The following is a 56,483-nucleotide window of genomic DNA, read 5'->3' as shown; positions in this document are numbered from 1 at the left end:
CGGTCAGAAACTCCGGAGGAGGAACACCAGTGCGGATCACGGGCACCGGCCATGCCAGCATGCGGATCGACACGTCCGCCGGCAGCATTCTGTGCGACCCGTGGGTCAACCCGGCCTATTTCGCGTCATGGTTCCCTTTTCCGGATAATTCGCTCCTGGACTGGGAAACCCTCGGCGACGTCGACTACCTCTACGTCTCCCACCTGCACCGCGACCACTTCGACGCGGCCCACCTGAGGCGCTTCGTCAGCAAGAAGGCCACGGTTCTCCTCCCGGAGTACCCGACCAGTCAGCTCGAGGACGAACTGCGCGACCTCGGCTTCACCAAGTTCCTCAAGACGGTGTCGAACGAGGTGCACGAGCTCGACGGCGGCCTCAAGGTGATGATCCAGGCGTTGACCAGCCCCACCGACGGCCCGATCGGCGACTCCTCGCTCTGGGTGGAGCACGAGGGCGTCCGCCTGCTCAACCAGAACGACGCGCGCCCCACCGACCTGACCACGTTCGCCGAGCTGGGCCACGTGCACGCACACCTGCTGCAGTTCTCCGGCGCGATCTGGTACCCGATGGTCTACGAGCTGCCCGAGGGCGCCAAGACCGCGTTCGGCAAGCAGAAACGCGACCGTCAGTTCGACCGCACCTGGCGCTACATCGACGATCTCAAGGCCGACCACGTCTTCCCGATCGCCGGGCCGCCCTGCTTCCTCGACGACGAGCTCTGGCAGTTCAACGACATCTTCGGCGACGAGGGGAACATCTTCCCCGACCAGTCGGTCTTCATGGCGGAATACGCGAAGGTCGGCGGAAACAACGGGATCGTCCTCCTGCCCGGCTCGGTGACCGAATTGTCCGCCACGAACGCCGCGACGACCCACCCCACCGACGTCGACGATTTCTTCGCGAACAAGCGGGAGCACCTCGAGGAGATGCGGGCGCGCAAGGCTCCGATCATCGCCGCCGAGAAGGCCTCCTGGCGCCACCCCGAGATCGACGTCCTCGGCGAGCTCAAGAAGCGCATCGAGCCCCTGCTCGAAGAGTCGATCTACATGGCTCAGGGCGTCGGCGGCCCGGTCCGCTTCGACTTCACCGACACCGACGGGCCGACCGGCAGCATCGTCGAGTCCATCGTCGTCGACTTCCCCGGCAAGCAGGTTCGCCCGTACGCCGACGAGAAGGTCCGCTACCGCTTCAAGACCGGCCGCGCCCTCGTCGAGCACCTCATCCACATCGACGAGGGCGACTGGGTGAACTCGCTCTTCCTGTCCTGCCGCTTCTCCGCGGCCCGCATCGGGCAGTACAACGAGTTCGTCTACGCGTTCTTCAAGTGCCTCAGCGAGGAGCGTCTGCAGTACGCCGAGGGCTGGTACGACGAGCACGAGAAGGCGGTCGAGGCCGAGGACACGCAGCTCGGCGGCTGGACCCTCCAGCGCCGCTGCCCGCACCTCAAGGCCGACCTGAGCCGCTTCGGCATCGTCGACGGCAACACCCTGACCTGCCAGCTCCACGGCTGGAAGTTCGACCTACCCAGCGGAAGGTGTCTGACGAGCGTGGGCCACAAGATCCGCGCGGAGAAGACAGCTTCTGACTGAGTGGCAACCAAACGGCCGTCGCCCCGGGGAAAGGGGCGGCGGCCGTTGTTGGTTACGGGACTATTTGCCCAGGTCCTTGAGGATGCGCTTGGCCACGTTGTGGCCCGCGGCGCCGATCACGCTGCCGGCCGGGTGGGTGCCCGCGGAGCCCGCGTACAGGCCGTCGACGCCCGTGAAATACGGCATGCGCTCGTCGAAGGCGACCGTGTTGTCGACGTGGTGGATGTGGCCGCCGGTGATGCCGAAATGCTTCTCGATGCCGGGCGGGGTCAGCGGCATCATGTCAGCCACCAGGTCCGATGTGCCCGGTGCGTACCGGTCGCAGATCGCCAGGAGCTTTTCGACGTAGCCCGGGAGCGCCTCGTCCCAGGTCGTGCCGTCCAGCGCGTACGGCACCGACTGCACGAACAGCGCCGACGAGTGGTGCCCCTCGGCGTCCTGCAGCGACGGGTCGACGGTCGTGTGGACGTACCACTCCATGGTCGGCTCCTCCGGAAGCCGGCCCGCCTGCACCTCGGCCCACATCGCCCGCAGGGCCGCCATCGGCGATTCGCGGTCGTCGGTGCCGGCCAGCCCGGCCGAGCCCGGGAGCAGGTGGATCGTCGACCCGAACGGCGACGGCGCACCGGCCGGCAGGCAGGAGAACTGCGGCAGCCCGCGCAGGGCCAGGTTGACCTTCAGCGTCGTGCCCGGCCGCCGCACCGACTCCATCCGCGTGGTCAGCGACGACGGCAGCGCGCCCTCGGGCACCAGGCTCATCAGGCGGTAGGGGTCGCACGAGCCGAGCACCACCCGCGCCGACAGCGTGCGACCGTCCGCGAGCACCACTCCGCCGGCGGCGCCACCGTCCATCGTCACCGAGGTGACCTCGGCGTCGGTGTACAGCTTGGCGCCGGCCGCCCGCGCGGCCTCGGCGAAGGTGCGCGAGACGGTGCCCATGCCGCCCCGGGCGATCATCCAGGTGCCGTCCGCGCCCGGCAGGCGGCACATGTTGTGCGCCAGGAAGTTGTGCCCGGTGCCCGGGTCGTCGGGACCGGCGTTCAGGCCGGAGAGCCCGTCGGTCACCGCGTACATGCTCACGAGCAGCTCGCTCTTGAAGCCGAACCGCGCGAGGTAGTCGGCGACCGAACCCCGTACGAGATCGATGAATGTGCTTTGCAGCTGGGGCCGGATGTGCCGGTCGGCGATCTCCTCGACGCCGGTCGGCTCCTCGAGCCAGGCCGGCGCGAGGTCGGCCCGCAGCGCCGCGATCTCGACCGCCAGCTGCTCGTCGGCGGCGATGTCGCGCGGGGAGAAGAACCGCTCCATCTGCGCCCTGGTCTCGGCGTGGTCGCGGCCGAACAGGAGGTACGGCGAGCCGGCCGGCCCCGGCGTGGGCAGGAAGTAATGCGGGTCGCGGCGCAGGACCGGGATGTCCACGTCGAGGGTGCGCAGCAGCTCGGGCGGCATGAGCCCGAGCAGGTACGACCCGGTGGACTGGCCGAGACCGGGCACCTTGGGGAACGGCCGCTCGGTGCGGGTCGCTCCGCCCAGCACGCTCGCGGACTCGAGCACGACGACGTCGAGCCCGGCCCGGGCCAGCAGAATCGCGGAGACGAGACCGTTGTGACCGGCGCCGATGATCACAACGTCGGAGTGAGCGGGGATGGGGGTCATGACGAGCGAGCGTAGCGCGGCCGGGTGGGAGTTCGCTTCAGCGTTTCGTACGCGAATTCCCACCCAGAGTCACTCAACCCCGGCGGAGGACCGAGGACCGAGCGCGCCTGCCTGGCGCGCGTCCGGGAAGATGGGCGGCATGCGCGACCTCGTTCTGCTCGGCTCGACGGGTTCCATCGGCACCCAGGCCATCGACATCGTCCGGCGCAACCCCGATCGCTTCCGCGTGGTCGCCCTCGGCGCCGGCGGCGGCAACGTCGCCCTGCTCGCCGAGCAGGCCCTCGAGCTGGGCGTCGAGGTCGTCGGCGTGGCCCGGTCCAGCGTGGTCCAGGACCTTCAGCTCGCCTTCTACGCCGAGGCGCAGAAACGGGGTTACGCCACCGGCGGCTTCCGCATCCCCCGGATCGTGGCCGGGCCCGACGCGATGACCGAGCTGGCCCGCGTCCCCTGCGACGTGGTGCTCAACGGCGTGGTCGGCAGCCTCGGCCTCGCGCCCACCCTGGCCGCGCTCGAGTCGGGCCGGGTGCTCGCCCTGGCGAACAAGGAGTCGCTGGTGGCCGGCGGCCCGCTCGTGCACCGGCTGGCGAAACCCGGCCAGATCGTCCCGGTCGACTCCGAGCACTCGGCGCTCGCCCAGTGCCTGCGCGGTGGCACCGCGGCCGAGGTGACGAAGCTCATCTTGACCGCGAGCGGCGGCGCCTTCCGCGGCCGCCGGCGCGAGGAGCTGACCGACGTCACGGTCGACGACGCGCTCAAGCATCCGACCTGGGACATGGGCCCGGTCGTCACGATCAACACGGCCACCATGGTCAACAAGGGTCTCGAGGTGATCGAGGCGCACGAGCTGTTCGGTGTCGCGTACGACGACATCGAGGTCATGGTCCACCCGCAGTCGGTGATCCACTCCATGGTCGAGTTCGCCGACGGCTCGACGTTGGCGCAGGCCAGCCCGCCCGACATGCGGCTGCCGATCGCGCTCGCGCTGGCCTGGCCCGAGCGCGTGCCCGCGGCGGCCAGTCCGGTGAACTGGCGGGAAGCACACAACTGGGAGCTGCGCCCGCTCGACGAGGAGGCATTCCCGGCGGTCCGGCTGGCCAAGGAGGCGGGCCGCGCCGGCCGCTGCCGCCCGGCCATCTTCAACGCCGCGAACGAGGAGTGTGTGGCCGCGTTCGTCGACGGTCGGCTACCTTTTCTGGGCATCGTCGACACCTTGGAGCGCGTCCTCGCCGCGGCCCCTGACTTTGCCGAGCCGGGTACCGTCGAGGAAGTGCTTGCCGCCGAGGCATGGGCTCGTGCCCAGGCGCACCGGATGATCTCAACTGTGGCCGAAGGAGCCTGATGCTGTACTGGCTGGGAGTGGCCGGCTTCGCGCTGACCATCCTGATCTCGGTGAGCCTCCACGAGGCCGGCCACATGATCACCGCCAAGCGCTTCGGCATGAAGGTGACGAGGTACTTCGTCGGCTTCGGGCCGACGATCTTCTCGTGGCGCCGCGGCGAGACGGAGTACGGCCTCAAGGCCATCCCGCTCGGCGGCTTCTGCAAGATCGTGGGCATGACGCCGCAGGACGACGACGTCGAGCCGGAGGACCAGCCCCGGGCCATGTGGCGCTTCCCGGTCTGGAAACGGACGATCGTCATGTCCGCCGGCTCGATCACCCACTTCCTGCTCGCCCTCGCGGCGGCCTGGGTGGTCGCGTTCACGCTCGGCCTGCCCAACACGTCGTACCCGGCGACCGCCGCGGCCCAGCTCCAGCAGAAGCCGTTCATCTCGGTCTCGGAGTGTGCCTGGCTCGCCATCCCGGCCGACGGCCACGAGTGCACGCCGGGCGAGGCCGGCTCGGTGGCCAGCCCGGCCTGGACGGCCGGCCTGCGCGACGGCGACCTCATCACCCAGGTGGGCACCACCTCGGTGGCCACCTTCGGCAACCTCAACGACGCGATCCGGGCCCAGCAGCCGGGCAAGGTCCCGTTCACGTACGTCCGCGACGGCGTCACCAAGACGGTCGACGTCGCGCTGGTCAGCGCCGAGCGCCCCCCGGTCGACAACGCGAAGGGCGCGGTCACCAAGGTCGCCGTGGCCGGCCTCGGCTGGGACGGCGACAGCGTCCCCGGCACGATCAAGTACAACCCGGGCACCGCGGTCGGCGGCACGTTCGACTACGGCTGGTTCATCGTCGAGAACACGTTCTCGTCCCTCGGCCGCATCCCGCAGAAGGTGCCGGCCCTGTGGCACTCGCTGACCGGCAGCGAGCGCGACCCCGACACCCCGATCAGCGTGGTGGGCGCGAGCCGGCTCGGCGGCGAGGCGATCGAGCACGGGGTGCCCGAGCTCTTCCTCAACATCTTCATCACGCTGAACATCTTCATCGGCATCTTCAACCTGCTGCCGCTGCTGCCGCTCGACGGCGGGCACATCGCGATCGCCTGGTTCGAACGGGCGCGCTCCTGGCTCTACGCTCGTCTGCGCAAGCCCGACCCCGGCCGCGTCGACTACTACAAGCTCATGCCGATCACGTACGCGGTCATTCTTATCGGTGGTGCGTTCACCCTGCTGACAGTTACCGCCGATATCGTCAACCCGATCCAGATCTTCAATAGGTGATGCCACAGTGACCGCTGTCAGTCTCGGTATGCCGGCCGTGCCTCCGCCGCCGCTCGCGCCCCGGCGGAAGAGCCGTCAGATCATGGTGGGCAACGTTCCGGTCGGCGGGGGCGCCCCGGTGAGCGTCCAGTCGATGACCACGACGCTCACCTCCGACGTCAACTCCACCCTCCAGCAGATCGCCGAGCTCACCGCCGCGGGCTGCCAGATCGTGCGGGTGGCCGTGCCGTCACAGGACGACGTGGAGGCGCTCCCCGCGATCGCCAAGAAGTCGCACCTGCCGGTGATCGCCGACATCCACTTCCAGCCGAAGTACGTCTTCGCGGCGATCGACGCCGGCTGCGCGGCCGTCCGGGTCAACCCGGGCAACATCCGCCAGTTCGACGACAAGGTCAAGGAGATCGCGAAGGCGGCCTCCGACGCCGGCATCCCGATCCGGATCGGCGTCAACGCCGGCAGCCTCGACAAGCGGATCATGGAGAAGTACGGCAAGGCCACGGCCGAGGCCCTGGTCGAGTCGGCGCTGTGGGAGTGCTCGCTGTTCGAGGAGCACGGCTTCCGGGACATCAAGATCTCGGTGAAGCACAACGACCCGGTCGTCATGATCCGCGCCTACCGGCAGCTGGCCGAGCAGTGCGACTACCCGCTGCACCTGGGCGTCACCGAGGCCGGCCCGGCGTTCCAGGGCACCATCAAGAGCTCGGTGGCGTTCGGCGCGTTGCTGGCCGAGGGCATCGGCGACACGATCCGGGTGTCGCTCTCCGCCCCGCCGGTCGAGGAGATCAAGGTCGGCAACGCGATCCTCGAGTCGCTCGGCCTGCGCGAGCGCGGCCTCGAAATCGTCTCCTGCCCGTCCTGCGGCCGCGCCCAGGTCGACGTGTACACGCTCGCCGAGCAGGTCACCGCGGCGCTGGACGGCTTCCCGGTGCCGCTCCGGGTGGCGGTCATGGGTTGCGTGGTGAACGGCCCGGGTGAGGCCCGTGAGGCCGATCTCGGCGTCGCCTCCGGCAACGGCAAGGGCCAGATCTTCGTACGCGGCCAGGTGATCAAGACGGTGCCCGAGTCGATCATCGTCGAGACCCTGGTCGAGGAGGCGCTGCGGCTGGCCGACGAGATGGGCGCCGACCTGCCCGACGAGCTGCGCGAGCTGATGCCCGGGCCGCAGGTGACCGTGCACTGACGCGAGATGCGCGAAAGGGGGCCATATGGCCCCCTTTTTTGCGCGCCGCACGGATGACAGCGGGTGGTCACGCCCCCTGGTCTGTCATATCCTGCGGCCCTCCCCTCCGCGGAAAGCGAACGTCGAAGATGCCGGAAGACGATCTGGAAGTCACCGTCCTGCTTCCCTGTCTCAACGAGGCGGAGACGCTCGAGGTCTGCGTCCGCAAGGCGCTGACGTCGCTCGCCGAGCTGGGCGTCGACGGTGAGGTGCTGGTCAGCGACAACGGCTCGACCGACGGCTCGCCGGAGATCGCCCGCACGGCCGGCGCCCGGGTCGTCCACGCCCCCATCCGCGGTTACGGCGGGGCCCTTCTCCACGGCATCGAGCACGCCCGCGGCCGGTACATCATCATGGCCGACGCCGACGACTCGTACGACCTGTCCGACCTGGGCCCGTTCGTCGAGAGCCTCCGCGCCGGCCACGACCTCGTCATGGGCAACCGCTTCCGTGGCGGCATCGCCCCCGGCGCCATGCCGTTCCTGCATCGCTACGTGGGCAACCCGGTGTTGTCCCGATTGGGCCGCGCGCTGATCGGCCTCAAGGGCATCAAGGACTTCCACTGTGGCATCCGCGGCTTCGACCGCGACCGCATCCGGCGGCTCGACCTCTGCATGCCCGGCATGGAGTTCGCCTCCGAGCTGGTCGTCCGCGCGTCGCACAGCGGCTACGACCTGACCGAGGTGCCGACCACGCTGCGGCCCGACGGCCGCAGCCGCCCGCCGCACCTGCGCACCTGGCGCGACGGCTGGCGTCATCTGCGCTTCCTGCTGGTCTTCGCCCCGCGCCGTACGCTGATCTGGCCGGGCCTCGTCCTGTTCGTGCTCGGCGTCGTCGGCACCGGCCTGCTGTCGTTCGGCCCCCGCTCGATCGGCGGCGTCCAGTTCGACATCAACGCCCTCGCGTACACCTGCGTGGCGATCCTGGTCGGTGCCCAGCTGGTCCTCTTCGGAGGCTTCGCCGAGCTCTACGGCCGGTTCGAGGGCCTGGTCCGCGACCGGGCGCTGAGTCGCTGGGTCCGCTGGCTGAGCTTCGAACGCTGCGTCGCGATCGGACTGGGCCTGATCGCCGTGGGCCTGGCCGGCACGATCCTCGCCCTGACCCACTGGAGCGAGACCGGCTTCGGCCACCTCGACCCCCGCGGCACTATCCGCCTGGTCCTGCCATCCGCCACCGCCATCGCCCTCGGCGTGATCGGGGTCTTCGCCGGCCTCTTCGCCAGCCTGCTCACCCTCCGCGGCGTCCGCACCGATGCGACGGTCACGGACCGCATCCCTCGCCAGCGCGACGGCGGCCGCTCCCTGACGCCCACCGCCTGAGCGCTCCCGCGCTCACGCTTCGAAGGCCAGGGTGGGCGCGGAGTGCTGCGGCCTCTGGAGCATTTCCGGCGCGGGCCAGCCGGCCGGGGGAGGACCGCCGACCCAGAAGTATTCGAGGCGGTCGAGAACACCGTCGTGGCCGTACAGCAGGATCGCGTCACCGTCCGTACCGGCGACCCTGGCGTCCGCGATGAGCTCGAGACCGTCCGGTCCGGTGCGGAAGTCGACCGTCGGGCAGCCGCACCCGCACGTGCCGACCACGCGCAGGTCGGCGATCTGCGGCCGGAGCCGGGCTCCGTCCAGGAAGGGCAGGTCAAGCAGAGCGGCCACGATCGCTAGCTCGTCGTTGTTCAACAACCGGCTCGTATCCGCATTCATGAACGCAGGTTGACAGACCGAATCAAGTCCCCCGGATGCTGGACACCCGCGCCGGGACGGACAAGGCTGGCGAAATGCGCTCACGGACGACCGGCATGTGGTGGGGAGCGGCCATCGAGGCGCCCGACCCCGGGGCCCTGGCCAGGTTCTATGCCGCCCTGCTCGGCTGGCCGCAGGTTCACGAGGAGCCCGGCACCGCGATCGTCGGCACGCCCGGCGGCAGCTTCCTGGTCTTCCAGCAGGCCACCGATTACACGCCGCCGACCTGGCCGCCCACGCCCGGCGCCCAGCGCCCGATGATGCATCTCGACTTCCAGGTGGGCGACCTGGACGAGGCGGTGGCCGAGGCGCAGGAACTGGGTGCCAAGCTGGCCGACGCCCAGCCGCAGGAGAACGTCCGCGTCCTGTTCGACCCGGCGGGACACCCGTTCTGCCTGTGCCGCGACGACGGCTGAGAACCGGTCAGAACAGGATGGTCGCGAACGAGCCGGCCGACACGAACCCGCACCGAGCGTAAACACGCCGGGCCGGCAGATTGTAATCGTTGACATACAGGCTCACCGTGGGTGACACCCGGTGGAGCGCGTCGCGCACGACCGCGGCCATCGCCGGCGCGGCCAGACCGCGCCCGCGGAACTCGGGGTCGACCCAGACGCCCTGCACCTGCGTGGTGCGGCGGGTGACGATCGCCAGCTCGGCCTTGAAGATGACCCGGTCGCCGAGGAATCGCGCGTACGCCCGCTTGCCCTTCACCAGCTCGGCGATGCGCCGCCGGTAGCCCCGGCCGCCGTCGTCGAGCAGCGGGGAGACGCCGACCTCTTCGGTGTACATCGCTACCGCCGCCGGGAACAGCTGGTCGACCTCGCTCGGCTTGACCAGCCGCACCTCGGGGTCGGGCTCGATCACCGGGTCGCGGTCGGCGACCAGCAGCGGCTGGTTGGGGCGCACGTCGCGGGCGCGTCCCCAGTACCCGCCGAGGCGGTCCCACAGGTCGAGCACCGCCTCGGAACGGCCGATGATCGAGGAGCAGATGCGGACCTCGGCGCCCAGCATGTCGGCGAAGGCGGCGGTCGCGGCCGGGGTCGTGCAGACCGGCACCAGGTGTGCCCCCGACCAGACGATCGACTCGACGCGGCGGCCGGAACCGTAGCCGAAGATGCGGCCGTCGGAGCGCCACCAGTTCAGGCCGTGCGCGGCCACCCGCTCGGCGATCTGGGCGCCCGCGTAGGGATCGCGGTCGAGGATGCGCTCGACCGCGGCGCGCTCGGACTCCCCGAGTTGGCGAATGGGCACCGTCAGCACAGGTATCACATTGCCAGATCCCATGCCCAGGGCACGCGCCGCAACCCCCTCTCTTCAAGAATCCCTTGCACCCGTTGCATCGCCGATATATCGTCTACCTATCGACAACAGAACGGAGATAGTCATGAGGTCACACACTGAAGGTTTCCACGGCCGGCGCATGCGTGGCGGTTTCGGATTCGGCTTCCCCTTCGGCCCAGGCGAGTTCGGCCCCGGCGGACCGTTCGGTCCCGGCGGGCCCCGAGGTCAACGCCGAGGCGGCCGGGGCACCCGGCTCAACGTCCGTCCCGCGGTCCTCGCGCTCCTGCTCGAGCGGCCCATGCACGGCTACGAGATCATCCAGGAGCTCGACTCCCGCACCAACGGCATCTGGCGCCCCAGCCCCGGCTCGGTCTACCCGACCCTCCAGCTCCTGGAGGACGAGGGCCTCATCGAGCAGGAGGCCGAGGGCGGCCGCAAGAGCTACCACCTGACCGACGCCGGCCGCCCCGAGGCCGAGACCGCCGCGCAGAACCCGCCGTGGGCCAGCATCGGCGACGAGACCATGAGCCAGGTGCAGGACTTCCGCGACGCGGCGGTCGGCATCATGGGCGCGCTCAAGCAGGTCGGCTTCAACGGCACGCCCGATCAGCGCCAGAAGGCGCTCGAGGTGCTCAACGAGACAAAGCGCAAGCTCTACGCGATCCTCGCCGACGAATGATCGGCTGAGCGCGACCAGGGCTGGGGGAGAAGGTGCACTCTTCGGGGGTGCACCTTCTCCCCTTTCCCGTACGGGGGTTTCAGCGGCCGAGCGCGGTCAGTGTCTCCAGGAGAACCGTGGGACCGCCCGCCTCGAGGGCGGGAGTTGGCAGCAGGGCCATGACCGGGACGGTGACGCCGGCCTTCGCGTAGGCCTCCACCTTCGCGCGGCAGGTTTCCGGGTTGCCGTGGACGATGAGGTCGTCGACCACCTCGTCGGGGATGGCGGCCAGGGCCGCCTTGCGCTCGCCGGCCGCCCACGCCTCCCACATCGGGGTCAGGGTCCGGTCGCGGCCCAGCCAGCGGTGGAAGGCGGCATAGGCGGGGACGGTCAGGTACGCCGCGATCAGGCGGCGGCCGACGGCCCGGGCGTAGCTCTCGTCGTCGGTGGGGCAGACGAAGATGCGGGCGGCCACGTCGAAACCGGCCGGCGCCGACTTGGTCTCGGCCAGAGCGGTGGTCACGTCGGCCGGGGAGAGCCAGTTCAGGATCACGCCGTCGGCCTCGGCGGCGGCCAGCCGGAGCATCCCGGGGCGCAGGGCCGCCAGCAGGATCTGCGGCGGCGTGGCCGGCGGGCGCTCCAGGCGGAACCGGCGCAGCGCGAACGTGCCGAAGTCGTGGTCGACCAGCTCGCCGGCCAGCGCCGCCTTCAGAAAGCGGAGCATGTCGCGGCTGCGCGCGTACGGCTCGGAGAAGTCGACCGCGTTCCAGTCGCCGACCACGACCGGGGACGACGAGCCGATGCCGAGCTGGAAGCGACCCGGCGCGGCCTCGGCCAGCGCGGCGGCGCTCATCGCGAGCAGGCCCGGCCCCCGGGTGAAGACCGGCGTGATCGCCGTGCCCAGGCGCATCGACGGCGTCCACGCGGCGGCCATCGCCAGCGGGGTGAACGCGTCGGTCCCGGCCACCTCGGACGACCACAGGTCGGTGAAGCCGGCGCCCGCGAGCGCCTCGTAGACGGCCCGGTGATCGGCGAGCGGAACCCCGCCCAGCGGAACGGTCATGCCCCATCGCATCGACATGCGCATGATCCTGCCTGGCGCGGCGAGTGAGGTCCACCACCGCGCCTGTGGCATGGACCGCGACCCGAGTATCTTTTTAGACTGACCAGTCAGTTCAAATAGGGAGTCGATGATGCCGGTGCTCACCGCGTGCGGGGCGGGCGTTCGCCACCGCCGCCGCTGGCTCTTCCGCGGTCTCGACGTATCCGTCGAGGCGGGCGACCTGGTCGCGATCGTCGGGCCGCCCGGCAGCGGCCGCACGACGCTGCTGCTCGCGCTGGCCCGCCGCTTCCGCCTGTCCGAGGGCAAGGTCGCCGTCGATGGCCGGGCCGCCCTCGGCCACGTGCCCGAGGTGACCGCGCCGGAACCCGTGTTCACCGTCGCCGAGCACGTCCGCGAGCGCCTCGCCCTGCTCGGCCGCAAGCGCGACGACGAGGTCGACCTGCTCGGCCTCGACCCGGCGGCGAAGGGCCGCGACCTGACGCCGTACGAGAAGCAGCTTCTGGGTTTGGTCCTGGCTCGCCTGGCGAACCCGGCCGTGGTCGCCCTGGACGGCCTGGACGACGGGCTGGACGCCCTCGAGCAGGCGGACCTTCGGCAGCGGCTGAAGGAGCTCTCCGCGGCCGGCGTGGCGGTCGTCTTCACGGCCCGCGACCTCGGCGCCGGCGACGCCACGACGGTGATCCACCTGGGTACGCCCACCTCCACGCGACACGGTGAAATCGAGGAAGAGCTGTGAAGGCTTTCGCCCTGGCGGGCATGGAGATCAAGCGGTTCATGCGCAGCCGGCTCACCGCGGCGGCGCTGGCCGTCCTCGCGGTCGTGCCGCTGCTGTACGGCGCGCTCTACCTGTACGCGTTCTGGGATCCGTACGGGCGGCTCAACCACATCCCGGCGGCGCTGGTCGTCGAGGACCGCACGGCCACCGCCACCGACGGAACGAGGGTGCACGCGGGCCGGGACCTCGCCGACGAGCTGGAGCGACGCGAGATCTTCGACTGGCACGTCACCGACGAGAAGGGCGCCGAGAAGGGCCTGGCCAGCGGCAAGTACCAGATCATGGTGCGGATCCCGGCCGACTTCTCGGCGAACCTGGCCGCGGCGCCCGACGCCGGCGCGACACCCGAGTCGGCCCAGCTGCGGGCGGTCAGCGACGACGCGACCAACTACCTGAGCGGGGTCTTCGCCCGCACGGCCTTCGACGAGGTGCGCTCGGCCGCCGCGTCCAGCGCCTCGGCCAAGTACTACGACCGGATGCTCATCGGCTTCACCGACCTCAAGCACCAGACGCAGGAGGCCGCCGACGGCGCGAAGAAGATCGACAACGGGCTGGGCGACGCCGGCGACGGCGCCGGGCAGGTCGCGAGCGGGCTCGACCGGGCGCACGGCGCCGCGGGGCAGCTCGGGACCGGGCTCGGCCAGGCCGGCCAGGGCGCGAGCGACCTCGTCGACGGGCTCGCCCGGCTGAACGCGGGCGCCCAGCAGCTCGCGACCGGCACGGCGCAGGCCGCGAGCGGCGGCCGGCAGCTCGCGACCGCGGTCGACGGCGCGGCCGACAAGATCGTGCCGGTGCTGCGGGACAACGCGCGGACCATTCAGGACGCGGCGACCCTGGTGGCGCGCGGGGCGGACACCCTCGCCGCGAACATCGGGACCATCCAGACGGCGGCCGACCAGGCCGTGCACGACGCGAAGCAGCTGCAGGACTACCTGAACACGCTGCCGGGCGACACCGAGGGCCTGGCCGACGCGAAGGCGCTGGCGGCCAGGCTGGTCGCGGCGGCCGAGCAGGTGCAGCACACCATCCACGCGGCCGACCTGGACCAGTTGCGCGCCCAGCTCAAGCAGGTGGCGGCCACGGCCCGGCAGGTCGCCGCCGCGGCGCCGCACCTCGCCGACGACGTGCAGGCCGCGCGCGCCCAGGTCGACCGGCTCGCCGACGGGCTCGGCCGGCTCGCGACCGGCGCCCAGCAGTTGCAGACCGGCACCGCGCAGGCCAAGGACGGCGCCGAGGACCTGCGGGGCGGCATCTATCGGCTCGCCACCGGCACGCGACAGCTCGAGACCGGGCTCGGCGACCTCTCGGCCGGCCAGCGGTCGCTGGTCGACGGCCTCGGCCAGTTGCAGGGCGGCGCCGCGCGGCTCGCGTCCGGGTTGAGCGACGGCGCCGCGCAGATTCCGGGCTATGGCGACGACACCTCGCAGCGGGCCGGCATCCTGGCCAACCCGGTCGCCCTCGATCGCACGGTGCAGCACCCGGCCGGTACCTACGGCGTCGGCTTCGCGCCGTACTTCCTGGCCCTGGCGCTCTGGGTCGGCGCGATGATCACCTTCATGGTGTTGCGGCCGCTCAACCGCCGGCACCTGATGTCGGGCGCGCCCGTGCACCGGGTCGCGCTGGCCGGGTTGCTGCCGGCGGTCGCGATCGGGCTCACCCAGGCGACGCTGCTGTTCGCGGTGGTGCGCTTCGGGCTCGGTCTCTCGCCGGTGCATCCGCTGCTGACCTGGGGTTTGCTGCTGCTCACCGCGACCGCCTTCGCGGCGGTCATGCAGCTGATCGGGGCCGCTCTCGGCGCGCCCGGCCGGATCGTCGCGCTGGCGCTGCTCATGCTGCAGCTGACCTCGTCCGGCGGCACCTATCCGGTGCAGACCACGCCGGGGTTCTTCCAGGCGATTCACCCGATCCTGCCCATGACGTACGTGGTGGAGGCCGCTCGTCACGCCATCGACGGTGGGTCCGCGGGACCGATCCTGGTCGGCGTGACGGTGCTCAGCGCGTACGCCATCGGGTCCTTGATCTTGACCTTGATCGTGGCTCGCCGGGGGCGGCAGCTCACGCCGTCGAAGCTCCACCCGGAGCTCGCCGTGTGATCGGTGTGATGGACTTGAGGTCGTGACGGGAGACGGGGCGGTGACGGACGGGCGCAGCCGGCGGCGCGTCGACACCCGGCAGCGTCTGTACGAGGCGGCCGTCGAGCTCATCGCCGAGCAGGGTTTCTCGGCGACCACGGTGGACGACATCGCGCTGCGGGCCAAGGTCGCCAAGGGCACCGTCTACTACAACTTCAAGTCGAAGAACGACCTCTTCGAGGAGCTGCTGCGGCACGGGATCGGCCTGCTCACCGACGCTTTCCGGGAGGCGGTGAAGGGTCTGCCGCCGCGCGAGGCGGTCGGCGCCCTGGTGCGCACCCAGCTGGAGTACATCCGCCGGTACCGGGCGTTCGCCCAGCTGCTGCTCTCCGAGATGTGGCGCACCAACCGCGAGTGGCACCAGACCCTGATCCTGCTGCGCGAACAGGCGATCGGGGTGATCGCCGAGACCGTCCAGGCCGGCGTCGACTCCGGCGACCTGCCGGCCGACCTCGACGTGCGGGTGGCGTCGGCGGCCCTGTTCGGCGTGGGGCTGGTGGTGGCGGTCGACTGGCTGGTCTTCCAGCCGGAGCGCCCGATCGAGGACGTGGAGGAGTCGCTGCTCGCGATCGTGCGCCGGGTGGGCTGATGTCGCTTACGGCGCGGGCGCGGCCGTCGCCGCGGTGGCCGATCAGGCGGCGGGCGCGGTGGGGGTCGGGGTGTCGACGTCGTCCTCGGCGGTGAGGACGCCGCCCAGCTCGAGGATGCGGCGGTGGGCCGCGGCCAGGCGGTCTTCCAGGGTGACGATGCGGCAGGCGGCGGCGAGCAGGATGCCCTCGTCGAGGAGCTGGCGCACGCGTTCGGCGAGCTGGAGCTGGTGGCGCGAGTAGCGGCGGTGGCCGCCGGTCGAGCGCTCGGGCGCGATCAGGCCCGCGGCGCCGAGGCTGCGCAGGAAGGCCGGCGTCACGCCGATCATGTCGGCGGCCCGGCCCATCGTGTACGCCGGGTAGTCGGCGTCATCGAAGGTGAAGCTCATCGGTCCTTTCCCGGGGGTTCGGGTATAGGTCTTCCAGGATTAACGCTGTTGCCTTCAAAACCGCGGGGGCGCAGTCCAGGGCCCCGGCGGGTAACCGGGGCCCTGGCTGTTCAATTCTGATGCCGACCGTCGTCGGCGCATGAGGTCGTCCGTCTGCGTGCCGCTAGCGGACGGCCTGAGTGATGGGCATCGGCTGCGATCACCTCTTGTCGGGTCGGGGACGTTGTGATTTCGCGTTGCTGCGGTATCTCGTCCTCCTCTGCCAACTCAGGGTCTGTGCCAGTTGCGTGTCGGCTGTGCGTGGCCGACTCCAGAAATGCTATGCCCGAGACGCGGTTATTTCTAGTACCGTCGCTGGAGATTTTTCGGACAAAAGGTCCGACCGAGGCGTGGCCTCGATGTTTATGGCGGCGGTGCGGGGCGGGCGCCGGGCGCGGCGAAGCCGCACGTGAGAGAGGTGACCGCGCCCCGCACCGCCGCGGGACAGGGGCGAGTTGACAGCCCCTGAGCGCGAAGCCTGCCGAGGGCTTGCGTTGTCTGATCTGTCTACGAGTGTGGCGGTCCGCCCGTGCCACCGGCAACGGAATTAACCGTTGATCATTGACGTGCGTAACAACCGGGGGAGATCATCACGGCAGCGGTGACCCTGGTCACAGCAACCCCTCGGTCAAGGGAGTCGCAATGAGCGTCAACCCAGCACCCAGCACCGACGAAGAACGCCTGGCCCAACTCGGCTATCAGCAGGAGCTGCACCGCCGACTCTCCGGCTTCTCGAACTTCGCGGTCTCCTTCTCGATCATTTCCATTCTGGCCGGTGCGATCACGTCGTACGGCATCGCCATGACTGCCGGCGGGCCCATCGCGATCACGCTCGGCTGGCTCTTCGTCGGCATCATGGTCACCTTCGTGGCGCTGGCCATGGCCGAGGTCTGCTCGGCCTATCCCACGGCCGGCGGCCTCTACTGGTGGGCCGCGGCGCTGGCCAAACGCAACAAGGCCGCGTGGGCCTGGTTCGTGGGCTGGTTCAACTTCCTCGGCGAGGTCGCGGTCACGGCGGCCATCGACTTCGGCGCGGCGATCACCACGTCGGCGTTCCTGAGCCTGACCTTCGACATGGAGGTCACCAAGGCCCGTACGTTCCTGATCTTCCTGGTGATCATCATCGTGCACGGCCTGCTCAACACGTTCGGCGTCAACCTCGTCAAGCTGCTCTCCGACGTCAGCGCCTGGTGGCACCTGGTCGGCGTGGCCGTGATCGTGGTGCTGCTGGCCGTGCTGCCCGACCAGCACAAGTCGCTCGGCGATGTGTTCTTCGAAGTGCACAACGCCACCGGCTTCACCTTCGCCGGGGCGAGCGTCTACGCGGTCCTCATCGGGCTGTTGATGGCGCAGTACACGTACACCGGCTACGACGCCTCGGCGCACGTCGCCGAGGAGACCCACGACGCGTCGACGGCCGCGCCGCGCGGCATCGTGCTGTCCGTGGTGGTCTCGGTGATCGCCGGCTTCGTCCTGCTCTTCGCGATCACCTGGTCGATCCAGGACTACGAGGCGGAACGGACCACGGCGCTCGGCCTGCCGCCCGCGCAGATCTTCATCGATGCGGCCGGCCACAACACGGGCACGTTCCTGGTCTTCATCTGCATGGTGGCGCAGTGGTTCTGCGGGATGGCGTCGGTGACCGCGAACTCGCGGATGTCGTACGCGTTCTCGCGGGACGGCGCGCTGCCCGGCTCGCGGATCTGGAAGCAGGTCAATCCGCGTACGGGCACGCCGACCAACTCCATCTGGCTCTGCGTGACGCTCTCGACGATCATCGTGCTGCCCTCGCTGTGGAACACCACGGCATACCTGGCGGCGACCTCGATCGCCGTCATCGGGCTCTACGTCGCGTACGTGGCGCCGGTGTTCCTGCGGCGGATGAACCCGGACTTCCAGCCGGGGCCGTGGAACCTCGGCAAGTGGAGCGCGCCGGTCGGCTGGATCGCGATCGTCTGGGTCGTGATCATCTGCGTGCTGTTCGTCCTGCCCACCGCCAGCCCGATCAACGCCACGACCTTCAACTACACGATCGTCGCCGTGGCGGTCGTGGTGGGCGCGGCGGCGATCTGGTGGTTCGCGAGCGCCAAGAACTGGTTCACCGGTCCGCGCCAGAACGTGCTCGACCAGGCCGCCCAGGGCGAGCCGACGCTTCCGACTGAATGATCATTTGCAGTGACCGGGGGACGGGCGCACGCCCGTCCCCCGGAAATTGTCAGCCTCCTGCGATAGGACTGGTGCATGGACCTCGAGGAGCTCGACGTCTCGGTCGGCAACGGCAGCATCGACACGGTGCTGCTGGCCCTGACCGACATGCAGGGGCGCCTGCAGGGCAAACGCCTGCACGGCCGCTACTTCATGGACGACGTGGCCACCGGCGGCAGCGAGGGGTGCAACTACCTGCTCGCGGTCGACGTCGACATGAACACGGTGGACGGCTACGCGATGTCCTCCTGGTCCAGCGGCTACGGCGACTTCGTGATGCGGCCCGATTTCGGCACGCTGCGCCGGGTGCCGTGGCAGCCGGCCACCGCCATGGTCCTGGCCGACCTGTTCACGGTCGGCGGCGAGCCGGTCTACGCCTCGCCCCGGCAGATCCTGCGGCGCCAGCTCGACCGGCTGGCCGCGCACGGGCTCACCGCGTTCGCCGGCACCGAGCTCGAGTTCGTGCTCTACAAGGACAGCTACGAGCAGGCGTTCGACAAGAACTACCGCGATCTGGTCCCGGCAAACCAGTACAACGTGGACTATTCGATGCTCGGGACGGCCCGGGTCGAGCCGCTGCTGCGCCGCATCCGCAACGAGATGTACGGCGCCGGCCTGCAGCCCGAGAGCGCCAAGGGCGAGTGCAACTACGGCCAGCACGAGATCGCGTTCCGCTACGCCGACGCGCTGACCTGCGCCGACAACCACGTCATCTACAAGAACGGCGCGAAGGAGATCGCCGCGCAGGAGGGCATGGCGCTCACCTTCATGGCCAAGCCCAATGCCCGCGAGGGCAACTCCTGCCACATCCACTTCTCGCTCCGCGGGGCGGACGGCCGCTCGGCGATGCTCGGCGACGGGCCGGGCCACCTCAGCGTCGTCGGGCAGCGGGTGCTCGCCGGGCTGCTCGCCACGATGCGCGACTTCAGCCTGCTCTTCGCGCCGAACGTGAACTCGTACAAGCGCTATCAGCCCGGCTCGTTCGCGCCGACCGCGCTGCGCTGGGGCGTCGACAACCGCACGTGCGCGCTGCGGATGGCCGGCCACGGCCAGGGCATGCGGGTGGAAAATCGGGTGCCGGGCGGGGACGTGAACCCGTACCTCGCGATCGCCGCGCTGGTGGCGGGGGCGATCCATGGCCTGGAGAACGAGCTCGAGCTGGAGCCGGAGTTCACCGGGAACGCGTACGACGACGCCACCGCGGGGCGGGTGCCGGCGACCCTGCGGGAGGCACAGGAGCTGTGGCTCGGCAGTTCGACGGCCCAGGAGGCGTTCGGGCCGGACGTGGTCGGCCACTACGCGAACATGGCCCAGGTCGAGCTGACGGCCTTCGACGCCGCCGTGACCGACTGGGAGTTGCGCCGCGGTTTCGAACGAATGTGAAAGGCTCTCCGCGTGACCACTGACGTGATCAACCCGGCCACCGGGACGGTATTGACCAGTGTCCCTTCGCTCGGGCTCGCCGAGGTCGACCAGGCGATCGACCGCGCTCAGCGGGCCTTTCCCGGCTGGCGGGCGGTCGCTCCGGGCGAGCGGGCGCGGCTCCTGCGCCGCTTCGCCGCCGTGGTGGAGGAGCACCTCGACGAGCTCGCCGACCTCGAGGTGCGCAACGCGGGCCACACGATCGGCAACGCGCGCTGGGAGGCCGGCAACGTCCGGGACGTGCTCAACTACTACGCGGGCGCGCCCGAGCGGCTGATCGGCAAGCAGATCCCGGTCGCCGGCGGTCTCGACGTGACGTTCCACGAGCCGCTCGGCGTGGTCGGCATCATCGTCCCGTGGAACTTCCCGATGCCGATCGCCGGCTGGGGTTTCGCCCCCGCTCTCGCGGCCGGCAACACGGTCGTCCTCAAGCCGGCCGAGCTCACCCCGCTCACCGCGATCCGCCTCGGCGAACTGGCGCTCGAGGCCGGCGTGCCCGAGGGCGTCTTCCAGATCGTCCCGGGCAAGGGCTCGATCGTCGGGCAGCGGTTCGTCACCCACCCGGCGGTACGCAAGGTCTGCTTCACCGGTTCGACCGAGGTCGGCAAATCGATCATGGCGGGCTGCGCCGACCAGGTGAAGCGGGTGACCCTCGAGCTCGGCGGCAAGAGCGCCAACATCGTCTTCGCCGACGCCGACCTGGAGAAGGCGGCGGCCGCCGCCCCCGCGTCGGTCTTCGACAACGCCGGCCAGGACTGCTGCGCCCGGTCGCGCCTGCTGGTGCAGGAATCGGTGTACGACAAGTTCCTCGCCCTGTTGGAGCCGGCGGTCCGGGCATTCCGGGTGCAGGATCCGTCGGACGCGGCCGCCGAGATGGGCCCGCTGATCTCCGCGGCCCACCGCACCACCGTGGCGTCCTACGTCGAGGGCGCCGATGTCGCGTTTGTCGGAAATGCCCCGGAGGGGGACGGCTGGTGGTTCCCGCCGACGGTGCTGCTCGCCCACTCGCCCGGCGACCGGCATTGGCGCGAGGAGGTCTTCGGCCCAGTGTTGTCGGTGCTGCCGTTCCGCGACGAGCAGGAGGCGGTCCGGCTGGCCAACGACACCGAGTACGGCCTGTCCGGCTCGCTCTGGACCCGCGACCTGGGCCGGGCGCTGCGCGTCTCGCGGGCCGTGGAGACCGGCGCGCTCAGCGTCAACAGCCACTCCTCGGTGCGGTACTGGACCCCGTTCGGCGGCATGAAGCAGTCCGGTCTCGGCCGCGAGCTCGGCCCGGACGCGCTGCACGGCTTCACCGACGTCAAGAACGTGTTCCTAGCCTCGGGAGAATAAGTGGATCGTTTGCAGGACCGCGTCGCCGTGATCACCGGCGCCGGCAGTGGGATCGGGCTCGCCACCGCCCGCCGGTTCGCGGCCGAGGGCGCTCGGGTGGTCTGTGTTGACATTTCGGATAAATCGGGTGGAGATGCGGCCGCCGAGGTCGGCGGCGAGTTCGTGGCCTGCGACGTGTCCGATGAGGAGCAAGTCAGGGCGCTCTTCGACGGCGTCGCCGAACGCTACGGGCGGGTCGACATCGCGTTCAACAACGCCGGCATCTCGCCGCCCGACGACGACTCGATCCTGGTCACCGGCATCGAGGCCTGGGAGCGGGTCCTCAAGGTCAACACGACCTCGGTCTTCTTCTGCTGCAAGTACGCGATCCCGCACATGCAGCGGCAGGGCAAGGGCTCGATCATCAACACGGCCTCGTTCGTGGCCCTGCTCGGCGCCGCGACCTCGCAGATCGCCTACACCGCGAGCAAGGGCGGGGTGCTGGCGATGACCCGGGAACTGGGCGTGCAGTTCGCCCGCGAGGGAATCCGGATCAACGCGCTCTGCCCCGGGCCGGTGGCCACGCCCCTGCTGCTGGAACTGTTCGCCAAGGACCCGGAACGGGCCGCGCGCCGGCTCGTGCACGTACCGATGGGCCGGTTCGCCGAGCCGGAGGAGATCGCGGCGGCCGTGGCGTTCCTCGCGAGCGACGACGCGTCCTTCATGACCGCGTCGCAGTTCGTGGTCGACGGCGGCATCACCGGGGCTTATGTAACTCCATTGTGATGTTTGAGCACCGGGCCCGGTGGGCACCGACCTACATACGTCCAGCTCAACGGGCGCAGGGGTCGAATCCCCGCCGGCAGGGGCCATGCCGCTCGCGCTGGTGGGACAGACGGGCCCTGGTGCGGCGCCGTCCTTGTCGGGCGACGCCGCGCGCCTGTCGGACGCCCTCGATCGGGGACCCCCTGTCGGGCGGCGCCGGCTGCCGGGCGGGGCTAGGGGGTCGGGCCGGAGGCGGACGAGATCGGCCGAGTGGGCGACTCGAACTGAAACATGAGCTGGCTACGGTGGAGCGATGCGTCCGATCATCGGCATCACGAGCTATGTGTTGCCCGCAAGCTGGGGAGTGTGGCACGACCTGCCGTCGGCGCTGGTCCCGTACGACTACGTCGCGGCGGTGCGCGAGGCCGGCGGGCGGGCCGTGCTCCTGCCCCCCGACGATGAGGACGCGGACGTGCTGACCGCGCTCGACGGGCTCGTCCTGGCGGGCGGGCCCGACCTGGAGCCGCGGTGGTACGGCGCCGAGCGCGAGCCCCTCACCGAGTCGCACCCCGAGCGGGACGAGGGCGAGTTCCTGCTGGCGCGCCGGGCGCTCGAGATCGACCTCCCCCTCCTCGGCGTGTGCCGGGGTATGCAACTGCTCACGGTCGCGGCCGGCGGCCGGCTGCACCAGCACCTGCCCGACCGGCTCGGTCACGAGAAGCACCGGCCGGCGCCGGGCGTCTACGGCGAGCAGGAGGCGCGGTTCGAGCCGGGCAGCCGGATCGCCGCGCTGATGGGCGACGACGTCGCCATCCAGTGCTACCACCATCAGGGAGTGGCCGACCCCGGCAGCCTCACGATCACCGGGCGCACCGAGGACGGCGTGCCCGAGACGATCGAGGACCCGGCCCGCCGGTTCGTGCTCGGGGTGCAGTGGCATCCCGAGGTCGTGCGCGACCGGCGACTGTTCGGCGCGCTCGTGGAGGCCGCCCGCTGAGACCCGTCATCGCCACACCAGCGCTAAGCGTCGGCCGTCGCCGTGCCGAACGTGACGAAGTAGCGCACCCACGAGGAGGACATCACCGCATGCGCAGGCCCCTGATCGGCTTGACCGCGTACGCCCAGCAGGTGCAGTACGGCAGCAACGACGTCATGGCGGGCATGCTTCCCATGACGTACGTGCGGGCCGTGCACGCGACCGGCGGCCGGGCCGTTCTGATCACCCCCGACGACCCCGGCACCGACGTGATCGAGTCGCTGGACGGGATCGTGTTCGCGGGTGGCGGGGACATCGACCCGGCGTACTGGGGGGCCGAGCGCCATCCGGAGACCGACGTCGACCCGGCCCGCGACGACGCCGAGCTGATGCTCATGCGGGCGGCACTCGACGCCGATCTGCCGGTGCTCGGGGTCTGCCGGGGCATGCAGGTGATGGCGGTGGTCGGCGGCGGCACCCTGCACCAGCACCTGCCCGACATCATCGGGAACGAGCGGCACCGGGCGGCCTCGGGCACCGACCCGCTGGCCGCGGACGCTTCCGCGTACGGCCGGCACGATGTCGTGGTGCAGGCCGGCTCGCGCGCGCACGCCCTGCTCGGCTCGCACCTCACGGTCAACTCGTTCCACCACCAGGCGGTCGACAAGCCGGGCTCGTTCGACGCCGTCGGCTGGTGCCCCGACGACCGCGTCATCGAGATCATCGAGCACCCGGAGCGCGCGTTCGCCCTCGGCGTCCAGTGGCACCCCGAACGCACTCCCGACCTGCGCGTCTTCGCCGCCCTGACCGAGGCCGCCGCCCTCCGCGCCGGCGTCCAGCCGATCGCGATCGCCGCCTGACCTCGTACCCGAAAGAGGTTGTGAAGCTTGTCGGTGTGACCGGTGTTACGGTGCCCCGCATGGGCATCCCTCCCCCTCTGATCACCGCGTTCGAGCGCGGCGGTGAGATGGGACGGCGGATGTTGGAGATGGACTGGGAGAGCAGTCCGCTCGGCCCGCCCGACACATGGCCCGAGGAACTCGCCACCTCGGTCGCCACGATGATGGCCTCGGCCGCGCAGATCATCGTCTTTCACGGGCCGGATTACTGCGGGCTCTACAACGACGCCTACATCCCGGTGGCCGGCGGCAAGCACCCCGCGTTTCTCGGCCAGCCGGCCCGTCTCATGTGGGCCGAGGCCTGGTCCCTGCTCGAGGGGCTGTTCGACGGGGTGCGCGAGCGCAACAGCTCCTACGTCGGCACCGACCAGATGTTCATCCTGGGGCGCCACGGGTTTCTCGAGGAGACCTACTTCGACGTCTCCTACGACCCGATCCGCCGCGCCGACGGCGTGGTCAGCGGTCTCTTCTGCATCGTCAGCGAGAAGACGTTCCGCGTGATCGGCGAGCGGCGGGGGCGCACGCTGAGCGCCCTCGGCTCGCGCCTGGCCGACTCGCCGGACGAGACCGCCCTGGCCGCCGCGGCGGCCGAGGTGCTCGGCGAGAACACGGCCGACGTACCGTTCGCCCGGCTGATCTTCGACTCGGCCGAGATGCCCCCGCGGGTGCGGGAGGCGGCTCTGAGCGGGCGCGGCGGCACGATACCGCTGCGGGAGATCACCGAGCCGCCGCCGACCGCGGCCGACGAGGCATTGGTGCTGCCGGTCGTGGTCGGCACCGGAGTCGCCGGCGCGCTGGTCGCCGGGGTGAGCCGGCAGCTCGCGCTCGATCGGTCCTATCGCGACTTCCTCGAGCTCGCGGTCGCGCAGATCTCCCGGGCGGTGGCCAACATGCGCGCCTTCGAGCTGGAGCGGGCCCGGGTCGCGCAGCTCGCGGCGCTCGACCAGGCGAAGACCAACTTCTTCTCGAACGTGAGCCACGAGTTCCGTACGCCGTTGACGCTGATCCTCGGCCCGCTCGAGGACCTGCTCGTCGACCCGGCGGTCCCGGCGGCCGAACGGGAACGGCTGCTGCCCATGCACCGCAACGGGATGCGCCTGCTCAAGCTGGTCAACACCGTGCTCGACTTCTCCCGCCTCGAGTCGGGCCGGATGCGCGCCGACTACCGCCCGACCGACCTGGCCGGCTACACGGCCCGGCTGGCCAGCACCTTCCGCTCGGCCACCGAGCGGGCCCGGCTGGAGCTGGTGGTGGACACGCCGCCGCTGCCCGGACCGGTGTACGTCGACCGCGAGATGTGGGAGAAGATCGTCCTCAACCTGCTCTCCAACGCGGTCAAGTTCACCCCGGCCGGCACGATCGAGCTGCGGGTCTCGGCGTCCGGCGGGCAGGCGGTGCTGACCGTGCGCGACACCGGGGTGGGCGTGCCGGCCGACGAGCAGCCGATGCTGTTCGACCGCTTCCACCGGGTGACCGGGGCGTGGGCGCGGACGCACGAGGGCACCGGCATCGGCCTCGCGCTGGTGCGGGAGCTCGCCGAGCTGCACGGTGGCGCGGTCGAGGTGATCAGCGAGCTGGGGCACGGCAGCGTCTTCACGGTGCGCGTCCCGTTCGGCACGGCCCATCTGCCCTCCGACCGGCCCGCCGGCGACGCCGCCCTGATCGTCTCCGACGCGAACTCCCGCCTCTTCCTGGAGGAGGCGTACTCGTGGCTGCGGGACGAGCCCGCCGTCGAGTCCCCGGCGCCGGTGTTGGGGCGCGGCCAGATCCTGCTCGTCGACGACAATGCCGACCTGCGCGACCATGTGGCCCGGCTGCTGCGCCCGCACTGGGCGGTGACCACCGCCGTCGACGGTCGGCACGCGCTGGAGCTGGCCGGCAAGCACGCTTTCGACCTGGTGCTGACCGACGTGATGATGCCGCGGATGGACGGCTTCGAGCTGATCGCGGCGCTGCGGGCCGACGAGCGCACCCGCGACGTGCCGATCGTGGTGCTCTCGGCGCGGGCCGGCGAGGAGGCGTCCGGCGAGGGACTGGCGGCCGGCGCCGACGACTACCTGGTCAAGCCGTTCTCGGCCAAGGACCTGACCGCGCGGGTGCGGGCGAACCTCGACCTCGGCCAGGCCCGCCGCCTGGTGATCAGCCGGCTGCGCGGGCTGGTCGACACGGCCGCCGCGGTGAGCACCGTGCGCACCACGGCCGAGGTGCTCGACGTGGCCGCCCGGCACGTGCTGGCGATGACCGGCGCCGGCCGGGTGGTGGTGACCGCGCCCGGCGGACGGGCCGAGGTGGACGGTGGCGGCGCGGCCGGCACGGCGCCGGACGTGCTGATGGCGCTGCCGGACACGTCCGGCGCGAGCGTCGGCGAGCTGCGCGTCTGGTCGGGCCCGGCCGGGCCGACCGAGCCGGCCGTGCTCACCCAGCTGGCCCGCCTGATCGGGCTGCGTCTCGCGAACGCCCGGCTCTACGAGACGGAGCACCGGATCGCCAGCACGCTGCAGCACAGCCTGCTGCCGCAGTCGCTGCCCCGGGTGCCGGGCGCGATCGTGGCCAGCCGCTATCTGCCGGGCAGCAGCGAGGCCGAGGTCGGCGGCGACTGGTACGACGTGATCGCCGTCCCGGGCGACCGGCTGTTCCTGGTCATCGGCGACGTGGTCGGCAAGGGCGTGCCGGCGGCGGCGGTCATGGGGCAGCTGCGCAACGCGCTGCGGGCGTACATCCTCGAGGGCTTCGACTGCGGCGAGGCGCTCAGCCGCCTGAACCGCCTCGTCGACAACCTGGGCCGCCGCCAGTTCGCGACCGTGGTCTGCGTGCGCTTCGACCCGGCCACCGGGCAGCTGCACTACTCGTCGGCCGGGCACCCGTCGCCGGTGCTGATCCGCCCGGGCGGGCCGGGCGAGTTCCTGTACGGGTCCGCGCTCGGTCCCCCGATCGGGGCACTGGCCGCGGTCACCTATCCGACACTCGAGGGTGAGCTCGTCCCGGGCGGCCGGCTGCTGCTCTACACCGACGGGCTGGTCGAGGACCGCGCGGCCGGCATCGACTTCGGTCTCGCCGAGCTCATCGAGGACGCCGCGAAACCGGCCGACCACGTCGAGGATCTGCTCGACGCGCTGCTGGCCAAGGCGGCCGGCCGCACCCGGCGGGACGACATCGCGCTGATCGCGGTCCAGGCCACCGAGCCGCGGGAGTTCGTGCTGCGGATGCCGGCCGACGCGACCCGGCTGAGCGTGCTGCGCCGGCGCCTCGACGACTTCCTCACCGGGCACGGCGTACCGGAGGCGGACGTCTTCGACCTGACCGTGGCGGTCTCCGAGGCAGCGGCCAACGCGATCGAGCACCCGATCGACCCGGTCGAGGAACTGATCACCGTCGAGGCCTCGATCGAGGACGACGCGGTGCTGGTCACCGTGCGGGACACCGGGACCTGGCGGCCGGCCGCCGACGGCGGATTCCGTGGCCGTGGCCTGGCGCTGATCGGGGCGCTGACCGACCTGGCGGTCTCCCGCGGGCCGGGCGGCACGACGGTCACCCTGCGGCGGGAGATCAACCCTCGGCCATGAGCCAGGGCTGCGCGGAGAGGCCCGAGATCTCCAGGACCCGGCGCACCTGGGTCGAGGGCAGCACCCGCAGCCGGTCGTCGCCGTAGAACTCGGCCAGCTGGAGCAGGGCGTGGATGGCGGCCGAGTCGAAGAAGGTGACCTCGCGCAGGTCGAGCGTCGCCGCGGAAGCGTCGTCCTTGGTCGCGGCCCGGAACATAGCGTCGGCGGTCGACATGTCGACCTCGCCGGTCACGGTCACCACGGCACGGTCCCCGGCCACGGAGGCGGTGGCCGAGAAGTTGGGGTCCAGCCCCTCTTGATCCACCAACATACGATTTCACAGGGTTCCCGGGAGCAGCAAGAACCGGTCGAACCACGCAGCCGAGCCGTTATGGTGCGGCCGTCGCCACATTCGGACCGGTGTCACCCGGCGATAGGCTGGGCGTATGACCGTTCGCGCCCCCTTGGCGCCGGGAAAGCAAACGCCCTGGCGGGCGGTCCCGGCCCCGATTCTCCGCCCCGAGTACGTCGGCAAGAAGCGCCCGAAAGAGTGGCGCGGCTCCCACGTGCAGACCCCCGAGACCATCGAGAAGATGCGGATCGCCGGGCGGCTGGCGGCGCAGGCTACCCAGGTCGCCGGCGAGAACTGCAAGCCGGGCGTGACCACCGACGAGATCGACCGGGTGGTGCACGAGTTCCTGTGCGACCACGGCGCGTACCCGTCGACGCTGGGCTACAAGGGCTTCCCGAAATCGTGCTGCACGTCGCTCAACGAGGTGATCTGCCACGGCATCCCCGACTCGACCGTGCTCGAGGACGGCGACATCGTCAACGTCGACGTGACCGCGTTTCTCAACGGCGTGCACGGTGACACCGACGCCACGTTCCTGGTCGGCGAGGTGTCCGAGGAGAACCGCCTGCTCGTCGAGCGCACCCACGAGGCGATGATGCGGGGCATCCGCGCGGTGGCGCCGGGCCGGCCGATCAACGCGATCGGCCGGGTCATCGAGGCGTACGCGCGCCGCTTCGGCTACGGCGTGGTCCGCGACTTCACCGGCCACGGCATCGGCGAGACGTTCCACTCCGGGCTGTACGTCCCGCACTACGACAACCCGCGGCTCGACACGATCATGGAACCGGGGATGACCTTCACGATCGAGCCGATGATCACCCTCGGCACCCACGAGTACGAGATCTGGGCCGACGGCTGGACGGTCGTCACCAAGGATCGCAAGTGGACCGCGCAGTTCGAGCACACGCTGGTGGTGACGGAGGACGGGTACGAGGTCCTCACCCTTCCGTGACGAGCGCCGGTGAGGTGGCGATGGTCGAGCACCACCACGCGGACGTCTCCGGCGGCTGGCTGCGCGCGGCGACGTTCGGGGCGATGGACGGCCTGGTCACCAACATCGCGCTGATCGCCGGCGTGGGCGGCGGCGGGGTCGGCCACCACACGCTGGTGCTCACCGGCGTGGCGGGCCTGGTCGCCGGGGCGATCTCGATGGGCCTCGGCGAGTACACGAGCGTCAGCACGCAGAACGACCAGGTCTCGGCCGAGCTGGCGAAGGAGCGGCACGAGCTGCGGGTCAACCCGGAGGGGGAGGCCGAGGAACTGGTCGCGGCGTGGACCGCCCGGGGCCTGCCGGAGCATCTGGCGCGGGAGGTCGCCGCGGCGCTGCGCCACGATCCGGAGCAGGAACTGCGGGTGCACGCGCAGGAGGAGCTGGGCGTGGTGCCCGACGAGCTGCCCAGCCCGTGGGTGGCGGCCGGGTCGTCGTTCGTGTGCTTCTCGATCGGCGCGCTGATCCCGCTGATCACGTACCTTCTGGGGTTCGACAGCCTGTGGCTGGCCCTCGCGGTGGGCGGCCTCGGCCTGTTCGCCGCCGGCGCGCTGGTCGCGAGATTCACCGGCCAGAGGTGGTGGCTGAGCGGGCTGCGGCAGCTCGCGCTGGGTGGGCTCGCCGCCGCGATCACGTACGCGATCGGCGCGCTGATCGGCGTCGGGGTGTCCTGATCCGGCCGGGGTCTAGTCGAAGAAGTCGCCGAGCGGGCCGTCGACCGGGCGGCCCCGCGCGGCCAGCTCCTCGGCCTGCTCCTTGAGGACCGCGCTCAGCTCCTGCATGTCGGCGCCGGCCACGCCCGTGCGGCCCACGGCGTCGGCGGCGTTGCGGAAGTACGTGCGGGAGAGCAGGCCGGTGACCAGCGCGGCGTGCAGCCGGGACTCGGCGATCATGATGAGGGCGGCGTCGGTGTCGTACCACTGCGCGAGGCGCACGGCCCGCGCGTGCGCCGCCGCGGCCAGCGCCCAGTTGTGCCGGGCCAGCGCCGTGAACTCGGGCGGCCGTGCCTCGGCGAGCCGGGCCAGGTGGGTGTCGCGCAGGCGGCCGAACCAGCCCTTCGGATCGTGCAGCGGCCGGGTCGTGACGTAGCGGTCGGCCTCCAGCGGCCAGCGCGAGGTCAGTTCCCGCGCCCGGCGCAGGCCCTCGTCGCCGGTGACCACCTCGAGGTCGACGAGGATGCCGTCGACCCGGCGCAGCGCCGGTTTCGGCCCGGCCGCCGGGCGATAGGTCACCACCAGAAGGTTGACGTCGCTGCCGTCGCGGTCGTCGCCGTGCGCCAGCGAACCGTGCACGCCGATCGCCTGGACCTCGGCCGACCATCTCCGCTCGATCACCTCGTGGAGGCGGACCGCCAGCTGCCCCCGCGGCGAGGTGGTGTCGATCCCGTCGTGCACCCCGTCATTCTCGGTGATTCCGAGATCTACGGAAGGTGTCCGCCGAAGCGCGCGAAAAGTCCTATTCCGCCCAGCCGGGGAACGCCATCGTCGCCGGCGACACCGCGGCGAGCCGGCGCCAGCGGGTGGCGCGCACGGCCGCGTCGGTCATCGCCGCCAGGGCGGTCATCCGGTCGGCGTCCTGGGTGACCGCCAGCACCGGCCGCCACGCCTGCGCGACCCCGTCCTCGACGTGGATCGCCAGCTTGAGCGCCGTCCCGCGGTCGGTCACCGGGAACGGCATCCGATAGCCGGCCGGCGAGGTCCGCGGCTGGTCCATCTTGCCGACGAGATAGTCGCGGCGGTCCCGGTGTGCCTGCTCGGCGGCGCGCGCCTCGGTCACCTGCGCACTCTCGGGCAATTCCACCCCGATGATCCCGTACGCGTAAATGGCCGCTTCCTCGGCGGCTAGGGCGGCCGCGACCTGCTCGTTCATCGCAGCGCCTCGGCGTGGGTGGCCCGGCAGGCGGCGATCGACCCGACGAGTCCCGCCCGATCGGCCGGCGCCGCCCTGCACGCCGCCACGGCCGTCTTCTGTGCCGCCAGCTCGGCCGCGCGCAGCCCGGCGACGGAATCGACGGCCTCCGGGGGTGGGGCCGACGCCTTCGTATCGATCAGCTTGGCCAGCTCGGCGGCGTGCGACCGGTGGTCGGCGGCGAGCGGGGTGAGCCGTGCGCTCAGCGCGGGCTGGGCCGCGATCACCCGGTCGTACGCGCCGGCCAGCGCGAGTGCCTCGTCGAGGACCGGTTGCAGCGGATCGGGTGCGGGCGGCGGTTTCGGCTCGTCCCGGAACACGCCGCAGCCGGCCAGCGTCGCCACCCCGAGGCCCCCGCCGAGCAGCCGCCGCCGTGTGGTTCGCACCCGGTCAGTCAACACCATGGCCGCTGATGGCGGTAAATCGGAGCGGCGGGGAACGCCCCAGCAGTCCCGCGCGTTACGCTCTGCGTCAGCCGCGGGGCTTCTCGCCCGGCGGCATATAGTGCTTTCCTTTGATGACGAGCGAAAGGTCGAGCCGATGACGCAGCGTGGTCGCGCCCGGCCTGGCAGCCGACCCGGGGCGCGCCGGCCGAGGGACGAGGCGGAGCAGCGGGTTCCCGCCGCCCCGCGCATCGACCTGGCCGCGGCGCGAGCCCGGGTGCGTGCGGTCATAGAGCCGGTGATCCAGGAGTCCGGGTACGACCTCGAGGAGGTCAACGTGTCGCGCGCCGGGCGCCGGCACGTGGTGCGGGTCCTGGTCGACACCGACGGGGGAATCAATCTGGACGACGTCGCCCTGGTCTCCCGCGAGATCTCGGCGGCTCTCGACGAGGCCGAGGAGAGCGGCGGCGAGGTCCTCGCCGGGGAGTACCAGCTCGAGGTCGGCTCCCCGGGGGTCGACCGCCCGCTCACTCTGCCGCGGCACTGGCGGCGCAACCGTGGCCGGCTGGTCGCGGTCAACGGCCTGACCGGCCGGGTGGTCGACGTGGACGAGACCGGCGTGGTGCTCGACGTCGACGGCGTGTCCCGGTCGCTGACCTTCGCCGAGCTGGGGCCGGGCAAGGTTCAGATCGAGTTCAAGCGCCTTGACGAGGCCGACTTCGGTGACGAAGACGACCCAGACGACCTAGACGATGGGGAGGGCGAGGAGTGAACATCGACCTCGCGGCGCTGCGCGCACTGGAGCGCGAGCGGGAGATCCCGTTCGAGACGATCCTGGCGGCTATCGAGACCGCACTGCTGACCGCCTACCGGCACACCGAGGGCGCGCAGGGCCACGCCCGGGTGGAGATCGACCGCAAGACCGGCGTGGCGACGGTCCTCGCCCAGGAACTGGACGCGGACGGCACGGTCGTCCGCGAGTGGGACGACACCCCGCACGACTTCGGCCGGATCGCGGCCATGACCGCCAAGCAGGTGATCCTCCAGCGGCTGCGGGAGGCCACCGACGAGCAGCACTTCGGCGAGTACGCCGGACGCGACGGCGACCTGATCACCGGGATCGTGCAGGCCGACGCGGCCCGGGCCGAGAAGGGCATCGTGACCGTCGACCTCGGCAAGATCGAGGCGGTGCTGCCGCAGTCCGAGCAGGTGCCCGGCGAGACGTACGAGCACGGCGCCCGGATCCGGGCGATCGTCGTGCACGTGGCCAAGGGCTTCCGCGGCCCGCAGGTGACGCTGTCCCGCTCGCACCCGGCCCTGGTGAAGAAGCTGTTCGCGCTCGAGGTTCCGGAGATCGCCGACGGCACCGTCGAGATCGCCGCGATCGCGCGTGAGGCAGGTCACCGCACCAAGATCGCGGTGCATTCGACCGTGCAGGGCGTGAACGCGAAGGGCGCCTGCATCGGCCCGATGGGCCAGCGGGTCCGCGCCGTGATGAGCGAGCTGCACGGCGAGAAGATCGACATCATCGACTGGTCGGAGGACCCGGCGCAGTTCGTCGGCAACGCGCTGTCGCCGGCAAAGGCCCTGCGTGTCGAGGTGGTGGACGCCGCCACCCGCACGGCCAGGGTGACCGTGCCCGACTTCCAGCTGTCGCTGGCGATCGGGCGGGAGGGCCAGAACGCCCGGCTCGCCGCCCGGCTCACCGGCTGGCGGATCGACATCCGGCCGGACAACGAGACGGGACAGTCGGATCGGGTGACCCAGGCGGATCGTGATGCCGCCGGAGCGGGAAGCTGACCGGATAAGCGGCGCGGGCGAGCGGGGGGTAGACTTTTCCATGGTCGGCCCGACACGTACCTGTGTCGGTTGCCGCAAACGCGCGCCGGCCTCCGAGTTGATCAGGTTCGTAGCGGCCGCGTGCGGAGATTCTTTCCTGCTCACGGCCGATCCGGGCCGCCGACTGCCGGGCCGGGGGGCGCATCTGCATCCCGATCCGGCTTGCTTCGCGCTGGCGGAGCGGCGCCGTGCCTTCGGGCGCGCGCTGCGACTCACCGGTGTCCCAGACGCCGGTCCGCTCGCCGAGCACATCCGTGCGGTCTCAATGGCCGCTCGGAACGCCTGATGATCCGGCCCCGGTGCCAGATCACGACCCAAGGTAGGACGACCCAGATGAGCACACGATGAAGTCCCTGAAATGAACAGGCTTCTAGTGCACGAGTGAGGTCGTTGCGGGTGCGCTCGCACGACCTCGAAGTGAGGAGTGCAGTGCCAGGCAAGGCCCGCGTACACGAGCTCGCGAAGGAGCTCGGGGTCGACAGCAAGACCGTTCTCGCCAAGCTCAAGGAGATGGGCGAGTTCGTCAAATCCGCATCCAGCACGGTCGAGGCCCCGGTGGCCCGGCGGTTGCGTGGCGCCCTCGAGGCAGGTTCCGCCCCCGCGGCGACAACCTCCCCGGCTGCGTCCAACGCCTCCGCGCCCACCCGCGAGCGACCGGCCCCACCCACCAGCGCGCGGCCGCAGCCGCCGCGCCGGCCCACGGCTCCGGCCGCGGTCACGCCCAGCGTGCCCACGTCCCCGGCGCCGTCGCCCGGCTCGTTCGCGCGTCCCAAGCCGCCCACCCCCGGCCGTCCGGGCCCCACGCCCGGCCCGGTCGCCAAGCCGGCCAGCGCCCACGACATCGAGGTCGCGGCGGCCGAGGCGCGTGCCTCGGCGCTCAAGGCCGAGCAGGAGGCCGCGGTCAAGGCCGCACAGGCCGCCCGCACGCGCGACGCCGAGCGTCGCGCCCAGCAGCCGCCGGCCGACGGTGGCTCGCGCCCGCGTCCGGGTCCCGGCGCGGTCCCGCCCCGTCCGGGCTCCTCGCCGGCCGGTGGCCGTTCGGGTGGTCCCGGTGCGCCCGGCGGTCCCCGTCCCGGTCCGGCCGGTGGCGCTCCGCGCCCGCCGGCGCGCGGTCCCGGTAACAACCCGTTCGGCGTCTCCGGTGGCGGGTCCTCGCGGCCCACGCCCGCGGCGATGCCGCGTCCCAACCAGCCCGGCATGCCGCCGCGGCCGAGCCCGGCGTCGATGCCGCCGCGGCCCAGCCCCGCGTCCATGCCCTCGCAGCGCCCCGGCCGTCCCGGCCCCGGCGGTCCCGGGGGCGGCGGCGGTGCCGGTCGTCCCGGCGGCCCCGGCGGTGGCCGTGGCGGTGCCGGTGGCGGCGGCTTCCGTCCCGGCGGCGGTGGCGGTGCCGGCGGTGGCGCCGGTGGCGGCTTCCGCGGCGGTCCCGGCGGTGGTGGCGGCGGCGGTGGCGGTGGCGGCGGTGGCGGTGGCTACCGCGGCGGTCCCGGCGGCGGTGGCGGCGGTGGCGGTGGCTACCGCGGTGGCCCCGGCGGCGGTGCCGGTGGCGGCGGCCCGGTCGGTGCCGGCGCTCCGGGTCGTCCCGGTGGCGGCGGTCGCGGCCGTGGCAGCGGTGCCGCGGGTGCCTTCGGGCGTCCCGGTGGCCGGCCGACCCGTGGCCGTAAGTCGAAGAAGCAGCGGCGTCAGGAGTTCGACAACCTGTCGGCCCCGGCCATGAGCTCGGGCGCGCCCCGCGGCAACGGCCAGGAGATCAGGCTGTCCCGTGGCGCGTCGCTCTCCGACTTCGCCGACAAGATCAACGCGAACCCCGGCTCGCTGGTCCAGGAGATGTTCAACCTGGGCGAGATGGTGACGGCGACGCAGTCGTGTTCCGACGACACCCTGTTGCTGCTCGGCGAGCACCTCGGCTTCGAGGTGCACATCGTCAGCCCGGAGGACGAGGACCGCGCGCTGCTCGCGCAGTTCAACATCGACCTCGACGCCGAGGTGGACGAGGACCGGCTGGTCTCGCGCCCGCCGGTGGTGACCGTCATGGGTCACGTCGACCACGGCAAGACGAAGCTGCTCGACGCGATCCGCAAGACCAACGTGGTGGCCGGCGAGGCGGGTGGCATCACCCAGCACATCGGCGCCTACCAGGTCTCGTACACGCATGAGGGCGTGGACCGGGCGATCACGTTCCTGGACACCCCGGGTCACGAGGCGTTCACCGCCATGCGTGCCCGTGGCGCCCAGGTGACCGACATCGTGATCCTGGTGGTCGCGGCCGACGACGGCGTCATGCCGCAGACGGTCGAGGCGTTGAACCACGCCAAGGCGGCCGAGGTGCCGATCGTGGTCGCCGTCAACAAGGTCGACAAGCCGAACGCGAACCCGGAGAAGGTGCGCCAGCAGCTGACCGACTACGGCCTGCTCGCCGAGGAGTACGGCGGCGAGACGATGTTCGTGAACGTGGCCGCCAAGCCCGGGATCGGCATCGACGACCTGCTCGAGGCCGTGCTGCTGACCGCCGACGCGTCGCTGGAGCTGACCGCTCCGGTGGACGGGCCGGCCCAGGGCGCCGTAGTCGAGTCGCACCTCGACAAGGGCCGTGGTGCGGTCGCGACCGTGCTGGTGCAGAAGGGCACGCTGCGGGCCGGCGACTCGATCGTGGCGGGCGGCGCGCACGGACGCGTCCGCGCCATGCTCGACGAGAACGGCAACCAGGTGGCCGAGGCGCTGCCGGCCCGGCCGGTCCTGGTGCTGGGTCTCACCTCGGTACCGGGCGCGGGCGACACGTTCCTCGCCGCCGAGGACGACCGCACCGTGCGGCAGATCGCCGAGCAGCGGCAGGCACGCCGTCGCGCGGCGAGCTTCGCGAACTCGCGTACCCGCGCCACCCTCGAGACGCTCATGGAGCAGCTCAAGGAGGGCGAGAAGACCTCGCTCACGCTGGTCATCAAGGGTGACTCGTCCGGTTCGGTCGAGGCCCTCGAGGACGCGCTGTTCAAGATCGAGATTCCGGACGAGATCCAGCTCAAGGTCATCCACCGCGGCGTCGGTGCGATCACCGAGAGCGACGTGAACCTCGCCTCGGCGTCCTCGGACGCCACGGCCACGATCATCGGCTTCAATGTCCGGGCCTCGAACAAGGTCAAGGAGATGGCCGACCGGTCGAACGTGGAGATCCGCTACTACAGCGTGATCTACCAGGCCATCGAGGAGATCGAGGCCGCGCTCAAGGGTCTGCTCAAGCCGGAGTACGAGGAGGTCGAGCAGGGCACCGCGGAGATCCGCGAGGTGTTCCGGTCGTCCAAGATCGGTCTCATCGCCGGCTGTCTGGTCCGCACCGGTCTCATCCGCCGCAACGCCAAGGCGCGCATCCTGCGCGACGGTGTCGTGGTGGCGGAGAACGTCACGATCAGTTCGCTGCGCCGCTTCAAGGACGACGCGACCGAGGTCCGCGAGGGCTTCGAGTGTGGTCTGACGATGAGCGGGTTCGGCACGCCGCAGGTCGGCGACGTGATCGAGACCTTCGAGATGCGCGAGAAGCCGCGCGCCTAGTTGTTCGATGATGCGACCCCCGGCGCTTCGGCGCCGGGGGTCGTCTCGGTAGAAAGGCACCATGTCCCGGTACGCCCTGCTGCTCGCGCCCTCCGCCAATCGTGTCTACGCCGATCAGGCCGGCCGTCTCGCCACGGCCGAGCTGGCGGCCTTCGGGGCGGCCCTCTCCTCCGGCATTTCGGACATCGAGGTGACGCCGCTCGGTGGGGTCGAGTATTTGATGTTCTCCGGGACGCTGACTCCCCGGGACGTTTCGTACCTGTCCAACTTGTCCGCCGCGTACGCCCTCTTCGAGCGCGTCGACGACCTTCTCCGGCCGGTCACGCTGACGCCGCTGGCGCGGTACGACAGCGACCTCATCACGATCCCGAAGTACGCCGGCAAGACCAACGAGCAGTTCACCAAGCTCGTCCTCAACCTCACCCTGCTCGCCTCGGCCTCGGCCGGCCGGATGCTGGACGGGCACCTCACCGTGCTCGACCCGCTCTGCGGCCGGGGCACCACGCTCAACCAGGCGCTGATGTACGGCTACGACGCGGTCGGCGTCGAGATCGACGGGAAGGACGTCGAGGCGTACAAACTCTTCCTGCAGACCTGGCTCAAGCGCAAGCGGCTCAAGCACACCGCCGATCTCGTCCCCGTGCGGCGGCAGGGCCGCCGGGCGGCCCGCCGGCTCGAGGTCACGATGGCCGCCAGCAAGGACGACCACAAGGCCGGCGCCGTGCAGAAGGTCACCGTGCTGCAGGCCGACACCACCCAGCTGGACGGGCTGCTGCGCGGCGGGGTCGCCGACGTGCTGGTGGCCGACCTGCCCTACGGGGTCGCCCACGGCAGCCACGACGACCAGGGCGGCCTTTCCCGCAGCCCGCTCGACCTGCTGGAGCGCGCGGTGCCGCACTGGCTGCCGCTGCTGCGCCCGGGCGGCGCCGTCGGCCTCTCCTGGAACGTCAAGGTGGCCCGGCGCGAGCTGGCCGAGGACATCCTGCTCGCGAGCGGCCTCGAGATCGTGCCGCACGGGCCGCTCGACCACCGGGTCGACCAGGGCATCGAGCGGGATGTCCTGATCGCCAGGAAACCCGGCTGATTTCGCCGTACCGCGGCGGTACCGTGCTGGCTGATGTTTACCGAGACCGCAGTGTTCGACCTGCTCCTGCCCGGCGACTCGCGTTCGCTCAAGCAGAAGCGTTCCTATGTCCGCCCGATCCTCGCGATGCTGAAGAAATACGAGGTCAGCGCCGCCGAGGTGGGCCTGCACGACCTGCACGGCCGCGCCCAGATCGGCGTGGCCGTGGTCGCGCCCGACGCCGCCCAGGCCCGAGCCGTGATCGACACCTGCGAGCACCAGGTGGCCGGCCGTCCCGAGATCGACCTCCTGTCGGTCAAGCGGCGGCTGTACGGCGACGACGATTAGCGGGACGTTCGTTCGCAACAGGTGGTGGGTACGCTTCACCAGTTGGGCGGGAGCTGTTCGGGCCCGCGGGATTCACAGTCGGAGGTGGGCGATATGTCGGACCCGGCCAAGACGCGTCGGCATGCGGAGCGCGTCAGGGAACTGGTGGCGTCGCTGGTGCGTGAGATCAAGGACCCCCGGCTCGGCATGGTGACGATCACCGACGCGCGGATCACCGGCGACCTGCGCGAGGCCACCGTCTACTACACGGTCCTGGGTGACCCGACCGAGCAGGCGGCCACCGCGGCCGCTCTGGAAAGCGCCAAGGGCATGCTGCGCACCCGCGTGGGCCACGCCCTCGGCCTGCGGCACTCGCCGAGCCTCGCCTTCGTGCTCGACAACGTGCTCGACCACGCCAAGGAGATCGACGACCTGCTCGCCGAGGCCCGGTCGCGCGACGAGGAGGTCCAGCGCCTCGCCGCCGGCAAGCAGTACGCGGGCGACCCCGACCCGTACAAGTCCGAGGACGAGGACGAGGAAGAGGACGCCGAGCGGGTCGGTGCCCGGGAGGACCTCGGGTGACACCATCCTCGGGCGAGCCCGGGGGAGTGACCGACGCGGAGTGGTCCGCGGCCGTCGAGGCGGTCCGCGGGCTCACTCCGGGCCCGGAGGGCGACGAGGTCCAGCTCATCTGCCATGTGAACCCCGACGGCGACGCTCTCGGCAGCATGCTCGGGTTCGCCCTCGGGCTCCGGCGCGCCGGTTTCACCCGCGTGCGGGCGACCTTTCCGGGCACATTCGAGCTCCCCACACCGTACGAGAAGCTCCCGGGTCTTGATCTGCTCGTGCCGCAACCGGCGGCCTATGAGCGACCCGCGATGGTCATGACCTTCGACGTGGCCGCCGAGTCCCGGCTCGGCGCGCTTGCGAGCCTGCTCTCGGCGCCCTGCGTGGTCGTGCTCGACCATCACGCGTCGAACACCCGGTTCGGCCGGATCAACCTGGTCGACCCGCACGCGGCGGCCACGTCGGTGGTGGTCGACGAGCTGCTCGCCCGGCTCGGCGTGCCGCTCGACGCGGAGATCGCCGAGTGTCTGTACGTCGCGCTGGCCACCGACACCGGCTCGTTCAAGTTCGACATGACCACCCCGGCGGTGCACGAGCTCGCGGCCCGGCTGATCGCCACCGGCATCCGCCCCGGCGAGATCTCGCGGCGAGTCTTCGACACCCGGCCGTTCGGCGCGATGAAGCTGGCCGGCGAGGTGCTGGGCCGGGCCGTGCTCGACCCGGCGGCCGCGGGTGGGCACGGCATGGTGTGGACGTACGCGACGCTGGACGATCTCGCCCGCCACCACCAGCGCCCCTACGTGCTCGACTCGCTCATCGACCCGATCCGCAGCGTCGCCGAGGCCGACGTGGCCGTCGTCGTGAAGCAGTCGGCCGAGGACGAGTGGGCGGTGTCGCTGCGCAGCAAGGGCGCGGTCGACGTGAGCGCGGTGGCGGTCGCGCTCGGCGGCGGCGGTCACCGGCTGGCCGCGGGCTTCACCGGCCACGGCGCGGTCGGCGACGTGGTGGCGAAGGTACGCCCCCTGCTGGACGACCACCTGACCTAGGCGCGGATCCGGCCTCGGCTACGCGGTGGCGACCGACCAGCCGAAGGGCGGGAGTGCCGCCTCGCCGGTGCCGGGGTCGATCGTGGTCTCGCCGGCCTCGTGCCGCCACGCCCGGGCCGGGACGCCGGCCGTGGCCGGGGTGTCGCCGAAGTTGAGAGCGACCGCGACGGCGTCGCCCTCCGGGCCGGACAGCGTGTAGGAGAGGACGCCGTTGCCCAGCGAGTGCACCTCGGCGGTGGCGTGCACGAGCCAGGGGTGCCGTCGGCGGATGCCGATCAGCAGCTGGTGCAGGCGCTGGGTGTCGAGGCCGTAGTCGCCGAGATCGGCCGGGAAGGCCGGGCGGATCTCGTCGTCGCCGCCCTCGCGCTCCTGCTTGACGCCGTGCCAGCCGCGCTCGTCGCCGTAGTAGACGGACGGGATGCCGCCGACGGTGAACAGGACGGCCAGCGCGTGCGGCAGGTGCCTCGGCTCGGTGAGGCGGCTCGCGATGCGGGTCACGTCGTGGTTGCCGACGAACGTCTGCGGGGCGAACGTCGCCAGCAGCTCGTTGTGCCGGCCCAGCGCCCAGGCCAGCTCGTGCGGGTTGACGTCGTTGAGTGAGCTCCAGATCGCCTTCCACAGCTCGTACTGGGTGACCGAGTCGAGGCCGCCCTCGGTCACATAGGACGCGTAGTCGCCGTGGATGACCTCGCCGGAGAACCACGCGTCGGGGTGCTTTTCGCGGGCCCGATCGGTGACCTTGCGCCAGAACGGCAGCGGTACCGCGTACGCCGCGTCGAGCCGCCAGCCGGAGACACCCCGGTCGAGCCAATGATCGAGTACGGCGGTCACGTGATCGGCGACGGCCGGGCTCTCGTGGTTGAGGACGACCAGCTGGGAGTGCCCCTCGAAGGTGCGGAACTCGCCGCCCTCGGGCACGAACCAATCGGCGTAGGGGGAGGTGGCGCCGTGCCGGGTCACGTCGGCGAACTGGGCGTACGACCGCCCGACATGATTGAAAACCCCATCAAGCAGCACGCGTACGCCCTTGGCGGCCGCCCGGTCGACCAGATGCGCCAGGTCGTCCTCGGTGCCCAGGCGCGGGTCGATCCGGAAGTGGTCGACGGTGTCGTAGCCGTGCGTCTCGGCGGCGAAGACCGGGCCGAGCGCCAGCCCGTTGCACCCCAGCTCGAGCAGGTGGTCGAGCCAGGGGACCAGCTCGGGCAGCCGGTGGCGGGGCGCCTCGCCCGGCGGGAGGGCGGCCCGCTCGGCGCCGAGGAAGCCGAGCGGATAGACGTGCCACCAGATGGCGTAGTCGGACCAGCGCATTTCGTGCCTCTTTCAATCGGCCATGCGGGTCATCAAGCGGGCGGCCAGGACCAGCAGCTCGCGCTCGGTGTCGGTGACGTCGTCGAGCGCGATCTCGAGCCAGGCGTCGCGCCGCGCCAGGTCGCGGGCCAGGGCCTCGCGGCCGGCGTCGGTGAGGGACAGGACGCTCTGCCGGGCGTCGTGGTCGTCCCGGGTGCGGCTGATCAGCCCGTCGCGCTGCAGCTCGGCCAGCACCCGGGTCAGCGACTGCGGCTGCTGCCGGTCGGCCGCGGCCAGCGCGCCGGCCGTCATCGGGCCGCGGCGGCGCAGGTGGCCGAGGATGCTGCTCTTGTTGAGGCTGAGGCCGTCGGCCGGCCGCTCCGCGCGGAGCCGCCGGGACAGCCGCATCACCCCGAGCCGAATCTCGGAGGCCGGGTGTTCATCACTCACGTCGCTAAGTTATCCCTTACCTATTGCCTCCGCATCTCGGCAGGTCTCTGGGGAAACAATTAAGCGATGCGTAATTTTTGCCCGAGGGCTGCCGACGGTGGCCTCCGGTCCCAGGTGACTCGCGGGTAACTGTCGGGTGTCCGTCGTTCGTCTCGGAAGGTGGGAACACTGTCTCGATCCGGGGACCTGAACGATAGTTTGGTCCTTAACGGTGATTTGGTTTTGCGCGGCCGTGACCACTGCCCGCCGCGAAACCTCGAGCCACCCGGGTCCACCGATCCGGGCTGCGTCACCTTCGCCATGCGTCCGGCGACCCCGGACCGGCCCTGTGACGCCCCGCTCGACCGATTCCGTTTGGGCGCGTGCCTTTCTCGCCGCGCCCTCCCGTGTGTGGAGGACCACGATCATGGCTGCCAAGCCGAAGCCCCAGCCCACTGACGAAGCCCGCGAGCAGGCGCGCCGCGCCCTGCAGACCTCGCTCGACACCCGGCAGTAGGGCCTGTAAGCACTGAAACGAATTGCGATCCTTACGGCTGGGCGGGCATCATGAGTAACCATGAGCCCGCCTGCCCGGCCGCCGTCCTCTCCGGCTAACGCCTCTCCGGCCGCTGCTGACGCCTCGGTGCCCGAGGCCCGCCCGGCGGCGCCGACCGCCCGGGCGATCGTCCGGCTCGCGGTGCCGGCGCTCGTGGTGCTGGCCGCCGAGCCGCTCTACGTGCTCGTCGACACGGCCGTGGTCGGCCATCTCGGGCGCGTCCCGCTCGCCGCCGTCGCGGTCAGCGGCACCGTCATGTCGATGGCCGCCTGGCTCGGCACGCTCATGGCCTACGGCACCACCGGCCGCGCCGCCCGCCGCTTCGGCGCCGGCGACCGGGCCTCCGCCGTCGTCGAGGGTGTGCAGACGTCGTGGCTGGCGCTGACCATCGGCGTACTCCTGGCTCTGTTCGCCCAGGCCGGCGCCGGACCGCTCGCGCGAGCCCTGGCCGGCGACGCCGCCACCGCCGACGCCGCCGCCGGTTGGCTGCGAATAGCCGCACTCGGCGCGCCCGGCCTGCTGCTGGCCGCGGCCGGCAACGGCTGGATGCGCGGCGTGCAGGACACCCGGCGCCCGTTGCTCTTCGTGCTCGGCGCGAACGTACTCTCCGCGATCCTCTGCCCACTGCTGGTCTTCCCGGCCGGCTGGGGCCTGAGCGGCTCGGCAGTGGCCAACGTGGTCGCCCAGACCGTCGCCGGTGGATGCTTCCTGGCCGCGCTGGTCAGCGAGACCCGCGACCTGCGCCCCCGCCCACGCATCATCCTCGACCAGGTGAAACTCGGCCGCGACCTGCTGATCCGCGGCGCCGCCTTCCAGGCCTGCTTCCTCTCCGCAACGGCGGTGGCGTCACGCTTCGGCGTCGCGTCCGTCGGCGCACACCAGATCGTGCTGCAACTGTGGTTCTTCAGCGCGCTGGTGCTGGACGCCGTCGCGATCGCGGCCCAGTCGCTGGTAGGCGCGGCACTAGGCGGCGGCGACGCGCCCGCCGCCCGCGACGTAGCCAACCGCGTGACAATCGCCGGCGGCGTAGCCGGCATCGGGTTCGCCGTCCTCACGGCGTCCGGAGCCGGCGTGGTGCCCGGCTGGTTCACCCCCGACGCGGCCGTGCACGAGCAGGCAGCCGTCATCTGGCCCTGGTTCGTCGGCATGATGCCGTTCGCCGGCGTGGTCTTCGCCTTGGACGGCGTGCTGATCGGCGCCGGCGACGTCCGCTACCTGCGCAATCTCACGCTGGCGTCGGCGCTGCTCGGCTTCCTGCCAACGATCTGGCTGGCCTACGGCCTAGACCTAGGGCTGGCCGGCGTGTGGGCCGGCCTGGCCTTGTTCATCCTGATCCGCTTCGTGACAACGGTCTGGCGCTGGCGCTCAGGCCGCTGGGCGGTCCTAGGCGCAACCCGAACCGCATAACACCCCACCACCCAGGGTTTTGTTTTGATTTGGCGGCGATAGCCGCCCAGAGTGACCCAGGGTGATCTCCTCGCGACGGCAGCCCAGCCAAATCGAAAGAGGGGGTGGGACGCAAACGGGGTTTGTTTGCGTCCCACCCCCTCTTTCGATCCCCTAAGGCAGCCGCCGCGAGGAGATCACCCCACCCACCGCAAGAGAACCGCCAGGCTGATCTCCGAGCGTGGCCGGGGTGTGGGGCAGAGCCCCGCGGTCTGTCCCCCGTCCAACATGGACCTGCGCCAAAGGTGTCGACGCGCCATCGGATTCCGGGCCCCGCGTACCCTCGCCTCTCAAAACCCGCAAACCCGGTCCCGCGACGGCCCGGCCACGTAGCCTGGCGGCCCGCCGAGCGGAGAATCTCGGCCCAAAACCTCGCGTCCGAAAGTGCCCAGCGCGGATTCCACAGCGCCGCTTGACTCTGCCCCAAGGGGAGACTTCAGACTGTTGGTGGGCGGCCCCCTAGGGTGGGCGGGGTGACTACAGGTGGGGTGGCTGCGGGCGGGGTTACGGCGGGCGGGTCGAGTGCGGATGGCCTGATCGTGGTGGACAAGCCGGCGGGGATGACGTCGCACGATGTGGTGGCGCGGATTCGGCGGCTGGCCAAGACGCGGCGGGTGGGGCACGGGGGCACGCTCGATCCGATGGCTACCGGGGTGCTGATCATCGGGGTTGGGCGGGCTACGCGGCTGCTGACGTACGTGATCGGGTCGTCCAAGAGCTATGCGGCCACGATTCGGCTCGGGCAGTCGACGGTCACCGACGATGCCGAGGGTGAGGTCACGGCGGTCGGCGCGGTCGCGGGGGTGGGCGACGAGGCGATCCGGGCGGGGCTGGCGGCTCAGCGTGGCGAGATCGACCAGGTGCCCAGCGCGGTCAGCGCGATCAAGGTGAACGGGGAGCGGGCCTACAAGCGCGTGCGTGAGGGGGAGACCGTCGAGCTGCCGGCGCGCCGGGTGACCATCTCGCGGTTGGACGTGCTCGACATCCGGCGCGTTGCGGAGCCCGAGGTCATCGACGTGGAGGTCGAGGTCGACTGCTCGTCGGGGACCTACATCCGGGCGATCGCGCGGGACCTCGGCGCCGTGCTGGGGGTGGGTGGGCATCTGACCGCGCTGCGGCGTACGGCCGTCGGGCGGATGACGCTGGCCGAGGCGGTGACGCTCGACGAACTGGAGCTGCGGGCGCCCGACGTCGTGGGGCTGTCCATGAGCGAGGCGGCTCGGCAGGCGTTTCCGCAGCGTACGGCTACGGCCGAGGAGGCTCGGGTGCTCAGCCACGGTGGGCCTCTCGAGCCGGTCGGCATCGGCGGGCCGTATGCGGTCTTCGGACCGACCGGCGAGGTGCTGGCGATCGTCTCCGAGCGGGCCGGCCGGGCCCGGGCTGAGATCGTGCTGGCTCCGGCCTAGCGGGAGCGCCGACGAAAGCCGGCTAGGTGGGTAGGTGGCGGGAGACGGTGGCTACCAGGTCGGCGGCGGCGTAGGGCTTGTCCAGGAAGTCGTCGCAGCCGGCCTCGATGGCGGCGGCGCGGTCCTGGGGGAGCACGCTCGCGGTCAGGGCGACCACCGTCGGTTTCGGGCCGCCGGCGGCGGAGAGCTCGCGGGCCAGGGTCAGGCCGTTGCCGTCGGGCAGGTTCATGTCCAGCAGGATGAGGTCGACGGGCTCGACCGCGAGGTGGTCGCGGGCCGCGGCCAGGCTGATGGCGTCCACGACCTGGGCCTCGCGGACGGCCGGGTCGGTCGAGCGGGACAGGACGGCCTTGACCAGGGTGCGGTTCAGCTCTTCGTCCTCGACGAGCAGGATCTTGCTCATACTTGCTCCCTCAGCCGGGCGGCGGGATGGTTCTCGCGGGGCAGGTCGTCGACGGGTGCCGCGGGCAGCCTTACGGTGAAGACGCTGCCCTCGCCGGGCGCCGACACCAGGGTGATCTCGCCGCCGTGCGCCTCCACCAGCCGCTTGGTGAGCGCCAGGCCGAGGCCGGTGCCGGCCCGTTGCCGGTCGGGGTCGCCGACCTGCTGGAACTCCTCGAACACCCGGTCCTGGTCCTCGGGGGCGATCCCGACTCCGGTGTCGGCCACCGAGACGTACACCTCATGGCCGGCCTGGTGGGTCGAGACCGTGACCGAACCACCCGGCTCGGTGAACTTGATCGCGTTGGAGAGCAGGTTCTCGACGATCTGCCGGAAGCGGACCCGGTCGGCCATCGCGGTGACCGGCGGCAGGTCGGTGCACAGCGCGATGTTCTTGGTGCTGAACAGCGGCGACAGGCCGGTCAGCAGCTCGGTCGCCGCGGTGTCGACGCGCAGCGGGGCCGGGCGCAGGTCGAGCCGGCCCGCCTCCACCTTCGCGAGGTCGAGGATGTCGTTGATCAGGCCGAGCAGGTGCCGGCCGCTGGTGTGGATGTGGTCGACCCACTCGGCGGGCACCCGGCGCCGGTCGCCCTCCGGCTCCTCGACGCGCATCAGGTCGCTGAAGCCGATGATCGCGTTGAGCGGGGTGCGCAGCTCGTGGCTCATGTTGGCCAGGAATGCCGTCTTGGCCTGGTTGGCCCGAGTGAGCGCGTCGACCGAGACGTTCAGCGCCTCCGCGACCGCCTGGCGCTCGGCGAGGATGCCGGCCTGGCCGCCGAGCGCCGCGAGCAACCGCAGGTCGTCGTCGCTGAACAGGGTGCGGTGCTGGTTGAACAGCAGCACCGCGCCCTCGATGTCGGGCGGCACCGGCATGCCCAGCAGCGTCACGAAGTCGTCGCCGAGCGGGTCGCCGTAATGCGCGATCAGGGCCGGCGCGCCCTCGCGGAGACGGGCCGGCCGACCCGCGCGGACCAGCGCGGTGAGATCGGCCGGGCCGAGCTCGGGGTGGCTGTCCATCGGCGGGCCCGCGAACGCGGTCTGGGCGAGCTGCCCGTCGGGCCGGGGCATGAAGACGGCGACCGCGCCCGCCCCGGTCTGCTCGCGCATGATCTCGGCGTAGAGCTGCCACACCTGCGCCGGGGACTCGGTGGGCGCGCGCAGCAGGCGCTCGGTGACCTGGTGTGCGGCGCTGGCCGAGAAGACGTGGCGCAGCCAGCGCGGCGGCAGGAACGCGACCAGGTAGCCGACGCCGCTGGCCAGGGCGAGGAGCCGGCTCGCGGCGAGCACCGCCGGGTGGCCGCGCCAGAGGCCGTTCACCCCGATGAAGAAGACCATGACGGCGAACGCGAAGGTGGCGGCGGCCGCGATCATCAGCCGGGCCCGGTTCGCGCCGGCCCGGGTGCGGGCCTTGCCGAAGAGGAGAGCGGCCGGAACCGCTTCGCTGAGGCCGAAGCCGGCCACGACCGCGATCAGCGCGGCGGAATCGAGCGGGCGCGGCTCCTTGATGATCGGGATGGCCAGGGCCGCGTACGCGCAGAGGACGAGCCGGTCCAGCCAGCGCGGCACGTCCCGGAGGCGGGCGGCCAGCCGGACCGTCAAGTAGGGCTGGGCGAGCAGAACTGTCGTGGAGACGATGCTCACCCACGGCGGCAGGTCGCTCCCGATCCGGCGGGCGATGTCGACGCAGAAGACGACCGTGCACGGGAGGAAGACGAGCGTGACGCTGCCCTGCAGGGAGTCGCGCCGGCGCAGGTACCCGATCAGCGCGCGCAGGAACAGCACCGCGAAGGTGAACTCCGCCGCGAGCAGGACGAGAGCACTCCACCCGATGCGCATATCGGTCGTAATCGTATCGTTTCGGTCGCCCGGGCGAACCGTGGTCGGCCGGGCCGACCGATACGCTGTGCGCGAGAAATCGAGGAGGGCGGCGAACATGCAGCGGTGGCGGGGCTACGAGGCGGTGCCCGGCGGGTGGGGCCGGTCGGTGGTCACGATCGGCGTCTTCGACGGCGTGCACCGCGGCCACCAGGCGATCATCGGGCACGCCGTGAAGCGCGCCCACGACCTCGGCCTGCAGTCCGTGGTGATGACCTTCGATCCGCACCCGGCCGAGGTGGTGCGCCCGGGCTCGCATCCGGCCGTGCTCACCGAGCCGGTGCGCAAGGCCGAGCTGGTCGAGCGGCTCGGCGTCGACGCGCTCTGCGTGGTGCCGTTCACCCCGGCCTTCTCCCGGCTGCCGGCCGAGGCGTTCGTGCACGACGTGCTGGTCGAGGCGCTGCACGCGGCGGTCGTCGTGGTCGGCGACAACTTCCGCTTCGGGCACAAGGCGGCCGGTGATGTGGCGCTGCTCGAGCGGCTGGGGCGATCGTTCGGCTTCACGGTCGAGGAGGCGCCCCTGGTCTCGGCCGACGGCGTGGTCTTCTCCTCGACGTACATCCGCAGTTGTGTCGACGCCGGTGATGTGCGCGCCGCGGCCGCGGCACTCGGCCGGCCCCACCGCCTGGGTGGCGTGGTGGTCCGCGGCGATCAGCGCGGGCGCGAGATCGGCTTCCCGACGGCGAACCTGATGGTGCACCGGTACGCGGCGGTCCCGGCCGACGGCGTCTATGCCGCCTGGATGATCCGGGGCGGCGAGCACGCGGGTCGGCTGCCGGCGAGCGTGTCGATCGGCACGAATCCCACCTTTTCCGGCCGCGAGCGCCGGGTCGAGGCCTACGTGCTCGATTTCGCGGGCGACCTCTACGGCGAGCGGGTGAGCCTCGACTTCGTCGCCCACCTGCGGGAACAGCGGGTCTACGAGGGCATCGAACCGCTGGTCGCGCAGATCCGGGAGGACGTGGAGGAGACCCGCGCGATGCTTCGGTGACCCCCTGGTAGGGTTGGTACGACGTCGGCTACCCGACGGCCGGTTTCCGCGTGCCTGCCCGACGCCGCGGGTGCGGAAGACCGTGATCACCGGCAACACAGAATTTCTGGAGAACATGGCGCTCGATCAAGAGACCAAGACCAAGATCATCGACGAGTACAAGGCGCAGGACGGCGACACCGGCTCGCCCGAGGTCCAGGTCGCGATGCTGACCAAGCGGATCGCCGACCTCACCGAGCACCTGAAGGTGCACAAGCACGACCACCACAGCCGGCGTGGCCTGCTGCTGCTGGTCGGCCGCCGCCGCCGCCTTCTCAACTACGTTCAGAAGAAGGACATCCAGCGTTACCGGTCGCTCATCGAGCGGCTCGGCCTGCGCCGATGACCTGACGGGGGAGCTGCCGACCGGCGGCTCCCCCGGCCGGATTTGTAGCCGGCACAGAAAAACCCACGGACCCGCGCGGTTGCAGGCAAGCAGACACCGGTCCTCGGTAGTGGTTCCCAGGCAGACTTCCTGGGCACTTCGATCGAAGACCGGCAGCCTGAACACCGCGTAGCAGACCGCCGGGTCCTCGACGAAGGAGTACCGCAACAACATGACAGAGCAGAACGCTCTCGGAACCGAGTTCCGGACGGCGGTCATCGACAACGGTGCGTTCGGCACCCGCGAGGTGACCTTCTCCACCGGTCGCCTCGCCAAGCAGGCCGCCGGCTCGGTGATCGTCCAGCTGGGCGAGACCGTGGTCCTCTCCGCGACCACCGCCAGCAAGGCGCCCAAGGAGCACTTCGACTTCTTCCCGCTCACGGTGGACGTCGAGGAGCGGATGTACGCCGCGGGTCGCATCCCCGGCTCGTTCTTCCGCCGCGAGGGCCGTCCGAGCGAGGACGCGATCCTCACCTGCCGCCTGATCGACCGGCCGCTGCGCCCGTCGTTCACCAAGGGCCTGCGCAACGAGGTCCAGGTCGTCGAGACCGTCCTCGCGCTCGACCCCGCCCACCCGTACGACGTGGTCGCCATGAACGGCGCCTCGCTGTCGACCAAGCTGTCCGGCCTGCCGTTCTCGGGCCCGATCGGCTCGACCCGGGTCGCGCACATCGACGGCCAGTGGGTCGCCTTCCCGACCATCGAGGAGCTCGAGCGGGCCACCTTCGACATGGTGGTCGCCGGCCGCGTCCTCGCCGACGGCGATGTCGCGATCATGATGGTCGAGGCCGAGGCCACGCCGAACGCGGTCAAGCTGATCGCCGCCGGCGGGACCGCGCCGACCGAGGAGGTCGTCGCCGGTGGCCTCGAGGCCGCCAAGCCGGCCATCCGCGAGCTGTGCCGCGCCCAGCAGGAGCTGGCCGACGTCGCGTCGAAGCCGGCCGTCGAGTTCCCGGTGTTCCTGGACTACCAGGACGACGTCTACTCGGCCGTCAGCGAGGCGGTCCGCGAGGAGACCGCCGAGGCCCTCAAGATCGCTGCCAAGCAGGAGCGCGAGGAGGCCCTCGACCTGGTCAAGGCCAAGGCGCACGAGCTGCTCGACGAGCGGTTCGAGGGCCGGGAGAAGGAGATCTCCGCCGCCTTCCGGTCGGTCACCAAGACCGAGGTGCGCCAGCGGGTGCTGCGCGAGCAGATCCGCATCGACGGCCGCGGCCCGCGCGACATCCGGCCGCTGTCGGCCCAGGTCGGCGTGCTGCCGCGGGTGCACGGCTCGGCGCTGTTCGAGCGCGGCGAGACCCAGATCCTGGGCGTCACCACGCTGAACATGCTGCGCATGGAGCAGGCGCTGGACACCCTCTCGCCGGAGAAGTCCAAGCGCTACATGCACAACTACAACTTCCCGCCGTACTCGACCGGTGAGACCGGCCGGGTGGGCTCGCCGAAGCGCCGCGAGATCGGTCACGGCGCGCTGGCCGAGCGGGCCCTGGTGCCCGTGCTGCCGTCGCGCGAGGAGTTCCCGTACGCGATCCGCCAGGTCTCCGAGGCGCTGGGCTCGAACGGCTCGACGAGCATGGGCTCGGTCTGCGCCTCGACCCTGTCGCTGCTGCAGGCCGGTGTGCCGCTGAAGGCGCCGGTGGCCGGCATTGCGATGGGCCTGATCTCCGACGAGGTCGACGGCAAGACCCAGTACGTGGCGCTGACCGACATCCTCGGCGCCGAGGACGCGTTCGGCGACATGGACTTCAAGGTCGCCGGCACCAGCGACTTCGTCACCGCGCTGCAGCTCGACACCAAGCTCGACGGCATCCCGTCGGACGTGCTGGCCGGCGCGCTGCAGCAGGCGCACGAGGCGCGCACGACCATCCTCGGCGTGATGGAGGCGGCGATCGCCGCCCCGGCCGAGATGAGCGAGTACGCCCCGCGCGTCACCACCGTGAAGATCCCGGTCGACAAGATCGGCATGGTGATCGGCCCCAAGGGCCAGACGATCAACGCGATCCAGGACGAGACCGGCGCCGACATCTCGATCGAGGACGACGGCACGATCTACGTGGGCGCGACCAACGGCCCGTCGGCCGAGGCCGCGGTCGAGCGGATCAACGCGATCGCCAACCCGACGATGCCGAAGGCCGGCGACAAGTTCCTCGGCACCGTGGTGAAGACGGCCGCGTTCGGCGCCTTCATCTCGCTGCTGCCCGGCCGCGACGGCCTGCTGCACATCTCCAAGGTGGGCGACGGCAAGCGGGTCGAGAGGGTCGAGGACTACCTGAACGTCGGCGACAAGGTCGAGGTGCAGATCGCGGACATCGACGCCCGCGGCAAGATCTACCTCGACAAGGTCCGTCCGGAGGGCGAGGAGGCCCCGGCTCCGGCCGAGGGCCGCGAGTCCCGCCCGGCACGCGAGGAGCGCGGGCCCCGCGGCGACCGTGAGGGCGGCGGCGAGCCGCGCCGGCGTCGCCAGCGCAGCAGCGGCGGCGGCGAGCGCGGCGACCGCGCACCCCGCAGCGAGTAAACACAGGTGACAGCGAGTTCCCGCGGGCCGGCCGCTAGGCCGGCCCGCGCCAATCCTTCGGGAAAAGCCAGTACCAAAGCCCTCGACGGTGGGACTGCCCGCCGTACGGTACTGCCGAGCGGGCTGCGCATCGTCACCGAGTCGATCCCGAGCACCCGCAGCGCGTCGCTCGGCATCTGGGTCGGCATCGGCTCCCGGGACGAGACGCCGGCCATGTCCGGCGCTTCGCATTTCCTCGAGCATCTGCTGTTCAAGGGCACGCACAAGCGCACCGCGCTGCAGATCTCGGCCGAGATCGAGGCGGTCGGCGGCGAGACCAACGCCTTCACCACGAAGGAGTACACCTGCTACTACGCGCGGGTGCTCGACACCGACCTGCCGCTCGCCGTCGACGTGCTCTGCGACGCGGTGGCCGACTCGCTGCTCGACCCGGCCGACGTCGAGATCGAGCGGGGCGTGATCCTCGAGGAGATCGCCATGCACGAGGACGAGCCGAGCGACGAGGTGCACGACGTCTTCACGGAGACGATCTTCGGTAACCACCCGCTGGGGCGGCTCATCTCGGGGACCGAGGAATCGATCACCCCGATGTCCCGCAGCCAGATCAACGGCTTCTACCGGCGCCGCTACACGGCGCCGCACATCGTGGTCGCGGCCGCGGGCAACCTCGAGCACGCCACGGTCGTACGGCTGGTGCGCAAGGCGCTCGCGGGCACCGCGCTCGACTCGTCGGGGGCCGACCCGGCCGCCCCGCGCACCGGCAGCAAGCGGGTCCGCCACCAGAAGCCGCACACCGCCGTCCGCAACCGCGACACCGAGCAGGCCCACGTCGTCCTCGGCGGGGTCGGTATCGGCCGCCTCGACGAGCGGCGGTTCGCGCTGGGCGTGCTCAACAATGTGCTCGGCGGGGGCATGTCGAGCCGCCTCTTCCAGGAGATCCGGGAGAAGCGGGGCCTCGCCTACTCGGTCTACTCGTACGCCAGCCAGTACGCCGACGCCGGCCTGTTCGGCGTCTACGCCGGCTGCGCACCGGGCAAGGTCGAGGAGGTGCTCGACATCACCCGGGCCGAGCTCGAGCGGGTGGCGGCCAAGGGGCTCACGGCCGAGGAGATCGCCCGCGGCAAGGGCATGGTCAAGGGCTCGTACGTGCTGGGCCTCGAGGACTCGGGCTCGCGGATGAGCCGGCTGGCCAAGTCGGAGCTGCTCTACGGCGCCCTGATGAGCGTTGACGAGCTGCTCCACCGGGTCGACGCGGTGACCGCCGACGATGTCGACGCGATCGCGAACGATCTGCTCAACCAGCCGATGTCGCTGGCCGTGGTGGGGCCGTTCGACGAAGCGGCTTTCCCGGAGAGATAGACAGTCGTTACCGACCGGACCGGTCGCTGACCGGTCCGGTTAACCTTGGACCCCGTGACGACGCTGGAGACCCCGCCCGAGACGCCTGTCGTTCCCGATCTGCGCAGACGCCGGATCGCCGGGATGGCCATCTGGGCCGTGGCCTTCCTTCTGTTCGTGGTCGTCGTCGGCGTGCCCACCAGCGACCCGGTCGTCGCCTTCGGCTGGCTGTGGCTGGCCACCATCGCCTGGCGCAACTACCTCCCGTGGCGGGAACACCTGCTCTTCCTGCGCGACTGGCTGCCGGTCGTGCTGCTGCTGGAGTTCTACAACATCTCCCGCGGTTCCGCCGACAGGTTCTTCGCCCCGCATGTCCAGTTCATGATCGACGTGGACGAGCGCCTCTTCGGCTGGCTCACCGGCGGGCGCATCCCCACGATCTGGCTTCAGCAGCACCTGTACGAGCCGGGCCACGTCCAGTGGTGGGAGGTCGTGGTCACGCTCGTGTACGTCTCGCACTTCCTGACGGTGCCGACCGTGGCGGTGGTGCTCTGGCTGCGCAACCGCGGCCTGTCGTACCGGTTCATGCGCCGCTGGATCGCGCTGAGCCTCGCCGGCCTGGCCACGTACTTCCTCTACCCGGCCGCGCCGCCGTGGTGGGCCTGGGAGAACGGCGCGCTGAGCGAGCCGGTGCAGCGCATCTCGTCCAACGGCTTCGAGGCCATCGGGCTGCACAGCGCCGGCAACACGCTCAACGCCCTGCAGGCCGACCAGTCCAACCCGGTCGCCGCGATGCCGTCGCTGCACACGGCGTACGCGATGATGGCGGTCGCCTTCTTCCTGCCGATGGTCCGCAAGCGGTGGTGGCCGGTGCTGCTGGCCTATCCGCTGGCCATGACGTTCACCCTGGTCTACACGGGGGAGCACTACGTCGCGGACGTCCTCGTCGGCTGGGTGTACGTGGCCCTGACCTTCCTCCTGGTGGGCCTGGGGGAGCGCTGGTGGGCCCGGCGCCGTGCGTTAAGTTCAACCGGTGACTGACTCGATTCGCGTTGGTGTGCTCGGTGCCCGCGGCCGGATGGGCCTCGAGGTGTGCAAGGCGGTCGACGCCGCCGGCGATCTCGAGCTGGTCGCGATGATCGACCAGGGCGACGAGCTGTTCAGCGGCGCCGACGCCCAGGTCCTGGTCGACTTCACCAGCCCCGACGTGGTGATGGACAACCTGCGCTGGGCGATCGAGCAGGGCATCAGCGTGGTGGTCGGCACGACCGGGTTCACCGAGGAGCGGCTCGAGCAGGTGCGCGGCTGGCTGGCCGCCAGGCCCGGGGTGAGCGTGCTGATCGCGCCCAACTTCGGGATCGGCGCGCTGCTGATGATGCGCTTCTCGGCGATCGCGGCGAAGTACTTCGAGTCCGCCGAGATCATCGAGCAGCACCACCCGCGCAAGTTCGACGCCCCGAGCGGCACGTCGCAGCACACCGCCCGGCTGATCGCCGAGGCGCGCGCGGCCGCCGGCAGCCCGCCGATGCCCGACGCGACCAAGGAGGAGCTCGACGGCGCCCGCGGCGCGCTCGTCGACGGCGTCCGGGTCCACTCGGTGCGCGCGGCCGGCCTGGTCGCCCACCAGGAAGTGCTGTTCGGCAGCGCCGGCGAGACGCTGACGATCCGGCACGACTCGCTCGACCGGGTGTCGTTCATGCCGGGCGTCCTGCTCGCGGTGCGCAACGTGCGAAAGCTGCCGGGGCTGACCGTCGGCATCGACTCGCTGCTCGACTGAGCGGCGGCTACCCGCCGATCATGAATTCGCCGATCGGCAGGGGGCGGTTCACGACGCGGACGTCGCCGATCCAGCCGTGGAAGACGTTGTCGACGGCGCCGGCGTACTCATGCCCGCCGACCAGCCAGGGCAGGCCGAGCGAGGCGATGCCGACCGACAGCGTGGACGGGTTGCCGACGACCGGGCTGCCCTCGACGTACATGAGGGTGTGGCTGCCGTCGTTGACCAGGGCGACGTGCCACCAGACGTCCTCGAAGAGGCCGTGACCCCAGTTGGTGGTCGGGTGGGTCTGGCTCAGCGGGTAGAAGTTGAACTGCGGTTCGCGGCCGTTGCTCGAGATGTTGAGGCCGGCCAGCGGCTCCTGGGGGTCGGCGTTCTTGCCGGCCCGGCCGCGGCGGGTGAGCACCGACATCCAGGCGTTGTCGTCGGCGTCCCAGTCCAGCGGGATCTTGAGGAACGCCTCGATCGTGTAGCCGCCGCGGAACGTCTCGGCGTTCAGCGGGGCCGCGGGTCCCGTCGTCAGATAGGCGCCGCGCAGCGGGGTCCGGCCGCCGGCGAAGCGCAGGCTGGCGTGCGCGGGCTGCCCGGGGTGGTGATCGCTCGACCAGGACAGCGCGTCGGCGGCGCTGCCCGCGACCGCGGCGACGGTGAGGTCGTTGCCGCGTCCGGAGAGGTCCCGGACGGTCTCGCCCACGCCGACCGGGCTGCCACTCACCCCGCCGCCGTCGAACCGCCAGTACGCGAGCGTGCCGGGCACGACCATTCGGCTCGCGGGGCGGGCCGCGCGCTCCGGCACCGGGGCGAAGCCGGCGAAGCGCTTCTCGAAGTCGATCGGCATCGAGAACAGGTCGACCGGGGTGGTCAGTCGCAGGTGCTCGGCGGCCAGCGGGCTGCGTTTCGCCGGGTCCTGGGCCAGGAAGTACGGCGCGACCGTCTCGACGTCGATGACGTTGCGGGCCAGGTCGAAGTGGTAGAGCCGGAGCATGGCGGCGCCGCCGAAGTAGCGGTTCTGGTAGTTCGCGATGTGCAGGTGCACGTCGTGGCCGGCGGCGTTCTTCATGGTGGTGCGGCCGGGCGGCCAGTTGTGGCCGTTGACGGTCAGGAAGATCTGGTCGTTGCCGTCGATCAGCCGGTCCCAGAGCAGCCGGCCGTGGCGGGAGAGCATCGCGTTGTCCTCGGGGTCGCCGGACTCGTACGGGTAGACGTTGTCGTCGTACCGCGACACGACGAGGTCGTGCGTGGTCACGATCACCGGCAGCTTCGGGTGGTCCTTGATGATCTGGTCGGCCCAGGCGAAGCCGCGCGCCGACATCCGCCAGTCCAGCGCCAGCAGCAGCCACTCCCGGCCGCCGGCGCGGAAGATGTGGGCGGTGTTGTAGCCGCCCGCGTCCGACGCGGCGAACGTCCTCGAGTGCTGGTACCGCTGCGGTCCCATGGTCCGCAGGTAGGCGGTGCCGCCACGGGTGTCGTCACCGGAGACGTCGTGGTTCCCGGCCAGCACGCTGTACGCGACGCCGTTCGCATCGAGCAGGTCGAACGCCTTGCCGACCGCCGCGAACGAGGTCGCGTCGCCGTCCTGGGTCAGATCGCCGAGGTGCGCCAGGAAGACGATGTTGTCGTCCGCGCTGCCGATGACGTAGCGGAACGACTCCTCCTGTGGCTCCGGGTCGATGCTGTTCTGGCTGCCCCAGTACAGGAACTGGGTGTCCGGCATGATCGCCAGCGTGAACTGCGGGCCGGCCGGGTCCGGGTCCCACCGGCCGTCTCCGCCCGAGCGCCCGGTCGCGGACGCCGCCGACAACGACCCGAGGACCGCGGCACCCGCGCCGGCCAGCCCCGCCGAGCGCAGGAAGGCCCGCCGGCTCGGACCCGCCGGCGCTCCGTGATGATCGCTCATTGCTCCACCCCCGTCCGACGTTCGGAACCGAGCGTTCCTCGGATGGGCAGAAGACATCAAGTCAGATGAGCGTGAGATCGTCCGGCAGGCCGGTCAGTGTCGTGCCGTCGAAGGACACCGGGTGGCCGGCGATGCGCAGGCCGGTCACCGTGGGCGCGCCGGGGAGCGGCCGGAGGCGGACCACGCCGTTCGGGACGTCGGGGTCGAGGCCCAGCCAGGCCTGGAGGATCAGCACGGACGCCGCCGACGACCACGCCTGCGGGTGGCAGGCGGCCGGGTAGGGGACCGGACGGGAGAACTCGGCGCGGGCGTCGCCGCCGTGCAGCTCGGGCAGGCGGAAGCCGAACGTCTCGGCCGCCGTGAGCAGGCCGTCGATCAGGGTCAGGGCCTCGGCCGCATATCCGCCGCGGGCCAGCCCGGCCACGACGATCGCGGTGTCGTGGGTCCAGACCGAGCCGCAGTGGTACGACAGCGGCGCGAACCCGGCGTCGGCCGAGGACATCGTGCGCAGGCCGTACCCGCCGGACATCGCCGGGCCGGCCAGGGCGGCGGCGACCCGGGACTCCTCGGCCACGGTCAGCAGGCCGGTGCCGAGAAGGTGGCCGGCGTTGCTGGTCAGCGAGTCGACCGGGCGCTTGTCGCGGTCGAGGGCGAGCGCGGGGTAGCGCCCGTCGGCGACCCAGAAGGCGTTCCGGAAACGATCGGCGAGGGATGAAGCCCAGGCACGCCAGTGGTCGCCGCCGGTGCGGCCGAACGCGTCCAGCAGGGCGGCGCCGTCGAGGGCGGCCCGGTACGCGTACCCCTGCACCTCGGCCAGGGCGATCGGCGGCTCGGCCTGCCGCCCGTCGTGGAAGCGGACCGCGTCGCCCGAGTCCTTCCAGCCCTGGTTGGCCAGGCCGCGGCCGGTGAGATCGAGGTACTCCAGGAAGCCGTCGCCGTCGGGGTCGGCGTGCTCGGCCAGCCAGCCGAGCGCGGCCTCGAGATGCGGCAGCAGCGCCTCGACCGCCGCGGAATCGAGGCCCCACCGCCAGGCGTCGTGCAGCAGGCTGATCCAGAGCAGGGTGGCGTCGATCGTGCCGTAGTAGGTGGCCGGCAGCCGGTAGCCGAGCGAGACGTCGGAGCGGCGCAGCTCGTGCATGATCTTGCCGGGGGCCTCTCCGGTCTCGGGGTCGACCTTGGCACCCTGCCGGCGGGCCAGGACGCGCAGCGTGCCCAGCGCCAGGTCGGTGCCGAGCGGCAG

General features: G+C 71.3%; 50 protein-coding genes and 2 pseudogenes (1 of these 52 running past the window's edge). 37 read left to right on the top strand and 15 right to left on the bottom strand.

Annotated features, from left to right (window positions below; genetic code table 11):
* Positions 1-29 precede the first annotated feature (29 nt).
* On the top strand, positions 30-1,589 hold the full coding sequence (locus tag A3CQ_RS0147010; protein WP_020517935.1) for a Rieske 2Fe-2S domain-containing protein: 1,560 nt from the start codon (positions 30-32) through the stop codon (positions 1,587-1,589).
* 60 nt (positions 1,590-1,649) lie between these two features.
* Here the strand turns inward: A3CQ_RS0147010 and A3CQ_RS0147005 are convergent, their stop codons facing one another.
* Positions 1,650-3,245, bottom strand: coding sequence for a phytoene desaturase family protein (locus A3CQ_RS0147005; protein ID WP_026206986.1), 1,596 nt, complete (start codon positions 3,243-3,245; stop codon positions 1,650-1,652).
* Between the two features lie 130 nt (positions 3,246-3,375).
* Here A3CQ_RS0147005 and dxr point away from each other — a divergent pair, with 130 nt between their 5' ends.
* The 4 genes from dxr to A3CQ_RS0146985 all read left to right on the top strand — a co-directional run bounded on the left by dxr (position 3,376) and on the right by A3CQ_RS0146985 (position 8,387).
* On the top strand, positions 3,376-4,584 hold the full coding sequence (gene dxr, locus A3CQ_RS0147000) for a 1-deoxy-D-xylulose-5-phosphate reductoisomerase (protein ID WP_020517933.1): 1,209 nt from the start codon (positions 3,376-3,378) through the stop codon (positions 4,582-4,584).
* Positions 4,584-5,849, top strand: a complete 1,266-nt coding sequence (locus tag A3CQ_RS0146995) for a M50 family metallopeptidase (RefSeq protein ID WP_020517932.1) — start codon at positions 4,584-4,586, stop codon at positions 5,847-5,849. Before dxr ends, A3CQ_RS0146995 begins: the two co-directional genes overlap by 1 nt.
* Before the next feature lie 7 nt (positions 5,850-5,856).
* Positions 5,857-7,029: a flavodoxin-dependent (E)-4-hydroxy-3-methylbut-2-enyl-diphosphate synthase gene (ispG, locus tag A3CQ_RS0146990; RefSeq protein WP_026206985.1), complete on the top strand. Its 1,173-nt coding sequence runs from the start codon at positions 5,857-5,859 to the stop codon at positions 7,027-7,029.
* A gap of 128 nt (positions 7,030-7,157) precedes the next feature.
* Positions 7,158-8,387, top strand: coding sequence for a glycosyltransferase family 2 protein (locus A3CQ_RS0146985; protein ID WP_020517930.1), 1,230 nt, complete (start codon positions 7,158-7,160; stop codon positions 8,385-8,387).
* A 12-nt stretch (positions 8,388-8,399) separates the two neighbouring features.
* Here A3CQ_RS0146985 and A3CQ_RS0146980 read toward each other — a convergent pair whose 3' ends face one another.
* On the bottom strand, positions 8,400-8,765 hold the full coding sequence (locus tag A3CQ_RS0146980) for a hypothetical protein (protein ID WP_157297168.1): 366 nt from the start codon (positions 8,763-8,765) through the stop codon (positions 8,400-8,402).
* 74 nt (positions 8,766-8,839) lie between these two features.
* On the opposite strand from A3CQ_RS0146980, the gene A3CQ_RS0146975 reads away from it, so the two are divergent.
* Positions 8,840-9,220 (top strand): VOC family protein, encoded by a 381-nt coding sequence (locus A3CQ_RS0146975; protein WP_026206984.1) that lies wholly within the window; start codon positions 8,840-8,842, stop codon positions 9,218-9,220.
* A 7-nt stretch (positions 9,221-9,227) separates the two neighbouring features.
* Here A3CQ_RS0146975 and A3CQ_RS0146970 read toward each other — a convergent pair whose 3' ends face one another.
* Positions 9,228-10,067, bottom strand: coding sequence for a GNAT family N-acetyltransferase (locus A3CQ_RS0146970; RefSeq protein ID WP_020517927.1), 840 nt, complete (start codon positions 10,065-10,067; stop codon positions 9,228-9,230).
* 124 nt (positions 10,068-10,191) lie between these two features.
* On the opposite strand from A3CQ_RS0146970, the gene A3CQ_RS0146965 reads away from it, so the two are divergent.
* The gene (locus tag A3CQ_RS0146965) at positions 10,192-10,767 is read left to right on the top strand and encodes a PadR family transcriptional regulator (RefSeq protein WP_026206983.1); all 576 of its coding nucleotides are present in this window, start codon (positions 10,192-10,194) and stop codon (positions 10,765-10,767) included.
* Positions 10,768-10,846: 79 nt separating this feature from the next.
* Here the strand turns inward: A3CQ_RS0146965 and A3CQ_RS0146960 are convergent, their stop codons facing one another.
* Positions 10,847-11,809: an LLM class F420-dependent oxidoreductase gene (locus A3CQ_RS0146960; RefSeq protein WP_020517925.1), complete on the bottom strand. Its 963-nt coding sequence runs from the start codon at positions 11,807-11,809 to the stop codon at positions 10,847-10,849.
* Between the two features lie 130 nt (positions 11,810-11,939).
* On the opposite strand from A3CQ_RS0146960, the gene A3CQ_RS0146950 reads away from it, so the two are divergent.
* From A3CQ_RS0146950 to A3CQ_RS0146940, 4 genes and pseudogenes are all read left to right on the top strand, one after another.
* Positions 11,940-12,545 carry an ABC transporter ATP-binding protein gene (locus A3CQ_RS0146950; RefSeq protein WP_063713685.1) on the top strand — a complete coding sequence of 202 codons (606 nt, stop codon included), beginning with the start codon at positions 11,940-11,942 and terminating at the stop codon, positions 12,543-12,545.
* Between the two features lie 20 nt (positions 12,546-12,565).
* Positions 12,566-13,801: pseudogene (locus tag A3CQ_RS64405) on the top strand (YhgE/Pip family protein); the annotation flags it as partial.
* Positions 13,781-14,677 carry a YhgE/Pip family protein gene (locus tag A3CQ_RS64400; protein ID WP_444510686.1) on the top strand — a complete coding sequence of 299 codons (897 nt, stop codon included), beginning with the start codon at positions 13,781-13,783 and terminating at the stop codon, positions 14,675-14,677. The pseudogene A3CQ_RS64405 and the gene A3CQ_RS64400, both read left to right, overlap by 21 nt.
* 40 nt (positions 14,678-14,717) lie before the next feature.
* Positions 14,718-15,305, top strand: a complete 588-nt coding sequence (locus A3CQ_RS0146940) for a TetR family transcriptional regulator (RefSeq protein WP_020517921.1) — start codon at positions 14,718-14,720, stop codon at positions 15,303-15,305.
* A gap of 42 nt (positions 15,306-15,347) precedes the next feature.
* On the opposite strand, the gene A3CQ_RS56485 is transcribed toward A3CQ_RS0146940, so the two are convergent.
* Complete coding sequence (locus A3CQ_RS56485) at positions 15,348-15,692, bottom strand: MerR family transcriptional regulator (protein ID WP_020517920.1); 345 nt, start codon at positions 15,690-15,692, stop codon at positions 15,348-15,350.
* Positions 15,693-16,373: 681 nt separating this feature from the next.
* On the opposite strand from A3CQ_RS56485, the gene A3CQ_RS0146930 reads away from it, so the two are divergent.
* The 7 genes from A3CQ_RS0146930 (at position 16,374) to A3CQ_RS0146900 (ending at position 26,872) form a co-directional block, all read left to right on the top strand.
* Positions 16,374-17,897, top strand: a complete 1,524-nt coding sequence (locus tag A3CQ_RS0146930; RefSeq protein ID WP_020517919.1) for an amino acid permease — start codon at positions 16,374-16,376, stop codon at positions 17,895-17,897.
* Between the two features lie 75 nt (positions 17,898-17,972).
* Positions 17,973-19,319, top strand: a complete 1,347-nt coding sequence (locus tag A3CQ_RS0146925; RefSeq protein WP_020517918.1) for a glutamine synthetase family protein — start codon at positions 17,973-17,975, stop codon at positions 19,317-19,319.
* Between the two features lie 12 nt (positions 19,320-19,331).
* Positions 19,332-20,690 (top strand): aldehyde dehydrogenase family protein, encoded by a 1,359-nt coding sequence (locus A3CQ_RS0146920; protein WP_020517917.1) that lies wholly within the window; start codon positions 19,332-19,334, stop codon positions 20,688-20,690.
* Complete coding sequence (locus A3CQ_RS0146915; RefSeq protein ID WP_020517916.1) at positions 20,691-21,455, top strand: 3-oxoacyl-ACP reductase; 765 nt, start codon at positions 20,691-20,693, stop codon at positions 21,453-21,455.
* Between the two features lie 292 nt (positions 21,456-21,747).
* Positions 21,748-22,431: a gamma-glutamyl-gamma-aminobutyrate hydrolase family protein gene (locus A3CQ_RS0146910; protein WP_020517915.1), complete on the top strand. Its 684-nt coding sequence runs from the start codon at positions 21,748-21,750 to the stop codon at positions 22,429-22,431.
* 89 nt (positions 22,432-22,520) lie between these two features.
* Positions 22,521-23,270: a gamma-glutamyl-gamma-aminobutyrate hydrolase family protein gene (locus A3CQ_RS0146905; protein WP_020517914.1), complete on the top strand. Its 750-nt coding sequence runs from the start codon at positions 22,521-22,523 to the stop codon at positions 23,268-23,270.
* A 59-nt stretch (positions 23,271-23,329) separates the two neighbouring features.
* Entirely contained in the window at positions 23,330-26,872 is a 3,543-nt protein-coding gene (locus A3CQ_RS0146900) for a SpoIIE family protein phosphatase (protein ID WP_020517913.1), read from the top strand.
* Here A3CQ_RS0146900 and A3CQ_RS0146895 read toward each other — a convergent pair.
* Entirely contained in the window at positions 26,856-27,182 is a 327-nt protein-coding gene (locus A3CQ_RS0146895; RefSeq protein ID WP_020517912.1) for an STAS domain-containing protein, read from the bottom strand. The two genes, A3CQ_RS0146900 and A3CQ_RS0146895, sit on opposite strands and share 17 nt — an antisense overlap.
* A 115-nt stretch (positions 27,183-27,297) precedes the next feature.
* Between A3CQ_RS0146895 and map the strand changes: the two genes are divergently transcribed.
* Together map and A3CQ_RS0146885 are read left to right on the top strand one after the other, a co-directional pair.
* Positions 27,298-28,155, top strand: a complete 858-nt coding sequence (gene map / locus A3CQ_RS0146890) for a type I methionyl aminopeptidase (protein ID WP_026206981.1) — start codon at positions 27,298-27,300, stop codon at positions 28,153-28,155.
* Positions 28,156-28,175: 20 nt separating this feature from the next.
* A complete protein-coding gene (locus A3CQ_RS0146885) occupies positions 28,176-28,865 on the top strand; it encodes a VIT1/CCC1 transporter family protein (protein ID WP_040434225.1) in 690 nt (229 codons plus the stop codon).
* Positions 28,866-28,877: 12 nt separating this feature from the next.
* Here the strand turns inward: A3CQ_RS0146885 and A3CQ_RS0146880 are convergent, their stop codons facing one another.
* The 3 genes from A3CQ_RS0146880 to A3CQ_RS0146870 all read right to left on the bottom strand — a co-directional run bounded on the left by A3CQ_RS0146880 (position 28,878) and on the right by A3CQ_RS0146870 (position 30,503).
* Entirely contained in the window at positions 28,878-29,585 is a 708-nt protein-coding gene (locus A3CQ_RS0146880; protein ID WP_020517909.1) for a nucleotidyltransferase domain-containing protein, read from the bottom strand.
* 61 nt (positions 29,586-29,646) lie between these two features.
* Positions 29,647-30,060: a ferritin-like domain-containing protein gene (locus A3CQ_RS0146875; RefSeq protein WP_020517908.1), complete on the bottom strand. Its 414-nt coding sequence runs from the start codon at positions 30,058-30,060 to the stop codon at positions 29,647-29,649.
* On the bottom strand, positions 30,057-30,503 hold the full coding sequence (locus A3CQ_RS0146870; RefSeq protein WP_020517907.1) for a hypothetical protein: 447 nt from the start codon (positions 30,501-30,503) through the stop codon (positions 30,057-30,059). The genes A3CQ_RS0146875 and A3CQ_RS0146870 overlap by 4 nt, the downstream gene beginning before the upstream one ends.
* A gap of 136 nt (positions 30,504-30,639) precedes the next feature.
* Here A3CQ_RS0146870 and rimP point away from each other — a divergent pair, with 136 nt between their 5' ends.
* From rimP to A3CQ_RS0146835, 9 genes and pseudogenes are all read left to right on the top strand, one after another.
* Positions 30,640-31,254 (top strand): ribosome maturation factor RimP, encoded by a 615-nt coding sequence (gene rimP / locus A3CQ_RS0146865; protein WP_026206979.1) that lies wholly within the window; start codon positions 30,640-30,642, stop codon positions 31,252-31,254.
* Entirely contained in the window at positions 31,251-32,282 is a 1,032-nt protein-coding gene (nusA, locus tag A3CQ_RS0146860; RefSeq protein WP_020517905.1) for a transcription termination factor NusA, read from the top strand. The genes rimP and nusA overlap by 4 nt, the downstream gene beginning before the upstream one ends.
* Entirely contained in the window at positions 32,260-32,607 is a 348-nt protein-coding gene (locus A3CQ_RS59935) for a YlxR family protein (RefSeq protein WP_342663751.1), read from the top strand. The genes nusA and A3CQ_RS59935 overlap by 23 nt, the downstream gene beginning before the upstream one ends.
* Positions 32,608-32,750: 143 nt before the next feature.
* A pseudogene (locus tag A3CQ_RS64305) lies at positions 32,751-32,901 on the top strand (translation initiation factor IF-2 N-terminal domain-containing protein); the annotation flags it as partial.
* A 146-nt stretch (positions 32,902-33,047) separates the two neighbouring features.
* Positions 33,048-35,861, top strand: coding sequence for a translation initiation factor IF-2 (infB, locus tag A3CQ_RS0146855; RefSeq protein WP_370657645.1), 2,814 nt, complete (start codon positions 33,048-33,050; stop codon positions 35,859-35,861).
* A gap of 61 nt (positions 35,862-35,922) precedes the next feature.
* Positions 35,923-36,945: a TRM11 family SAM-dependent methyltransferase gene (locus tag A3CQ_RS0146850; RefSeq protein ID WP_020517903.1), complete on the top strand. Its 1,023-nt coding sequence runs from the start codon at positions 35,923-35,925 to the stop codon at positions 36,943-36,945.
* A gap of 33 nt (positions 36,946-36,978) precedes the next feature.
* A complete protein-coding gene (locus A3CQ_RS0146845) occupies positions 36,979-37,272 on the top strand; it encodes a DUF503 domain-containing protein (protein WP_026206978.1) in 294 nt (97 codons plus the stop codon).
* Positions 37,273-37,365: 93 nt separating this feature from the next.
* On the top strand, positions 37,366-37,833 hold the full coding sequence (gene rbfA, locus A3CQ_RS0146840; protein WP_020517901.1) for a 30S ribosome-binding factor RbfA: 468 nt from the start codon (positions 37,366-37,368) through the stop codon (positions 37,831-37,833).
* Entirely contained in the window at positions 37,830-38,864 is a 1,035-nt protein-coding gene (locus tag A3CQ_RS0146835) for a DHH family phosphoesterase (RefSeq protein ID WP_040434202.1), read from the top strand. Before rbfA ends, A3CQ_RS0146835 begins: the two co-directional genes overlap by 4 nt.
* Positions 38,865-38,882: 18 nt before the next feature.
* Here A3CQ_RS0146835 and A3CQ_RS0146830 read toward each other — a convergent pair whose 3' ends face one another.
* Both A3CQ_RS0146830 and A3CQ_RS0146825 read right to left on the bottom strand, forming a co-directional pair.
* Positions 38,883-40,172, bottom strand: coding sequence for an alpha-amylase family protein (locus A3CQ_RS0146830; RefSeq protein ID WP_020517899.1), 1,290 nt, complete (start codon positions 40,170-40,172; stop codon positions 38,883-38,885).
* A 12-nt stretch (positions 40,173-40,184) separates the two neighbouring features.
* Positions 40,185-40,601: a MarR family winged helix-turn-helix transcriptional regulator gene (locus A3CQ_RS0146825; protein WP_026206977.1), complete on the bottom strand. Its 417-nt coding sequence runs from the start codon at positions 40,599-40,601 to the stop codon at positions 40,185-40,187.
* Between the two features lie 556 nt (positions 40,602-41,157).
* On the opposite strand from A3CQ_RS0146825, the gene A3CQ_RS0146815 reads away from it, so the two are divergent.
* Together A3CQ_RS0146815 and truB are read left to right on the top strand one after the other, a co-directional pair.
* Positions 41,158-42,543 carry an MATE family efflux transporter gene (locus A3CQ_RS0146815; protein ID WP_084699519.1) on the top strand — a complete coding sequence of 462 codons (1,386 nt, stop codon included), beginning with the start codon at positions 41,158-41,160 and terminating at the stop codon, positions 42,541-42,543.
* A gap of 527 nt (positions 42,544-43,070) precedes the next feature.
* Positions 43,071-43,988, top strand: a complete 918-nt coding sequence (gene truB / locus A3CQ_RS0146810; RefSeq protein WP_026206976.1) for a tRNA pseudouridine(55) synthase TruB — start codon at positions 43,071-43,073, stop codon at positions 43,986-43,988.
* Positions 43,989-44,010: 22 nt separating this feature from the next.
* Here the strand turns inward: truB and A3CQ_RS0146805 are convergent, their stop codons facing one another.
* Together A3CQ_RS0146805 and A3CQ_RS58330 are read right to left on the bottom strand one after the other, a co-directional pair.
* Complete coding sequence (locus tag A3CQ_RS0146805; RefSeq protein WP_020517894.1) at positions 44,011-44,391, bottom strand: response regulator; 381 nt, start codon at positions 44,389-44,391, stop codon at positions 44,011-44,013.
* The gene (locus A3CQ_RS58330; RefSeq protein ID WP_020517893.1) at positions 44,388-46,265 is read right to left on the bottom strand and encodes a sensor histidine kinase; all 1,878 of its coding nucleotides are present in this window, start codon (positions 46,263-46,265) and stop codon (positions 44,388-44,390) included. Before A3CQ_RS58330 ends, A3CQ_RS0146805 begins: the two co-directional genes overlap by 4 nt.
* A gap of 97 nt (positions 46,266-46,362) precedes the next feature.
* On the opposite strand from A3CQ_RS58330, the gene A3CQ_RS0146790 reads away from it, so the two are divergent.
* From A3CQ_RS0146790 to dapB, 6 genes are all read left to right on the top strand, one after another.
* Entirely contained in the window at positions 46,363-47,295 is a 933-nt protein-coding gene (locus tag A3CQ_RS0146790; protein ID WP_020517892.1) for a bifunctional riboflavin kinase/FAD synthetase, read from the top strand.
* Between the two features lie 115 nt (positions 47,296-47,410).
* Positions 47,411-47,680, top strand: a complete 270-nt coding sequence (gene rpsO, locus A3CQ_RS0146785; protein WP_026206975.1) for a 30S ribosomal protein S15 — start codon at positions 47,411-47,413, stop codon at positions 47,678-47,680.
* A 211-nt stretch (positions 47,681-47,891) separates the two neighbouring features.
* Complete coding sequence (locus A3CQ_RS0146780; protein ID WP_020517890.1) at positions 47,892-50,231, top strand: polyribonucleotide nucleotidyltransferase; 2,340 nt, start codon at positions 47,892-47,894, stop codon at positions 50,229-50,231.
* A gap of 6 nt (positions 50,232-50,237) precedes the next feature.
* Entirely contained in the window at positions 50,238-51,590 is a 1,353-nt protein-coding gene (locus A3CQ_RS0146775) for a M16 family metallopeptidase (protein ID WP_026206974.1), read from the top strand.
* Positions 51,591-51,713: 123 nt separating this feature from the next.
* The gene (locus A3CQ_RS0146770) at positions 51,714-52,610 is read left to right on the top strand and encodes a phosphatase PAP2 family protein (RefSeq protein WP_020517888.1); all 897 of its coding nucleotides are present in this window, start codon (positions 51,714-51,716) and stop codon (positions 52,608-52,610) included.
* Positions 52,603-53,346 carry a 4-hydroxy-tetrahydrodipicolinate reductase gene (dapB, locus tag A3CQ_RS0146765; RefSeq protein WP_026206972.1) on the top strand — a complete coding sequence of 248 codons (744 nt, stop codon included), beginning with the start codon at positions 52,603-52,605 and terminating at the stop codon, positions 53,344-53,346. The genes A3CQ_RS0146770 and dapB overlap by 8 nt, the downstream gene beginning before the upstream one ends.
* Before the next feature lie 7 nt (positions 53,347-53,353).
* On the opposite strand, the gene A3CQ_RS0146760 is transcribed toward dapB, so the two are convergent.
* Together A3CQ_RS0146760 and A3CQ_RS0146755 are read right to left on the bottom strand one after the other, a co-directional pair.
* On the bottom strand, positions 53,354-55,243 hold the full coding sequence (locus A3CQ_RS0146760; protein ID WP_020517886.1) for a LamG-like jellyroll fold domain-containing protein: 1,890 nt from the start codon (positions 55,241-55,243) through the stop codon (positions 53,354-53,356).
* A gap of 61 nt (positions 55,244-55,304) precedes the next feature.
* Positions 55,305-56,483 carry the 3' portion of a glycogen debranching N-terminal domain-containing protein gene (locus tag A3CQ_RS0146755; protein WP_020517885.1) on the bottom strand. The gene runs 750 nt beyond the window's last position, so 1,179 of the gene's 1,929 nt are visible here — the last part of the coding sequence; the start codon falls outside the window, past its right edge — the gene reads right to left on this strand; the stop codon is at positions 55,305-55,307.

Source organism: Paractinoplanes globisporus DSM 43857 (genome assembly GCF_000379645.1).
Classification (GTDB): Bacteria; Actinomycetota; Actinomycetes; order Mycobacteriales; family Micromonosporaceae; genus Actinoplanes; species Actinoplanes globisporus.
The sequence above is the reverse complement of the archived record's forward strand: the minus strand, read 5'-3'. Positions and strand labels throughout refer to the sequence as shown.

Excerpts from the sequence above, each read along its gene's own strand:
- A3CQ_RS0147005 (WP_026206986.1), bottom strand. The coding sequence starts at position 3,245 with ATGACCCCCATCCCCGCTCACTCCGACGTTGTGATCATCGGCGCCGGT.
- dxr (WP_020517933.1), top strand. The coding sequence starts at position 3,376 with ATGGGCGGCATGCGCGACCTCGTTCTGCTCGGCTCGACGGGTTCCATC.
- A3CQ_RS0146995 (WP_020517932.1), top strand. The coding sequence starts at position 4,584 with ATGCTGTACTGGCTGGGAGTGGCCGGCTTCGCGCTGACCATCCTGATC.
- A3CQ_RS0146985 (WP_020517930.1), top strand. The coding sequence starts at position 7,158 with ATGCCGGAAGACGATCTGGAAGTCACCGTCCTGCTTCCCTGTCTCAAC.
- A3CQ_RS0146980 (WP_157297168.1), bottom strand. The coding sequence starts at position 8,765 with ATGAATGCGGATACGAGCCGGTTGTTGAACAACGACGAGCTAGCGATC.
- A3CQ_RS0146975 (WP_026206984.1), top strand. The coding sequence starts at position 8,840 with ATGCGCTCACGGACGACCGGCATGTGGTGGGGAGCGGCCATCGAGGCG.
- A3CQ_RS0146965 (WP_026206983.1), top strand. The coding sequence starts at position 10,192 with ATGAGGTCACACACTGAAGGTTTCCACGGCCGGCGCATGCGTGGCGGT.
- A3CQ_RS0146960 (WP_020517925.1), bottom strand. The coding sequence starts at position 11,809 with ATGACCGTTCCGCTGGGCGGGGTTCCGCTCGCCGATCACCGGGCCGTC.
- A3CQ_RS0146950 (WP_063713685.1), top strand. The coding sequence starts at position 11,940 with ATGCCGGTGCTCACCGCGTGCGGGGCGGGCGTTCGCCACCGCCGCCGC.
- A3CQ_RS56485 (WP_020517920.1), bottom strand. The coding sequence starts at position 15,692 with ATGAGCTTCACCTTCGATGACGCCGACTACCCGGCGTACACGATGGGC.
- A3CQ_RS0146930 (WP_020517919.1), top strand. The coding sequence starts at position 16,374 with ATGAGCGTCAACCCAGCACCCAGCACCGACGAAGAACGCCTGGCCCAA.
- A3CQ_RS0146925 (WP_020517918.1), top strand. The coding sequence starts at position 17,973 with ATGGACCTCGAGGAGCTCGACGTCTCGGTCGGCAACGGCAGCATCGAC.
- A3CQ_RS0146910 (WP_020517915.1), top strand. The coding sequence starts at position 21,748 with ATGCGTCCGATCATCGGCATCACGAGCTATGTGTTGCCCGCAAGCTGG.
- A3CQ_RS0146905 (WP_020517914.1), top strand. The coding sequence starts at position 22,521 with ATGCGCAGGCCCCTGATCGGCTTGACCGCGTACGCCCAGCAGGTGCAG.
- A3CQ_RS0146900 (WP_020517913.1), top strand. The coding sequence starts at position 23,330 with ATGGGCATCCCTCCCCCTCTGATCACCGCGTTCGAGCGCGGCGGTGAG.
- A3CQ_RS0146895 (WP_020517912.1), bottom strand. The coding sequence starts at position 27,182 with ATGTTGGTGGATCAAGAGGGGCTGGACCCCAACTTCTCGGCCACCGCC.
- map (WP_026206981.1), top strand. The coding sequence starts at position 27,298 with ATGACCGTTCGCGCCCCCTTGGCGCCGGGAAAGCAAACGCCCTGGCGG.
- A3CQ_RS0146885 (WP_040434225.1), top strand. The coding sequence starts at position 28,176 with ATGGTCGAGCACCACCACGCGGACGTCTCCGGCGGCTGGCTGCGCGCG.
- A3CQ_RS0146875 (WP_020517908.1), bottom strand. The coding sequence starts at position 30,060 with ATGAACGAGCAGGTCGCGGCCGCCCTAGCCGCCGAGGAAGCGGCCATT.
- A3CQ_RS0146870 (WP_020517907.1), bottom strand. The coding sequence starts at position 30,503 with ATGGTGTTGACTGACCGGGTGCGAACCACACGGCGGCGGCTGCTCGGC.
- rimP (WP_026206979.1), top strand. The coding sequence starts at position 30,640 with ATGACGCAGCGTGGTCGCGCCCGGCCTGGCAGCCGACCCGGGGCGCGC.
- A3CQ_RS59935 (WP_342663751.1), top strand. The coding sequence starts at position 32,260 with ATGCCGCCGGAGCGGGAAGCTGACCGGATAAGCGGCGCGGGCGAGCGG.
- A3CQ_RS0146850 (WP_020517903.1), top strand. The coding sequence starts at position 35,923 with ATGTCCCGGTACGCCCTGCTGCTCGCGCCCTCCGCCAATCGTGTCTAC.
- A3CQ_RS0146845 (WP_026206978.1), top strand. The coding sequence starts at position 36,979 with ATGTTTACCGAGACCGCAGTGTTCGACCTGCTCCTGCCCGGCGACTCG.
- rbfA (WP_020517901.1), top strand. The coding sequence starts at position 37,366 with ATGTCGGACCCGGCCAAGACGCGTCGGCATGCGGAGCGCGTCAGGGAA.
- A3CQ_RS0146830 (WP_020517899.1), bottom strand. The coding sequence starts at position 40,172 with ATGCGCTGGTCCGACTACGCCATCTGGTGGCACGTCTATCCGCTCGGC.
- A3CQ_RS0146815 (WP_084699519.1), top strand. The coding sequence starts at position 41,158 with ATGAGCCCGCCTGCCCGGCCGCCGTCCTCTCCGGCTAACGCCTCTCCG.
- A3CQ_RS0146805 (WP_020517894.1), bottom strand. The coding sequence starts at position 44,391 with ATGAGCAAGATCCTGCTCGTCGAGGACGAAGAGCTGAACCGCACCCTG.
- A3CQ_RS58330 (WP_020517893.1), bottom strand. The coding sequence starts at position 46,265 with ATGCGCATCGGGTGGAGTGCTCTCGTCCTGCTCGCGGCGGAGTTCACC.
- A3CQ_RS0146790 (WP_020517892.1), top strand. The coding sequence starts at position 46,363 with ATGCAGCGGTGGCGGGGCTACGAGGCGGTGCCCGGCGGGTGGGGCCGG.
- rpsO (WP_026206975.1), top strand. The coding sequence starts at position 47,411 with ATGGCGCTCGATCAAGAGACCAAGACCAAGATCATCGACGAGTACAAG.
- A3CQ_RS0146780 (WP_020517890.1), top strand. The coding sequence starts at position 47,892 with ATGACAGAGCAGAACGCTCTCGGAACCGAGTTCCGGACGGCGGTCATC.
- A3CQ_RS0146770 (WP_020517888.1), top strand. The coding sequence starts at position 51,714 with ATGGCCATCTGGGCCGTGGCCTTCCTTCTGTTCGTGGTCGTCGTCGGC.
- A3CQ_RS0146760 (WP_020517886.1), bottom strand. The coding sequence starts at position 55,243 with ATGAGCGATCATCACGGAGCGCCGGCGGGTCCGAGCCGGCGGGCCTTC.